Genomic DNA, 57671 nt, shown 5'->3' on the forward strand with positions numbered 1-57671 from the left:
GGTGGGGTGACCCGCCGGTAACCTAGCTCGGTGCCAGGCTCACCTCTGCCCCCCCACCACCCAAGGGGGGGCTAGTCCTTCCATAACTTTAGGGCGCCTGCACAGGTGGCGGGTTGTTGCGCAAGAAGGGCTGTACAGCCAGAAATCCCAGCCCGAAAGAACCAACCACCAAAAGGACTGCGGCGGCCATCCAAAGCACGGGAGATCCCTGGGATCCGTGATGTTGCTCCCGTACCCGCTGGTAGATGCCGCTGGGATGGGAAAAGGATTCTGCCTCGCCGAGATAGGGATCTGAGCCGACTGGATCTTGCATCAACTCGTCCAGGGAAGGAACCTGATACCCGGTGCGGGGGTTATCTTGGCGCAGGCAGGTGGAAGGTGGAGAGCGGCGGAGAGAGTCCAAGGGGGGCGAGGCAAAGCTATTGGACGAGAAGGAGGAGGTCTCGCTGCGGGCCTGGCGGCGCTTGAGGCGATTCAAAAAATCGTAGCTGGGGGGAGTTTCCGGTTGGCTGGGATCGGCAATCGAACTGTCCTGCTGGAAAGATGCTCCAGAAACCCCAGTGGCATCAGCAAGCTGTAGGCTGATTTGCTGTAGGCGCTTCAGGGCCTGGCCCAACTGCCCCTGGAACTCTTGGCCGATGGCGGCAATCTCTCCAGACAACTGCTGATGCAAAGCGCGCAGGCGCTGGTTTTCGGAGGAGAGCCGACTCACCTGCTGACGGGCGGCATTCAACTCTTCGGCCACTTGTTGATATGCTTGCATCGGTACGACTCCTGGCCCCGTCTCTCTTGGGGCAGGGGAGCGAAAGCCGCTGCGAGGCAAACCACCGAGGTTGCCGTTGCGAGTGCCAGAGGGGGTAGAACCCCGAAAATCGTATTGCATAAGTTGGGATTGACTTGAAAAGACAGAGAGCTGAGACACACGGGGGGCTCTTTAGGGGTAGTGCTGAACATCGATAGTCTGAGGATGTGCAGCGCTAGCGTTAGTGTGAGCAGTGATTGCTACCCCAAGCATACCGCTAAGCCTTTGCAATGGGCGACCTCTTACAGCAATTTTTCTCACCCATAAGCGCCCTTTTCTCGCTGACCCAGGGGATCGCCTGGGCTTGTTGGCGGCTATCGTTCCTGAGTTACCGAGAAGCGCCGCGAAGTCTCTGGCTTTGGCTACGGGAAGTCTGTCAAGAATATCCCCCCACCAAGTCTGGGGAACTTGGGGATTCGGAATCTGAGGCGGAAGAGTCCCGCAGCAGCCGCTCCAGCTTCTGTCGAAGAGGTGGCTCCAACTGTTCCAGCTCGTTGACGAAGTCTTTTATACCCTGAAACTGGCGGTAGACGGAGGCAAAGCGTACATAGGCCACCTCGCTCAGGTGTTGCAGGCGCTCCAGCACCATCTCGCCGATGCGCAGAGTGGTTACCTCTTGGGCATCTTCCAATTGCAGTTTTTCTTCGATCTCGTTGACCAGCTCTTCCATCTGTCTGACGGTGACGGGGGTTTTTTGGCAGGCGCGCATCACCCCCTGCAGGATCTTGTTGCGATTGAAGCTTTCGCGGGATCCATCCCGTTTGATGACCATGATGGGCATGAACTCGATGCGTTCGTAGGTGGTGAAGCGGTAGCCGCAGGACATGCATTCTCGCCGCCGCCGCACACTCTGGCCGCCTTCTGCCGAACGAGATTCCAAAACCCGGATTTCTTGTTTGCTGCAGCGGGGACATTTCATGGCTGGTGATCCTCGACAAAGCGACAGGTGGAGAGGGGGTGCCTCAATTTTACCGGATACCTTCGGATACCCATTTAGACTCAGACAGATTGCAGCTGAGATGAACTCTGTTCGTTGGGCATAGATGGCCAGGGATCCCACCAGGCGGCGGCTTGCGCCTGGATTTGGGCTTTTAGCTCTGGTTCCATGCGATCCAGATGGGCCAGTACCCATTTCATCCTGCCCAAAGGAGATAGGAGGGAGTGCTGACGCAACAGGAAGTCCCAGTAAAACGTGTTAAAGGGACAGGCCCGTTCGCCCATCTTTTCGCTGGGATTGTAGCGGCAATGGCGGCAGTAGTCACTCATTTTGCGGATGTACTGGGCGGAGGCCGCGTAGGGTTTGGTGGAGAGCATGCCCCCGTCGGCGAAAAGGCCCATGCCGATGACGTTGGGCTGCATCACCCAGTCATAGCTGTCGATGAACACGTCGTGAAACCACGCTTCCACCGCTTGGGGTTGGATACCGCTGATGAGGGCAAAGTTGCTGAGAACCATCAGTCGCTGGATGTGGTGGGCATAGCCATGGCGGCGAATTTGCCCTAGGGTGTGCCGCAGACAGGCCATGTCGGTTTCGCCCGTCCAAAAAAAGTCCGGCAGGGGGCGGTAGTGGCCAAAGAAGTTCTTCTGGGCATAGCCCTGGGGCATTTGGTATTCGTAGAAGCCGCGCAGGTATTCCCGCCAGCCCAGGATCTGGCGGATGAAGCCTTCCGCCGAAGGGAGAGGGATCCCGCCGCGATGGTAGGCCTGTGCGGCGGCGGCGATGACTTCATGGGGGGTGAGCAGGCCCAAGTTGAGGTAAGGGGACAGCAGGGAGTGGTAGAGGAAGTCCTCGCCGGCTTGCATGGCGTCTTGCCAGGGGCCGAAGTGGGGCAGGCGGTGCCGGATAAAGTCTTCGAGCACTTGCAGGGCTTGGGCACGGGTGACAGCCCAGCCAAATCCCTCTAAAGATCCGAAGTGATGGCCGTAATGGTGCTTGACTTTTGTGATCACGGCCTGGGTGATGGCGTCGGGAGGAAACGTCAGAGGCGGCGGGTAGCGCCGGCCAGGCTGGGGAGGCTGCCGGTTTTCCCGGTCGTAGTTCCAGCGCCCGCCGAGAGGCTGGGAGCCGTCCATGAAGATGCGGAAGCGTTTGCGCCCTTCGCGGTAAAAGTCTTCCAGGAGCAGGCGCTTGCGGCCTGTGGCCCAGTCGATAAATTGGCGAGCTGTCCAGAGGAAGTGGTTGTTTTCCAGGATCAGGAGGGGGCAGGGGAGGGCAGACCGCAGCTTTTCTACCTCATCCCGGACGGGAATATCGGCGGGCTGCATGAGGCGGATTTGCCGCAGTTGCTGTTGCTTGGCCCAGGTTTGCAGGGGCTCGGCATAGCCGTCGGCTTCCACATAGGTGACCGGGTAGCCCCGCTGTTGCAGTTCTTGGGCAAAGTGGCGCATGGCCGACCACACCAGCACCAATTTCTGCTGATGGTGGTTGCGGGAGCTGGCCCAGGTGTGGGATTCGATGAGGATGATGGGAACGCAGCGAGGGGGTAGGGCGGAGAGGGAGGCGAGGGCGGATTGTTGGGGATGGAGTTGATCGGGGAGGATCCAGACGCCTGTGGGGCCAGCGAGTGAAGCGGTCATGGGAAGGCGGGGTAATTTTGTCGATCGCGGGGCCAAGATGTCTCTAGATCTCTGAGGGCAGCCCAAGTTGAGTGTAGCGTTGGGGAGCAGGGCTAAGGTGAGGTGGCGATGGAGAGGGCATCCAGCCGGCTAGCGGGGGAAAGAGGGCGGTTGGGGATCCCTTTTTTCAAGGCCTGGGCCGGGCTGGGGATGGCGGCGCTGCTGCTGCTGGTGATTTGGAATTGGACGGATCCCTTGCCGCCGGCCTGGGATGAGGCGCAGCATCTGCTGCAGGCGCAGGCGTTTGGGCTTCACCTGGGGCGGTTTCGCTGGGAAAAGATCTGGTGGCAGCAGTTGCTCCACCTTAACCAGCGCTACCCGCCTTTGGCCTACTGGCTGGGGATCCCGTTGGCAGCTCTGCATCCGTTCGGCCGTGCTGACGGGCAATTGCTCAATTGGGTGTTGCTGGGGGTTCTGATCCTGGCAACCCAGCGGCTGGGGCGGCGGGTCTATCGCTCTTGGGAAGTGGGCTGGCTGGCGGCGGCGCTGGTACTCCTTTATCCGGGGATCACGGCTTTGGCTCATGTTTACATGCTGGAGCTGCCGCTGGTGGTGGCGGTGACGCTGGCTTTTTGCGCGCTGTGGGCCTATGCGGAGGAGCCGTCCTGGCGGGGGGCGGCGGGGGTGGGGGCGGGGGTGGCGGCGGTGCTGCTGACCAAGTGGACAGGGGTGCTGTTTTTGCTGCTGCCTCTGGTGGGGGCTGCAGGTCAGGCTTTCTGGCGCAGCAGAAAAGCGGTGGGGTGGCAAAAAGGGATCCCTGTGGCCCAGATGGGGTTGGGCCTGGCTGTGACGCTGCTGCTGTGTTGGCCTTGGTACGGAGCCAACTGGCTGTTTGTGCTCAGCAATGGGTGGGGCTATGCCAGTACTGCCCACTACTACGTCACCTGTGGGGCTGGATCCCTGTGTTGGTGGACTGCCTACTTGCGCTGGTTGCCCCTGCAGATGAGCCCTTTTTTGTGCCCCTTGCCGCTGCTGACGCTGCTGGGATCCCTGGACCGGCGAGAGGCAGTCCTGTGGGCCGCCTACAGTTCGGGCTATCTTCTCTACACCGTGGTGGATATTAAAGATGTGCGCTTTACCCTACCCCTGTTGCCCCTTTTGGCGGTGTTGTCGGCAGGTGGGATGCAAAAAGCTTATCGGTGGCTGGGGGAGGGCTGGGGCGGGTGGGCTTTGCAAAGGGGAGCCTGCGCGGGGCTGGTTCTGGGCTGCTTGGCCTTGGCCAGCTTGGGTCGGCCCCTCACCCCAGGCGTGGCCCCTCTCTGGAGGGGGATCCCGATGCAGTGGCAGGGGCAGCGCCCCGCCCAGGAGCTGACCCAGTGGATTGAGACGTTGCTCCAGCCGGGTTTAACCACCACCTTGGGCGTTCTTCCCAACACCGAGCTCATTTCTTCGGAAACGCTGACTTACTTGGCGGCTCTCCAGCGCTGGCCGGTCACGTTCCGCGCTGCCGGGCAAACCCCCTGGCCGGAACTGGAGCTATCCTTGCTGGACGGGTTTGTAGATGCTGCGGGGGAACAGGGAATTGTCGGCCCCTACGGCCCGGCCAAGGAGCAGATCCGGCAGCACCTGCGCAGCAGCCCGGACTGGCGACAAGAACCTGGGGTAGAGTTGCCCAGCGTGGGTCGGCTGCAGACTTATTTTCCCCGCCGGCCACGGGTGACGGTGCAGGAGTCGCCTCTTGAAGCTGGGGAGGTGGAGTTGGTGGAGGTTGAGGCGCTGTCGGAGCTGGGGATCCCGGCCTGGCGGCTGCGCTGGCAAGGCCCGGCTCAGGAGTTGGCCCAAACCCTGGCCTGGGCGTGGCTGGAAGATTCCCAAGGGCAGGTGTTGGCCGAGCGCGCCTGGGTGGTGGGGCAGAACCGCCTGCAGCTCAGCTCAACGGGTGTCTGGCTGGTGGAAGAGATCCTGACGCTGCCCACAGCCGACTTCTCGAAGGGGAGCTTTCTCCACCTGGATTGGCAGTTGCCCAATGGGATCCGCCATGCCCTCCACCAGCCCTGGAGAGGATTCCTGTTCAGCTTCCAAAAGGAGGGATCCCTTTTTTTGATGGATCCCTTGTTTCCTCTCCAAGAGGCGGCCAGAGCTGCTGCTGCTGGGGATCTGCAAACTCTCTCCCTTTACCTCAATGCCTGGACAACCCTGCAATACCCGACTTTTCTGACGGATCCCGATCGCACCCTGACACGCCAATTGCTAGAGGGGCAATGGCAACAGGCCGCTGCCCAGGGTCGAGTGAACCGGCAAATCCAAAGCCACTACCAACTGGGCCTCATGTTGGCAGTGCTGCTGCAGCCACAAGCAGCCCAGCGGCATTTTCAACAAATTGTCGAGCTGGATCCCGAGGACCAGTGGGCGCGGGCTTACCTGGCCTTTTTGCGAGTATTTTTTACCCGTGACCTTGAAGGCGTTCCGGAGTTGCAACAAGAGGTTTCGGCTATGGTTCGGCCTCTTTGCCAGAAAGCGGATCCAGACTGGGATTGGAATTGGGTTTGTGCTGATCTTTAGCCACAAAGTCCAAATCCATTTGAGAAACTTGTGAAAGCAGAAAGTCGGCAAAAGCTTTGGCCACCACCGAAAGGCGCTTGGAGCGCAAATAGACCAAATACCAAAACCCCCGAATGGGGAACTCTTCCACATCTAAAATAGCCAGATGATGTTGCCATCCCCCCAAAGCCAACACATGCTGAGACAAAACCGAAATGCCCAGTCCACCAACAATGCCTTGGCGAATGGCTTCGCTGCTGCCTATCTCCATGCGAATATTTAACTTCAAGTTGTGTTTGTCAAAAAGCCGCTCCACCGCCATGCGCGTTCCAGATCCGGGTTCGCGGGCCAAGAAGGGTTCTTGGGCAATGCGCGCCAGAGGGATCCGCTTTTGGCCCACCAGCGGATGATGAATGGGGGCCATAACCACCAAAGAGTTTTCCAGAAAAGGTTGCGCCACCACATCCAAATCTTCCGGCGGCATCCCCATCACGTAGAGATCGTCCATGTTGTGGCCGAGCCGCTCCAAAACCTGCTGGCGGTTGATTACTTTAAGGGCGACGTCGATACCGGGATACTGCTGACAGAATGGCCCCAGAAGACGAGGAATAAAGTATTTGGCGGTGGTGACCACCCCAATGCTCAGCCGTCCCTGTTTTAACCCCTTCAGGTCGGCAAGGGTCATCTCGAATTGATTCAATTGTTCGAAAATTTTGTCGCAGGTTTGGTGTAAAGCTTGCCCCGCTTCGGTGAGATACAGCCGCTTGCCCACCTGCTCAAACAGCGGCAACCCCACGGCTTTGCTCAATTGCTTGATCTGCATGGAAATCGTGGGCTGGGTCAGGTAAAGCTCTTCGGCAGCCCGGGTAAAGCTCAGGTGACGAGCAGCAACCTCGAAGATTTGCAGTTGGTGCAAGGTAATGGCCTTCATGGACAATTAGGAAAAACTAAAGGTTCACTACTAAATCATAAGCCCTGATCTATGCGTTTTGGCGAGATCTCCCCGGGGAAAGGCAAACCCCTGTCCCCCGTCCTTTGACGGAGCTTGAGGTAGGGGAGTGAACTAGGATGGGAAAGCGCGGTTTTGCCGTGTTGGTCGACCCGCTTGTCTTTCAGGTCTGGAGCAGTGTAGATGGCAGTTTACGAGGGCAACTTTGTTCAGACGGCGGATCTGCGTCTGGCGATTGTTATCAGTCGGTTTAACGACTTGATTGCCGGCAAATTGTTGGAGGGGTGCCAGGACGGGCTGAAGCGGCATGGTGTGGATGTCGGCCCGGAGAGCAAGCAGGTGGACTACTACTGGGTGCCGGGCAGCTTTGAGGTGCCTGTGGTAGCCCACCAACTGGCCCAGTCCCGCCGCTACGATGCCATCATCTGCCTGGGGGCAGTAATTCGCGGCCAAACCCCTCACTTCGACTATGTGGCGGCAGAGGTGGCCAAGGGGATCGCGGCAGCGAGTTTTCGCACCGGCGTGCCAGTCATTTTCGGGATCCTCACCGCCGATACTCTGCAGCAGGCGCTGGAGCGGGCCGGGATCAAGAACAACAAAGGCTGGGAATACGCCATGAGTGCCTTGGAGATGGCCACCCTGATGCGCCAAGTGGCTCCCCTGTTGCAAGGGAGTGACAGGGCTGGCAACAATGGAGCGGCCTCCCGTCCCTCTCTGCCCGGTGGAGCAGAGGCGCTGCAGCCGGGGGTAACTTTGGAGAGTGCCGCCTACTGACGGCGGGTTAGACGGGTGAGCACCTCATTGGAACGCTGCACAAAGGCCCGTGCGGCTGCGGGGTCAAAGCTTTTCTGGGTAATCAGCGCCAGATCGTAGATGTGGTTGCAGATAAGGTTGACCAGCTCTGGATCCCGCCCCTCCTCGGCCAGAGCCTGCAGGTTTTGGATCAAGGGGTGGGCGGTGTTGAGCACCAGGGTGTGTTCTTCCAGAAACTCTATGGGCTTTTGTTGCAGGATGGCATTGAGCTCCTGCAGGCGCCGCAGCGCCTCCGGCAGCAGGATCATGGCCGGAACCGACTCAGACTTGAGGGCCTCGGCTTTGATCTGCAGCTTCTCTTTGCCCAAAGCCTGACGGAACAGATCCACCAGCTTTTCGCTGCGGGTTTTTTGTGTGATGGGATCGACGAGATCGGCAGCTTTGTCTTTCTGGATCAGCGTCTCGTCCAGCTCGGAATCCACCCGCTTAAATTGGATCCCTTCTTCCCGATACTCCCGCTCCAGGAAGCTGCTGAAATGGCTGTCGATCCAGCTATCCAGCATGATGACCTCCAGGCCCTGGGAGCGGTGCAGGTCGATGTAGGCGCTCTGGGCTGCTTCGTCGGTGGCGTAGTAAACCCGCTTGTTTTGCTTTTCCCGCGTGCGCTCCAGGTATGCTTTGAGGGTCACGTACTCCGGTTTATCGGCAGGGGATCCGGCCACTCGGAAGATGAGAATGTCTTTAATCTGGGCGAAGAACTTGTCGTTGTTCATCGCCCCAAACTTCATGAAGAGGCTGATATCGGGCCAGACCTTGACATATTTTTCATAGTCTTCTTTGTAAAGCTCGTTGAGGCGATCCGCCACCTTTTTGGCGATGTGATCCCCGATGCGCCTGACGGTGCGATCATTTTGCAGGAAGCTGCGGGAGACGTTGAGGGGAATATCCGGGCTGTCGATGGCACCGCGCAGAGGCAGGAGGAATTTGGGAATGACTTCTTCGCAGTTATCCTGGACAAAAACCTGGTTGCAAAATAGCTTGACCTGGCCCTTGGTGGGATCGATATCCGGGCGCAACTTGGGGAAGTAGAGGATCCCTTGCACGATGAAGGGATAATCCGTGTTGATGTGTACCCAGAAGTGGGGATCCTCTTGGAAGGGATAGAGGTAGCGGTAAAACTCTAGGTAATCCTCATCCTTGAGCTCAGAGGGAGGAATCTTCCAGAGGGGCTTCTGGCGATTGATGACTTCTCCGTTGAGTTTAATAGGGACGGGAATGAAGTCGCAGTATTTGCGCACCAATTCGCGGATGCGGCTTGGCTCCAGATACTCCTCGCTATCCGGGCTGAGGTAAAGGGTGACGGTGGTGCCGATGGCGGAGCGCTGCGAATCGGAAAGGGTAAAAGTTGGGCTGCCGTCGCAAGACCACTGCACAGGCGTGCTGCCGGGCTGATAGGAAAGGGTGTCGATCTCCACCCGCTGCGCCACCATAAAAGAGGAATAGAATCCCAGGCCAAAGTGGCCAATGATCGCCTGTTCTGCGTCTTTGCCTTTGTACTTTTGAATAAACTCCTCAGCGCTGGAAAAGGCCACCTGGTTGATGTACTTTTTTACCTCTTCGGCAGTCATACCAATGCCGGTGTCGCTGACCGAGAGGGTCTTGGCCTCTTTGTTGAGCGCGATCACGATCTCCGGCTCCGGGGGATCCGCCACTTCGCCGGCCAGTTTGGCCATCTTGAGCTTGGCAATGGCATCGGCAGCATTGGCGATCAGCTCCCGCAAAAAAATCTCCCGATCCGAATAGAGAGACTGCTTGATGATGGGGAAAATGTTCTCGGTGTGGATGGTGATGGATCCCTGTTCCAGCACAGTCATAGATGGCTCGGCACTTCAACAAGCTCAGTGCCAATCTACAGAGGTAGCAAAGGCCCCGACAAGCTGAACTTTTTCCAGAAATCCGCACCCGCAACCGAACCGGCTCTAGAGCTGAGCCCCTCTGGCCGGACTCTGCGCCTGGTCGATATCAAGGGTAAGCTGGTGGGCCCAATCTTGCCCAACGCGAATGGTGATGTCGGAGTTGAGAACGCCGGTGGATTCCACCCGCAGCTCTCCCAGGCCAAGGGCAGCGCGAACCTGCTTGGCTCCTTCCCGATCCCCGCTTTGGGCGAGGATCTCCGTTTGCGGCAACACCTGGGGGCTGTCTTCGACGGCAAAAACCTGGGTATAGCCCTGTCGAACCAGTTCTTGCACCATGCGGCGGGCCATCCCCGGCTTTCCGGTAGCATTTTGCACAGCTATGCGCAGGCGGTGCGGCGAGATGGGAGCTACTTCCGCCTCCAGGCCAAAGTGGGTCACGGCCAGGCGGCGGATCCCGGCCAAATCTGGCAGCCAGTAGCTGGTGGCAAACTCTCCCGGCTGGCTGAAGCGGCCCGGCAACAGCACCAGGTCGATGCGATCGTCCCCAGAGGTGAGGACGAACTTGGCCAAGCTCAGAACCTCTTCCCAGGTGAGGTTGGTCTCCAGGTGGGTGCGGACGACCTGCAAAACCTTCGGGATGCGCGGCCAGACGGCAGGGGAGAGCAGTTCCCGGCTCAGGGCCCGCAGCAGCTCCTGTTGCCGTTGTACCCGACCGATATCTCCCAAGCCCAGGTGGTCGCGGCGGAAGCGGGCAAAGTGATGGGCTTGTTCGCCGTTGAGGCGGTGCCAGCCAGGCTCTAGGTTAATAAACAACTGCTGCGTGTGATCCACATAGTGCATGGGCTCCGGCACATAGACCTCCACACCCCCCACTGCGTCAATCAAAGCTTCCAGGGCCTCGGTATTGAGGCGAACATAGCGGTCAATCGGGATCCCGCCCAGCAAGGTGCTGACCACCTGGGCCACCAGCGCCGGGCCCCCTGCCAAGTTGGCCGCATTGATCTTGGTTACACCAAAGCCAGGCAAGCGCACGCGGGTATCGCGAGGGATGGATAGGACAGTGATCCGCTGCGCCTGTGGATCAAAACGGGCCAAGAGGATGGTGTCGGTGCGGGTGTTGAGACGCTCCCGTTCTGTGGACAAGGGCAGGGTGGGATCCGGGTTGTCGGTGCCGAGGATGAGAATGTGCAAGGAGCGATCCAGAGCGGCAGCCCGCAAAGCATCCGGACGGAAGGCTTCTTGTTCGCCGGGAGTGAGGGAAGTGGGGATCACCGGACGGGGCAACATCACAGCCAAGAAGGCACCGGCAGAGCCCGCCAACACAGCCGTGAATCCCAACAACAGCCAGAGGATCCCCTGGCGAATGGCCTGCTGACGAGCGGCGCGGACACGGTCTGGGCGGGGTGGATAGTGGAAAGAGGACATCAGGTCGGGCCGAGCCTCGCGGGCGCCTGCAGGAAGGGGTGTACTGTCTAGGTGGTGTTGCCAACCCCACCAATTCAAGGTCATGTTACCGCATCCTTATTCTCTAGGACTGTCCATACCCAACTGCAACGAGAGAGCAGCTTCCCCGGCGGGATCCCTGCAGCCGTTACCGGGGAAGTGGGAGGCGCACCTTTGGCTGTGGAGCGTACCCCCGTTGGAGCAGTTGCTTCCCCAGCTCGACATGCTTTCTCCTGGGGAATGCCGGCGGGCAGAGCGTTTACAACTGCCGGCGGATCGGTGCCGCTTTCTGGCCGGTCGTCTTGGGTTGCGCAGCTTGCTCAGCCGCTACAGCGGCATTCCGCCCCGGGCGATCCCCCTCGACCACAGCTCCACCGGCAAGCCCTATTGGCCGGATCCACCCCTACCGCTGCAGTTCAACCTCAGCCACTCCCACGAGTGGATCCTGGTTGGCTTGACGTTGCAGCGTCGAATTGGCGTGGACTTGGAGCGGATCCGACCCGTGCCCCGCTGGCAACGCATTGCCCGACGCTATTTTTCCGCCGCCGAGCAGGCTCGTCTGTTGGCCTGTCCACCGGCAGAGCGGGAGAGGGTTTTCCTGGAGCTGTGGACGCAGAAAGAAGCTCTCCTGAAAGCCATGGGCGTGGGGCTGGCCGGAGCCAGGGCCGGGGCCGGGGATCCCTGCTGGCTGACCCTGCCCCTACGGGTTGCCGAGGGCTACGTTGCCGCTGTGGCGATGGAACGACTGGAAGTGGGCGGGCCAGTCCCGACGGTGCAGCTCTGCCAAGGCGCAGATCTCTTCACTCCCGCTTGAGCTGCTATCTTGGGTTTTCAGGCCGAGTTTCCATGTTGGGGTTATGTTGCGTGGGTTGCGTTATCTCCTGATATTGAGCCTCTGTCTGGGGATGTCGATCGGCGGGATCCCGCATCCGGCCTGGGCGCGGGATCTGTCGCGGCAAACGCCCCAGGACAAAGCTGTCGAGTTAGGTACTGCCGATAACCAGTTGGTGTTTGTGCCCAAGGAGCTCTTTTTTCGCAACGGCAACCTCTACCGTTTGCACTTGAGCAACCCCAGCCAGTTGAAGCACTATTTCAGCGCCAAAGATTTTGCCGATGCCGTTTGGACTCGCAAGTTGGAAGTGGCCGGTGTGGAAATCAAGGGCCAGATCCGAGAACTGGAGCTGAAGCCAGGTGCGGCAGTGGAGTGGCAGTTTATTCCCCTGAAATCTGGAGTTTATTCTTTGGCCTGTACCATTCCCGGCCACGCCGAAGCGGGCATGATCGGGCAGATTACCATTGGCGACTAGGCTATCTCCTGGGCTAGGGGGGCAAAAGGGGATAGAAAAGAGAAAGACGCTGCCAGGCAAATCGCATGAAAAACCTGCTCAGCCCCATCGTGGAACACTGGACTCGGCGACGCCAGGCAGCCTCTCCTCGCAAGAGCAGGCCCCCCCTGCCGGAGCGGGTTGCCGGCTATGCCCTAGCGCTTCTCTCCCTCACTGCTGTTCACGGGATCCGCTACTACAACGAGCCGCAACTGACCGTCGGCAGCCGCTCCCCGCAAACCTTCCTCGCTCCTGCTGCGGCAGAGATCGAAGATGTGGAGGCTACCCAGGCCCGGCAGGCCGAGGCGCGACGGCGCGTGGTGCAAGCCCTCAAAATCAACAGCACCGCCAACGAGAGCATGCGGCAAAATCTGGAGGCTCTCCTGGCAGCGGTGGAGGCCATCCGACAAGAGGCAGGTTCTCTGCCCTATGTTTCTGTCCAGTTGCTATCTCTGCCAACGCAGATCTACCTGCGCCAGCTTTCCCCAGAAGAGTGGGAACTCCTTCAGGCTCGTGTCCGACAAGAGGCCATCCGCACCCGTGCAGCCACTCAATCTCTGTCGGAAGAGGTTGCTGGACGTCTGGAGCCGCTTTTTCCAGAGCAGCGGGCCCGGCAAGAGCTGGTCGAGGTTTGGCAGCGGGCCTGGTTGGATGGGGCGGCCACTCAGACGGCGGCCACGGATCCCTATACCCAGTTAATTGCCCAGGTGGAAGCGGCACAACAGCGCTACCAAGGGGCTCTGGCGGCTCTGGAGCAGCTCACCCTCCCTGTCCCGGCCACGGTTCTCAACTTAACAGAGACTGAGTGGAAGCAGCTCCAGGGACTGAGCCGGCGGGTCTTGGAGCGCCTGCAGAAGATAGGCATTGTGGATGGCCTGCCCCGCGAGGTGCGCGCTGAAGGGATCCAAGCCCAACTGGACGAGCTGGCCTTTCCAGGCAGTGCCGCCCAGCGGCAGGAGCTGCAGGGGCTGGTCTATCAGTGGCTGCAGCAGGTGCTGATCCCCAATCTGGAGGTGGATCCGCAGCGCACCGAGCAGCGCATTCGCGCCGAGCTGGAAAAAGTTGAGCCCGTCCTGATCTCGGTTGCGGAAAACCAGGTGATTGTGCGAGCAGATCAGATCATCACCCCCGAGCTCTTTTTGATTTTGGATCACTTTGGGTTTACCCAGCGCAGGATCAACGTCTGGGGCCTGGTGGGGGTGGCTGGCGTTATGGGCTTGGGCTTGGCCATTTTCGTCCCCTTGCAGCAACGCTTGCAGCCGGGATTGCGCCGCCGGGATCGGGTGTTGATCCTGATGGTTTCCCTGACTGCTCCGCTTGTGGCAACTTTGTTCAAGCTGGAGTTCAGCTCCTTGCCGGCGGTGGGGCTGTTGCTGGGCAGTTTTTACGGGGCAGGGCTGGGCCTGGTGGTGGTGGTGGGCCAGGCGTTACTTTTGCCGTTGGTCTCCTCTGCCAATCTGCTCACCTTCGCACCCTTGCTTTCCGGCAGTGTGGTGGCCTGCGCCCTGGCCGGGCGCTCCCGCTCTCGGGAAGAGCTGGCCTTGTTGGGAGGAGGGGCGGCGGCGGTGCAGATGCTCACCTATGCGGCTGTTAGCTTGACCACAACTGGCGGCATCGACCTATTGGCGATGGCCTTGGGGGGAGGGATCACGCTGGGGTGGAGCATTGTGGCGCTGGGAGCCAGCCCCTACCTGGAGCGCTTGTTCGACCTGGCCACCCCCATTCGCCTCATCGAGTTGAGCAACCCCAACCGCACCCTGCTGCGACGGCTGGCGGCAGAAGCCCCCGGCACCTTCCAGCACACCCTGTTTGTAGCCACCTTGGCGGAACGAGCTGCCCAGAAGCTGAACCTTAACGTGGAGCTGGTGCGCACCGGCACCCTCTACCACGACATCGGCAAAATGCTGCAGGCCCGCTACTTCATCGAAAACCAGATGGGCGGCCTCAACCCTCATACGCAACTGGACGATCCCTATCGCAGCGCCCAGATCATCAAGGCCCACGTCAGCGATGGGCTGCGCCTAGCCAAGCAATACAATCTGCCCACCGCTGTCCAAGCTTTTATCCCTGAGCACCAGGGGACGATCCTGATTGCTTACTTTTACCATCAAGCCCAGATGAAAGCCGGGGATCAGTCGGTGCCCGAGGAGCTGTTCCGCTACGATGGCCCCATCCCCCAGAGCAAGGAGACAGGGGTGGTAATGCTTGCCGATGCTTGTGAGGCGGCCCTGCGCAGCATGACCCTGAGCGACGGCTTTGGCCCTGAGGTGGTTGAGCGGGCCAAGGCTGTTGTCCGCAAAATTGCCCAGGCCCGTTGGCAGGATGGCCAACTGGTCGATAGCGGCCTGACGCTGCAGGATTTGGAGGTGGTGGCAGACGCTTTTGTAGAGGTGTGGCGGGAATCCAACCACGAGCGCATCCCCTATCCCAGCGTCACCCCTGCCCCCTCGCTGCCGGAGCCTGACCAGGCACAAATGCCGATGTCGATGCCCCCGCCCACCGGCTCCTCTCAGCCGAGCGCACCCTTGCGAATCGCTGGGTAGGTAGAGAAAGGTCTAGTCCTGAAGCTGATCCATCGGTAGGATAAGGGATTAATTGCGGATCAAGTCAAGACGGCCCAGAGTTGGGATCCCCTGCCATTGTTTTTTGGATGGCCTCCTGTTCGCGTCAGCGGGACAGAGTCTTTATGCCCCATGTAGCTCCTGCTTCATCTACCCATCCCAAAGCTTCTGGAGTTCCCATTCAGATCCCATCTCTATCCCACCCCAGCCCTGTTCAACTTTCGTTGGTCATTCCCACCTACAACGAAGCTTCCAGCATTGGCAGCTTGATTCGCCAGTTGTGCGCCCACCTCGACGCGATTCTACCCGGAGCCTATGAGCTGATCGTGGTGGATGACAACAGCCCAGATTACACCGCCAAGTTGGCCCAGGAATTGCAAGAGGAGTTTCCCCAACTCAAAGTTATCTGCCGCCAGGGGGAACGGGGCTTGGCCACAGCCGTATTGCGGGGATGGCAAGCTGCTCGCGGCGAGGTGCTGGGGGTGATGGATGGGGATCTGCAGCATCCGCCGGAGATCGTCCTCAAACTGTGGCCGCTCATGCAGAGAGGGGCAGATTTGGTGGTGGGCAGCCGCTACGTGGAGTCGGGGGGGGTGAGCCACTGGAACTTGGGCCGGCGCCTCGTCTCTCGGGGAGCTCAAGCAATCGGGCTGGTTTTGCTGCCAGGGGTTTTCAGGCGGGTGTCGGATCCTCTCAGCGGGTTGTTCCTCCTCAGACGCCAGGCTATTGCCGGGATCCCGCTCAGCCCCAAGGGTTACAAACTGCTGATCGAGGTGCTGGCACGGGGCCGGGTGACAACCATTGCTGAAGTCGGCTACATCTTTCAGGAGCGCCAAAACGGCGAGAGCAAAATTCAACTGCAAACCTGTCTTCAGTATCTCCACCATCTCATCCACCTGCGCTTCTCGCTAGGACAGGTGGGATCCTTTTTGCGCTTCAGCACAGTCGGCCTGTCAGGCACTGTGGTGGACATGGTTTTGCTCTATTTGTTACACGATCCGGACAACTTAGGATGGGATCTCATCACGAGTAAGCTGATCGCTTCGGAAGTGGCCATTCTCAATAACTTCCTGTGGAACGATCTGTGGACATTTCGCCATGTTACCCGATTGCAGCCGGGTCTCTTGAATCGCCTGAAGCGGCTGGTAAAGTTTAATGTCATCTGCTTGATCGGCTTGTTTCTTAACTCTTCACTGGTGATCTTGCTAAGCGAGCGCTTGGGCATTCATTATCTGTTGGCCAACCTAATTGCGATCGGCATTGTTGTATTCTGGAACTTCTACCTCAACTCCAAGCTGAGCTGGAAAAGTGCGGAGGTTAAGCTGGATCCCAGGGGCGACAAGTCTTGAACGTCTGTTTATTTCAGACACTCCTGAAGCGCTCACGCGACCACCCCCGGCCCCTCTCCCTGAGGCCCAAGCGCTCCGCGCCGCTCACGCGACCACCCCCGGCCCCTCTCCCTCAGGGAGAGGGGAGTTAGGGATCGACGCCACGATCCGTTCCATTGCTATTTAGTTAAAGCTCTAGTTAAACTTAATTGAAGATCCTAGCCCCCGCTTTCAGTTGCTGTAGCCACGCTCGGTAGAATTGGGGCGGATCCCTTCTAGGGTGATGATCTCCTCAATGACCGAGCGAACCACGGGAGCCGCCGTCGTCGAGCCGAAAGCATCTTCCCCCTGGGGCTCGTCGAGCACTGCCAGGATCACGTAATTGGGGCGAAGGGCCGGGAAGTAGCCCACAAAACTGGTGATGCGTTTGCCGGGCAGATAGCCCCCCCGCGGCCCTGCTTTCTGGGCGGTACCTGTTTTGCCGCCGATCTCATACCCCTCGATCTTGGCCGATTGCCCGGTGCCAAAATCCACCACGTCCCGCATCTGGATGCGCACCGCCAGGGTGGCCTGCTCCGACAGCACCCGCACCGGCTGGGGTTGCGGGGATCCCCAAACCAAGGTGTCTGTATCCTTTTCCACCAGACCGCGCACCACATGGGGCTGCACTTTCAGCCCGCCGTTGGCGATGATGCAATGCAAAGTGGCCAACTGCAGGGGGGTGAGGGCCAGCCCCTGGCCAAACGCAACGGTGGCTCGCTCCACCGGCACGGTTACGAATTGCCGCAGCGGCTTCAAACGGCTGGCCGGCTCAAAGGGCAGATCCACACCACTGCGCTCATTCAATCCCAACCGTACCAAGGCATTGTAGTACTGGCGGGGATCCAGTTTGCGCATCAGATGCACCATGCCCACGTTGCTGGACTGGCGCAGGATATCGGTGACGCTCATCCAGCCATGGCCTCCCCGCTGGTGGTAGTCGTAGTTTTGGATGGGCCACTGACCGATCAGGATCCGTCCTTCGTCATACACCCGTTCATCGGCTCTAAAGGCGCCGGCATCCAGTCCAATGGCGATGTTGATGGGCTTGAAGGTGGATCCCGGCTCATACAAATCCGTTACAGCCCAGTTGCGAAAAAGGCCGGGGTCATACTCGAAGTAGCGGTTGGGGTCGTAGGTAGGTTCGGCCACCAGAGCCAAGATCTCCCCCGTGTGGGGCTGGAGGACGATCACCGTGCCCCGCAGCGCTCGAAACCGTTGCAGTTGAGCTTTCAGGGCGGCGCGGGCAGCCCTTTGCAGGCGCATATCCAGGGTGAGCTGCAGCACCATCTCGCGGGATTGCAGCAGCCCTTCCGGCACCTCGGCAGCCAGCAGTCGTCCGTAGCCATCGCGAGGAATAGTGACAGGTTGCACAGTACGCTCCAGCAGCTCCTGTTGAGAATATTCCACTCCCGCCTGGCCCTGATGATCCAGATCCACATAGCCTACTACCTCGGCAACCATCTCTTTTTGAGGGTAGATGCGTTGCCGCTCGCTCACCAGCTCTAGGCCATCCAGATGCAGAGCCTGAATTTGATCGGCCACTTCCTGCAATACCCAACGCTCCACCCGCACTGCATGATTGGCCGACAGTTGTCGCGTTAATTGTTCCACCGGCCGCCGCAACAGGGGAGCAAGGGCAGCGGCAATGTCCTCGGGGGTGCTGCCGAAGAGGCGAGGATGGGCCCAGAGGGTATAGACAGGGCGATCCACGGCCAGCAATTCTGCCTGCTGCTGGGCAAGGGAGCGGCGATCCACAATCGAGCGACGAGGGATGAAGGGTCTCAACTGAGCCCGCTGCTGGGCCTCAGCTCGCTGCTGCAACAGGGGCGCCTGTTGATGTTGCAAATAAACCAGACGTGCTCCTGTCAGGAATAGGGCAATGATTAAAGCCAAGCCGGTCATGCCGGCGCGGAAGTCGAGCTGGCGAGCTGTCGGGATCCGTTCCCCCAGGAGCCAACCCAACGTTGTTCTCCACCGCCTGGAGCTTGGCAGTGAAGGGGGCCAAGCACCTCTTCTGTATCGGTGGGCAAGTTGCCGGCCCTTCTGCTCTGTCTCCGGTTTTTTGGGCTCAGCTCGCCGTAGCCCAGCCCTAGATCTGACTTCCACCACAACCCCTACCAGACACCACCGCTAGTTTGGCGTCCATCCTACTGCTATGTCAGCGCTGCGTGGCAACAACGCCACCTCACAGCTTTTGAGAGTGTAGTTATTTCAAACCAGATTAAGACACTCCTCAGTCGCTCCCTTTTTGGAAGAGGTGAGTTGGAGATCGATGTGATAGACCATTTCATTGCCATTGGATTTGAATAGGCTAACATAAGTGATTCTGCTGATATCCGAACAGCTTCGTATTCTCAAATACTGACAGATGCTACATTGACAAGCAATAATGAGGGCAACCACAAAAGGGTCAACGGAGCTGAGTTCTATGAGATGCGTGGAGCAAATTCCCGGCAAGCGTGTTTATCTAGAGCCTGTAGTTTCTGGGGCTGTCGGTGCTGCCTTTATAATATTGCTTTTTTCGTCCCCAATTATCATACCTATTGGGCTTTCTCAGGGGGATCGGCGCTTCACGTGCTATCGGCTTGATCAGGATACGGTCAACTGTGAAGTGGTCTTCCAGCCACTGCTGCCTTTACCAAAACAGATCGAGTTTTATTATGACGTAAGGGGAGCCGGAACCAAAACTGAAATTCAAACTCTAAGGAATTCTGAGGGAGACGAGATAACCTATAAAGCTTACTACGTCACTCTCATAACTCCTGCAGGAGAAACAAAAGCTTGGTCAACCGCGAGCGAGAGCAAGGCTCGGCAACTGGCAACCAAGATCCAATCGTTTCGGATGAGTGCAGAGAGCCAGCTCTTGGTGGCCGGCGATGGCGATGGTTTTGTCTTAGAGGATTTCTTGGGTGTCGCTGCTCTGGCTCCAGCAGGAGTGGGGGTTCTATCGCTAATACTCGCTTTAAGTAGGAAGAGGCGTCGGCTGACCTTTGACCGCTCCCTCAACCAGATCCTGGTGGAGTACCTCACTCCCTTTGGTGTAAGGGGGCGGAAAACTTATTCCTTCAGAGATGTTCAGCAAGTTGTAGTTGAGAGGTCAACAGATTCCGATGGCGATAGTTATTTTTCGGTGAAGGTGGAGCTGGCATCGGGAGAGCCTTTGTTGCATCTCAGTTTCGGTTATGACAATGGCAAGGCAAGGGCGGAGGCGGAGCAATTGGGCCAGCTTTTGGGGTGTCCGGTAAGGCTGCCGGAGGCAACGTCTTAGGCTTAGCCTATTCTGAGCCCCCACTTGGGTTTTTGGGGACAAGCCCGGCCAAAGCTGAGACAATAACACCTGTCCACGCGCTTAAAGGGATCCCCTGTGGTGCCGAAAGCTGCTCTGTGGATTTTGGGGTTGGGCCTGCTTCTGCGCTGCTGGGTGGCTGCTCTGTTGCCGCCGGGCTTTGACGAGGCCTACTACTACCTCTACACTCGCCATCTGGACTGGAGCTATTTTGACCATCCGCCGCTGGTGGCCTGGACAACGGGCTTGGGGCCTGTTTTGACGGGGCAGGTGTCGGCTTTTTCGATTCGACTGGGATCCCTGCTGGCCTACACTGGCTCTTCCCTGTTGCTTTACCTCACGGCGGCGCGGCTTTTTTCGCTGCAGGCGGGGCTGATCACCCTGGCAACCATCAGCATCGCGCCCATTTTCTGGATTGGGTTTGGGGTGCTGACCCTGCCGGATAGCCCGCTGATGTTTTTTACGGCGGCAACCCTGTGGGTGGCTGCCCGGGAGTTTTTTCCGGCTCCCTTGGCAGAGGGGAAATTGGGGGCCTATGGGGCAGCTCGCTACCGACCGGGGCCGCGGCTGGCGCTGATGGGGCTATTGATGGGGCTGGCCTGCCTGGGCAAATACCACGGCCTGGCGTTGGGGTTTGGCCTGGTGCTCTTTTGTCTGCTCAGCCCGGCCCACCGCTGCGCCCTCAGGTCGGGATGGGCGCTCTTGGCAGTGCTGGGGTTCTTGGCGGCCTTCAGCCCGGTGCTGATCTGGAACGCCCAGCAGGATTGGGTCTCCTTTCGCTTCCAGGGGGGGCGAGCGGTGCCGGAGGCAGGGTATCAACTGCAAGAGCTGGGGCTGACGGTGCTGGAGGAACTTTTTTATCTTTTCCCGACCTTGGGGATCCCTTTGCTGGGGCTGAGCTTGGCTGAGGGTGGGCGGGTGGGGCTGGCGCTTTTTCAGGGAAGACGCCTCACGGATCAGGAGCTGAAGCATCTTCTAATCCTGGCCTGTGGGCTGCCGCTGGTGCTGGCTTTTACCTTGATGGGGGGCTATCGGCCCATTTTGCCCACCTGGCCCATGCCGGGGTTTTGGGTGCTGAGCTTACTTTTGGGATCCCGTTGGGAAAGGTGGCCAGGAGCGAAGCGGCTCTTGGCGGGAACGGCGGTGGCGGTGGGCCTGTTGGTGGGGGTGGGGCTGGCCCATGTGCGCTACGGCCTTCTCCAGGCTCCCGGTGGGCTGGGCCTGTGGCCGGTGGAACGGGATCCCTCGACTCAGTTGATTGCAATTGAACAGTTGCGGCGGCAGTTGCAGACGGATCCCCGCTTGGCCCAGGCTCTTGCCGAGGCGGATTTCATTTTCACCAACGCCTACTTTTTGGGCGGCCAGATCGGCATGGCCTTGGCGCCGCTGACGGATAAGCCCCTCACCTGCCTGGATGAAGATCTGCGCGGCTTTGCCTTTTGGTCGCAACCTGAAGATTGGCTGGGAAAAAATGGGCTGTTGGTTACCTCCAAGCTGTTTCAGCCAAGGGCGGGGATCGCGGCCACCTACGGCAACCATTTTGAACAAATTGAACCGGTGGCAGAGATCCCGCTACAGCGGGCGGGCGTGGTGGCACAAACCTTTCAGGTGTACTTGGCTCGCCAGATGCGCCGCCCCTATCCCCGACCTTATTCCCGCCAGCGCTGATGCTTCTCCGGAGTGTCCTATCGGTGCCTGTCGAACCAGCGCATCAGCATTGCCGCCAAGCGCTCGGGGTTGTGGCGCACCAAGCCGGTCTGCGGATCTTCTTGCATGACGTTGGCCAAAACGGCGCGGCAGCCCAGGTAGGCCAGTTTGTCAGGATCCAACATCACAAACTCGGAGCCGCTGCGGCGGTAATGCTCCAGAGCCCGTGGGGAAGGCGGCTCCCGCTGCACCAGCACGCCGTCAAATAGGCGCACGCCCGCCACCCGATCCAAAGCCATGACGTGATCCCCAACGGTATAGCCGTCGGTTTCCCCCGGCTCGGTCATGATGTTGCACACGTAGATGTGGGGCGCCATATTTTTGGCCAGAGCTTCCACAATTTCCGGTACCAACAGGTTAGGAATAATGCTGGTGTAGAGGCTGCCCGGCCCCAGCACCACAAACTCTGCCGCCTCAATGGCCTCGATGACTTCCGGCAGGGCCGGCGGGTTGGGGGGATCACAGCCAATCCGATAGATGCGTCCTCCGGCTTTGGCGATGTTGGACTCCCCCACCACGCGGCGGCCATCGCTCAACTCCGCCCAGAGGGTGACATCCGCCAGCGTGGCCGGCAGCACCCGTCCCTGAATGGCCAAGACTTGCGAGGTGGCGGTGATGGCCCGGATCAGGTCGCCCCCGGTTACGGCGGTGAGGGCGGTGATGAAGAGGTTGCCGAAGCTGTGCCCGCTCAGCCCCTCCCCCGCCTGGAAGCGGTACTGGAACAGCTCCGTGAGCAACTTTTCTTCGTTGGCCAAGGCGGTGAGGCAGTTGCGGATGTCGCCGGGGGGCAACACGCCGATCTCCCGTCGCAGGCGCCCTGAGGATCCCCCGTCATCGGCCACGGTGACGATGGCGGTAATGTTAGAGCTGTAGCGCTTCAGGCCCCGCAGCAGGTTGGAGAGGCCGGTGCCGCCCCCCAGCACCACGATGCGGGGGCCACGGCTGAGGCGCCGCCGCGACAGCAGCTTATCCACCAGCGCCTCATCCCCCTCTGGGATCAGCACATCTTCGATGGAGCGCATGGCGCTGCGAAAGCCCAGCACCACCATCACCAGGCCGATCCCAGTTACCAAGGGGCCGCTGATGTTGTTGGGGATCCAGGTGGTGATCAGGCGCAGGGTGATGTCGATCAGCCGCTTCAGGCGAAAGATGGGGGTCAATTCCGTCCAGATGGCGATGCCCAGCACCATCAGCAGCACACCCCCTACGGCCAGGGTGAGCCAGCGCTTAACGGCCAGACCGGGAAAGAGCCATTTCCAGCCACTGCCCGGCCAAGCAGTCTTGCGGCGGCGCATACCCCAAGTGAGGGACTTGTTGCTGGGCTTAGCCATGGGGAGGTACAGAAACGCCGGCCAAAGGGATCCTAACCTGTTGCTGTTCTACGCCAGCGTCAGGGGGTGGCGCTCCGAAGCGGGCCTCCAGCTCCCGCTGCGAATCCAGCAAATGGCGGTGCTGCACCTGGATGTTCAGGGCAGGCAGGGCAGGGTTGCCAGCAGGGACGGTCCAAGGTCGCAAATCTTGCGCCAGGCGCTCCACCAGGGCCACCGAGCGGTGTTGGCCGCCGGTACAGCCGATGGCCACACTTAGGTGGGGGCGACGTTCTGCCCGGTAGTGGGGCCAAAAGGCCTGGATCAGGGAAACGATGTGCTGGTAGGTGGATTGGGTAACCGGATCGGCAAACAGGAACTCCTGCAGGGGCGGATCCTGGCCGGTCAGGTGGCGCAGGTGGGGCTGAAAGAAGGGGTTGGGCAAAAAGCGCACATCGAAGAGCAAGTTGGCATCGGGGGGGGCGCCGTACTTGAAGCCGAAGCTGACCAGCCGCAGGTTGAGCGGCTGCGGGATCCCGTGGGCCAGAGCTTGCAATTGCTGCCGCAGTTGCTGGGCATTGAGGTCGGAGGTATCCAACCAGTGGGTGCAGCGCTCTCGCAGCGGAGCCAGATCGCGCACTTCCTGCTCAATGGCTTCCAACAGGCCACCGCCAGGGTGGTGGGGGTGGGGGCGGCGGTGGGCGCTGAGACGGTTGAGCAATACCAGGGGGCGAGCCTCCAGAAAGAGAAAAGGGATCCCTTGCGATTGCACCCAGGCAGCCAGGGTGGGAACCTGATCCCGGTACTCCTGGGCGTGGAGATTCAAACTGAGGGCCAAAGCAGTGTGGTGGGGCCGCATCGCCTCCACCAAAGGGATCACCTGGCCAGGCGGGATCCCTTCCAGGCCGGTGTAGCCCAGTTGTTCCAGTTGCTGGATGGCCAGGGTTTTCCCGGATCCCGTCAGCCCGGCAATAACCAAAACAGGTGTCACTCTAGTCGGTTGATCGTCCATGCAGCCTATTCTAGGGCGAGGGGAAGCCCAAAAACCGGATCCCTGCTGCCAGGCGCTCAGGTCTGGACGGCTGTCGCTGCTTCTTTGTCCGTCTTCCCGTCCGAGAGAGGGGCGCTGGGGCAAAGGTCGGCCAAAAAACACTGCTCGCAGAGGGGTTTGCGGGCGGTGCAAATGGCCCGCCCATGGTCGATCAGGCGAATGGACCAATTTTCCCAATCCGCTTGTGGCAACAACTGCATCAGATCCTTTTCGATGCGCACGGGATCCTCGTGCTCGGTAAGGCCGAGGCGGCGGCTGAGGCGCTTGACATGGGTATCGACAGTAACCCCGGCATTGACGCCAAAAGCGTGGGCCAGCACCACATTGGCCGTCTTACGCGCTACACCGGGTAGGGTGAGCAGCTCCGGCATGGTGCGGGGCACTTGACCGCCAAAATCCCTCAGGATCTTGCGGCAGGCTTCCTGAATGTGTTTGGCCTTGTTGCGATAGAAGCCGGTGGAATGGATGAGGGCCTCGATCTCCTCCCGCGGGGCTGCTGCCAGCGCTTGGGCATCCGGGAAACGGCGGAACAGCTCTGGGGTGACCTGGTTAACCCGCTCATCGGTACACTGGGCAGACAAAATGGTGGCCACCAGCAGTTGCAGCGGCGTTTGGTAGTGGAGGGCACAAGTGGAGTTGGGGTAGTGGCGCTTCAGCCGGATCAGGATCTCCAAAGCGCGCTGGCGCAAGGCCCGTTTGCTGGCCATCTTTCCCTAGCCCGACCCGGTAACGATGGCGAGGGTGTCTTTGAAGATCAGCACCACCCCCAAGCCCAGCAACAACACCAGGCCTGTCTGCATCACCCGGTCTTCTAGCTCCTTGGGCAGCCGTTTGCCGCGGATCCCTTCCAGGATCAAAAAGGCGATGTGCCCCCCATCCAAAGCGGGCAGAGGCAACAGGTTGAGAAAAGCCAGGTTGATGCTGATCAAAGCGGTGAAATTAAACAAGCTGGCAGCATCATCCCGCGCCAGATCCGCGCCGATCTTGACGATCCCCACCGGGCCGGAGACCTGTGTGGCCGTGCTTTGAAAATTCTCAACCAACTGCCGCAAACCGTTTACATTCAGCATCACCACCCGCTGGTAGGCGTTTCCAGCCTCTGTGAAGATCTCGGCCAGGTTCCGGGCGGGGCGCAAGGTCAGCTCCTGGTTGGGCGCTAAGGTCACCCCAATGGCCACCGTCTCCCCCCGCAGCTCCGGGATCACCGTCAACTGGAAGGGATCCCCTGCCCCGCGCTGCACCTTTAGGGCAACGGGCTGGTTCTCGCTGCTGCGGATCAGCGCCTGAAAATCGTTCAGGGCTGCCAAGGCCGCCGTCTCGTCGGCGATGGCGCTGTAGTCGTGGTCGGCTGCCCGCAACACCACATCTTCCGCCTGCAGGCCGGCCCGCTCCGCCGGGCTATCCGGCATCACCTGAGGGATGAGGATGCCGGGATGGATGCGCGCCACCGATGGGATGCCCACCGAGGCAAACATCAACACCAGCACCAGATAGGCAAAGATCAGGTTGGCCATCACCCCGGCACTCATCACCACCAGGCGATCCAACACAGGACGGTTCTTCAGCAGATCCGGGTCATCGGGCGGGTAGGGGGAACGCTCGTCCTCGTCGGGAAAGCCCACATAGCCCCCCAGCGGCAGGGCGCGAATGGCGTACTCTGTCTCCTTACCTTGGTAGCGCCACAGCACCGGGCCAAACCCCAGCGAGAAGCGGTTGACGTGGATCCCTTGTAACTTGGCCGCCGCAAAATGGCCTGCCTCATGCACCAGGATCAGCAGGGCGAGAATGGCGATGGAGAGGAGAACAGGCATGGGCTGGCGTGCAGGTAAAGAAGGAAGAAAAGCCAAGAGGCAGAGGATCAGGGCGACGGACAGGCCTGCTGCCTCAGGGAACCAGGATAACAGACCAGAAGCGGCAGAATCCTCAGAACACCTGCTCCACTTCTAGGATGTCGGGGATGCTCTCCCGCAACTTGCGCTCAATGCCCATTTTCAGGGTCAGGGTGGAACTGGGGCAGGCACCGCAGGCCCCCTGCAGGCGCAGCTTGACCACGGGGCCGTCGATTTCCACCAACTCCACATTGCCCCCATCGGCCATCAAGTAAGGGCGCAGCTCGTCTAGGACTTTCTCGACGTTCGCGCTATTGAGTTCCAGTGCTTGTGCCATGGTTGCTTTCAGCCTCATCGAGTTTGGATTGTAGCGATTTCCCCCCAGCCCCCTCAAGGCAGCCAGGGATCGCTATGATTTCAACATAGTCTGAATCTTGCGGGGAGAGGGCTAGTCTGGTTGTCCGGATCCATCCAACACCAGACGACTAGAATAGGAAGCGGATTTGCCTATTCCCAGCAGCGTTACCCACTCAGCAGGGCTGTCTTTATTCTTTATGCTAGACGCTTTACTGATCGCGATCTTCATGTTGGCCGGGGCTGGCCTTGGGTTTTATGGCCTGGATCTGCTCCCTCCTGCCGCCATTCAGGGGGCCAATGTGGAGGGAGCCCGCGTCGTCACCAGCGGCTTCGGCGTGCTGGCAGGGCTGGCCCTGGGATCCCTGGTGCGCTGGAGCTACCGTCGCTTCGAGGCCAATGTGCGTTCCCTGCCGCCGGACGTGTTGATCAGCCGCTCGGTGGGGCTGGTGATTGGTTTGGTGATCGCCAACTTGGCCATGGCTCCTGTATATTTGTTGCCGCTGCCCCCTCAACTCAACCGCTTTCTCGAGCCGCTGGCTTCGGTCTTTTTCAGCTTGGCTTTTGCTTATCTGGGGGTCAGCCTGGCCGATACCCATGGCCCCTCGCTGCTGCGGCTGTTGAACCCCAACTATGCTCTCCAGGCAGCCCTTTGGGCAGAGGGCAATGTGGTGGCTGCCACGGCCAAGGTTTTGGACACCAGCTCCATCATCGATGGCCGAGTGGCCCAGTTAATCGAGACAGGCTTTTTGGAGGGAACCCTGGTGGTTCCCCGCTTTGTGCTGACGGAACTGCAAACCATCGCCGACAAGGCCGATGCCCAAAAACGAGAGCGGGGCCGCAAAGGCCTCGATACGCTGCAAGCTTTACGAAAGGCCTATCCTGAGCGCTTCGTCATTCACGAAGCCAACTATCCCGATCTGACCACCGTCGACGAAAAGCTGGTGCGCCTTACCCAAGCTGTAGGGGGAACGCTGCTCACCACCGATTACAACCTGAAGAAGGTGGCGACTCTGCAGGGGGTTAAGGTGCTGAATGTGCATGAGTTGGCCGAGGCGCTGCGGCCCATCTATGTTGCCGGCGATAGCTTCGATATCAAGATCACCCGCGAGGGCAAGGAGCCGGGCCAGGGGGTAGGCTATCTGGAGGACGGCACCATGGTGGTGGTAGAAGAAGGGCAGCGCTCTTTGGGCAAAACCCGCTCCGTTGTGGTAACCAGCGCCATTCAGACCTCAGCAGGCCGCATGATCTTCGCCCGTCTCAGCAAAGACTCTGCCCCGCTAACCCGCCCGGCCTCTGATCCCGCCAGCCCAGCCTCCTCAGGGAAAACCTGAGCTCTGGGCCTGTGTTTCCCCGACGCGATGGTGGCCTCTTCCCACATGGGCGTGCTTCGACCCACTCCGATTTTCTACACACAGGATCGCCAGAGGCGCTTCTGGGGTTTTTATTGGGAAGAGGCTGAGAAATATGGCATCCACCCTCAGCACATCGTGAGTGGACAGCAAATCTGGGAGGTGGCCAACGCCGGGGAGTACGAAGCCCAGCTCAACCAGGTGTTTGAGACTGGGGATCCCCTTTCCTACCAATGTCAGGTGAACTCGCCCCGCTACAAGTTGCACTTGCATCTCTCCCTCAACCCGGTACGGGACATGGAAGGGGCGGTGGTAGCCGTCTCGGTGGTGGGCAAGCTGTTGGGGGCAACGCCTTTCAACTTGGCCGGCGGAGCCAGCAGCCCCACTGCCCAGCCCCATCCCCTCTTGGCTGATCCGGTGCAGGGGATCACGGCCCAGTTGCTGCGCAACATCGGCCACTCCCTAGACATTCGCGAGCTGTGCCAGCAGACGGTGGAGCAGTTGGGGCAATTGTTTGGGGTGGATCGCTGCCTGCTGGCCCTCTACGAAGTGGGGCAGGATTCCCTCACGGTTAACGCCGAGTACCGCCGCAACCCAGGGGATCCCTCGCTGCTGAACCAGACCTTGCGACTGGCGGATTATCCCCATCTGCTGCAGGCCCTGAGGCAGGAAGAGCCGGTGCTGATGGAGCGCCGTCTGGCCATTGCCATGTCCTATCGCGGCTATGCCAACAGCCTGCTCTGGTTGGAAGTGCTGCCGCCCAACGGCGTTCCCGTTTGGCAGGCCGGCCACCTCCAGGTGCTGCAGAGCATTGCCACCTATCTGGGCACGGCGATTGCCCACGCCATCTTGCTGGATCAAAGCCGCCAACTGGCCACCCGCCTACAGTTGGCCAACCAGACACTGCGCCAGAAAAACAAAGAGCTGGAGCAGGCCCGTGCCCAAGCGGAATCGGCCAACCAACTGAAAAGTCAGTTCTTGGCCAATACTTCCCATGAGCTGCGCACCCCTCTCAATGGGATCATCGGCTTTATCAAGCTGGTGCTGGACGGGATGGCCGAAAGCCGCGAAGAGGAGCTGGACTTTTTGCAGGAGGCCTATCGCTCGGCCCTGCACCTGTTGGCCTTGATCAACGACGTGCTGGACATCGCCAAGATCGAGGCGGGCAAAATGCAGTTGGAGTTTCAGCCCTGCGACCTGCAAGCTTTGTTTAAGGATGTGGCAGCCAAAACCAGCCTGCAGGCCAGCCAAAAGGGCCTACAACTGAGCTTTCATCTGCCCACCACCTCAGATCAGGTTTTGCTCTTGGGCGATTACCAACGCCTGTTGCAGGTGATGCTCAATTTGGTGGGCAATGCCATCAAGTTCACCCCCAAAGGCTCGGTGACCGTGCGGGCGGATATCCTTCCCGGCAACCCGGGTTTGGCCCGCATCCGCGTCATCGACACCGGCATCGGGGTGTCGCTGGAAAAGCAGCAAAAGCTGTTTCAGGCTTTTACCCAGGTGGATGGTTCCACCACCCGCCAATATGGGGGAACGGGCTTGGGCCTGGCCATCAGCCAGCGGCTGGTGGAGGCGATGGGGGGGGAGATCAATTTCTACAGCTTGGGCGAAGGGCTGGGATCCACCGTTACCTTTACGGTACCCCTCTACCGCCGGCCGCTGCTGGGCGGGGATGCAAGCCCAGAGACAATTGCCGCCGGATCAACCCAAGATAGACCTGAGGATACCGATCCCACCTTGATTTCTGTTCCCCACCCGGCCCAGCGATGATCCGTCCGGCCATTTCTTCTCGATCATTCGCCTAACTATGCCCCATCCTCGCAAACGGTTTGGTCAGCATTGGCTCAAGGATCCCGCTGTCCACGCAGCCATTGTGCGGGCTGCCCACCTGGATGGCTCTCAGGCAGGCGCAGATCCCATTTGGGTGCTGGAGATCGGCCCCGGCACCGGGCAGTTGACGCAGCGATTGCTGGCCCAGGGCGTCCAGGTGGTGGCGGTGGAGATCGACCGGGATCTGTGCCGGCTGCTGCAAAAACGGTTTGCCGACCAGCCGCGTTTTCACCTGGTGGAAGGAGATTTTCTTCGCCTGCCGCTCCCGCCTCAGCCCCGCCTGCTGGTGGCCAACATCCCCTACAACCTCACCGGCCCGATTCTGGAGAAAGTGCTGGGATCCCCGGCCCAGCCGGTCAGACAGTTCGAGCGCATCGTCCTCTTGGTGCAAAAAGAGCTGGCCGAGCGCCTTCAGGCTGGCCCCGGCAGCAAAGCCTACGGTGCCCTGAGCCTGCGGACGCGCTATCTGGCCGATTGCGAGCTGATCTGTAAAGTGCCTCCCACCGCTTTCCAGCCGGCCCCCAAGGTGGAATCCGCTGTGATTCGCCTCACCCCCCGCCCCGCCCCCACCCCTGCTCGGGATCCCCGCTGGTTTCACCAACTCCTTCGCCAAGGGTTCTCCACCCGCCGCAAGAAGCTCACCAATGCCCTGGGGAGCTTGGTGGAGCGAGAGGCGGTCGCAGCAGCGTTGGCTCAGCTCCGCCTCAGCCCCGATGCCCGCGCCGAAGAGCTGGATCTGCCCCACTGGCTGGCCTTGAGCGACCTACTGCTGGAGAAAGCGCCCAAGGCTGCCCCTCAAGAGGAATAAGAATCGCGGTAGGGTGGGAAAAGACGGTGGCTGGATGCCCAGCGCTTTTTGGCTTGAGGAAAGGCTTTTTAAGGGCGAACCTATGCTCGACAACCAAGGCAAACAGATTCTTGTAACCGGTGGCACCGGCGGGCTGGGGTTGGGGGTGGTTCCCGTAGTGCTGGCCAGCGGGGCAGAGCTGACCCTGACCTACCGACAGGAGGAGGAGCTAGCCGTGCTGCGGCAGCGCCTGCCGGCCAGTGCTCTGGATCGGGTGCGCTTTGTGCAAGTGGATTTGTTGGACGAGGCGGCGGTTGCCCGCGCCATTGCCGACCTGCCCCGCGTAGATGGGCTGATCCACCTGGTGGGCGGCTTTGCCATGGGCCCCACCCACGAGTACAGCTTGGCAGACTGGCGGCGCGACTTTGACCTCAACCTCACCACCACTTTCCTAGCTTGCAAGCACAGCCTGCGCAAGATGTGGCAGCAGGGCTATGGGCGGATTGTAACGGTGGGATCCCGCGGCGCAGTGGAGCCGGGCTCGCAATTGGCGGCCTACTGCGCTTCCAAAGCAGGGGTGGTGGCTCTGACCCGCACCATTGCCGCCGAGACCCAAGGCACCGACATCACCGCCAACGTCATTCTGCCCAGCATCATCGACACGCCGGCCAACCGCGCCGCCATGGGATCCGCGCAAGCCGAGCGGTGGGTAAAGCCGGAGTCCATTGGGCAGGTGATCGCTTTTTTGGTCTCGGAAGCGGCGCGGGATCTGAGGGGCGCGGTGATCCCGGTGTATGGCAGCGTCTAAGCGACCGGTTGACCGGGCCACGAGCCGCCATTCATGATACAAATATGTACTTATCCCAATCCAGTTCTTGTCTATGCTGAAGCGATTATTCTGGGGTGGTTTGCGTCGGCAAATTGGTCGCATCGAGGTGGCAGGGGCCATTGATGGCAAAGCCCGCGAGCGCGTTCTCAAAGCCCTAAAAGAGGTGGAAGAAAAACAGCTCCCTGCTCTAGTGCTCCGCATCGATAGCCCCGGCGGAACAGTGGCCGACTCCCAAGAAATCTACAGTGCTCTCTTGCGTTTGCGGGAACAAAAAGGCACCCGTATTGTTGCCAGCTTTGGCAACATTGCCGCCTCTGGGGGGGTTTATATCGCCATGGGAGCGGAAAAAATCGTCGCCAACCCAGGAACCATCACCGGCAGCATCGGCGTGATCATTCGAGGCAATAATATCGAGCGTCTTTTGGATAAAGTGGGGATTTCATTTAAAGTGATCAAGTCTGGCCCCTACAAAGATATTCTCTCGTTTGATCGCGAGCTGACCCCAGAAGAGCGAAACATCTTGCAAGAGTTGATCGATATCACCTACGGTCAGTTTGTGCAGACGGTTGCTGCTGCCCGCAAGTTGAGTTTGAATGTGGTCAGGACTTTTGCCGATGGCCGCATTTTCAGTGGAGAGCAGGCCCTCCACCTAGGCGTGGTGGATCGCTTGGGCACGGAAGAGGATGCTCGCCTCTTGGCGGCAGAGCTGGCGGGGTTGCCGACAGATGCCAAATTCTACGATCTGCTCCCCCGGCGCAGAGGCTGGTCTCGGTTTCTGCCGGCAGCAGAAGCTCTGGCGCGTTTGCAGTTTGAAGTGAGCACCTCGGGCTTGCCCCTATGGCTCTACACCGGTTCTTGAGTCGGAAAAAACTGTATAGTCTTTTCAAGAAGATTGAGGCGCTTCAGCCCCTCTCCCAAAAGAGGAGAGAGGAGCCGGGGATCAGCCAGCAAGCTGTTCTATCACGGCTGGCCACAGGTTAAGCCTGTACCTTGCCGGGCTCGTAGAAGACTTTGGGCAGGGGTCGAGCAAACTTCGAGAAATCGGTCTCCGGCCTAGGCGAACCATAGCCTGCCTTCAAGTTAGAACGATTGAAAGTACTTTTCCCTCTGGCAGGCTCGTAGAAGATCCACCTTCTGAGGGTGTAGTTCACTTCATAGAGAGTTTGCCGAACACCGTTGATCAGCGATGGAGAGCTGAAGCTGCGGGCTCTGGGCGGCTGATACCAATAGACATCCCCCGGAGATACAGATAAAGGCTCTGGATCGGCAAAGGGAGGATCGTAAAAAATTGCAAAGTTGGGCTGAGGTCGGCACTGAAATTGAACCTGATATACCCCTTGAGAGGTCATTTCCTGCCGGCCCTGTTGCCACGACTGCAGCATTTTGCCAACATCAAAGCCCATAGCTCGCTGAAAATGCCACAGGGATCCCTGGAGGAAAAAGAAGGCCAAATAGAAGTGGGCATTGGCCAGCCAAACCCTCGAGGAATAGTTCCACGCTCCGGTTTGATTTGGATCGAAGTAGTAAGGGGTGAACGCGGATTTCAGCTCTAGGGTGGGGCCATAAAACTCCACCGGGTAGGCCAGCGAGTTAAACCCACAATAATAAGAGGCCGCAAAGCCGGCCAGAGCAATGCCAAATAGAGAGTAGGAGAGGATCCCGTCTGCCGAGAAAAGAAAGCGAGCTTTAACCCACTCAAACGGCGGAACCAAAATGTGCCACACCCCTCCCAGCAAGAGAAGAGCTGCCACATAAATATGGCCCCCCACCAAGTCTTCCAAATTGTTGACATCGAACAAATGGGTGCGGTAGTCCCAAAGGGTGGCAAAATCCAAAGTTGGAGCCGTAACCAGGCGTACCTGATCGCTATTGGCATCGTACAGCCCCCCAAATAGCATTGCCTTGGCCACCAACAACAGGGATCCCAAGCCCAAAACCAGCAGGTGGTGCCCCAAAATTACCCCCAATGTTTTGGCATCATCCCAAGCAAAGTGAAACTTGGCGGCCCTGCCAAATTCCATATCTAAGCTGGGGGGAAGTCGGGTTTGGTGGAAGTAGGCCCCCCAAGCCAACACGCCCGCAGCCACCAGGTGAATGGCGGCAATGGCCACGTAGGGAAAGGTATTGACGATCTGGCCGCCGCTGCCGACCCCCCATCCCAACGTGGCCAGGTGGGGCAGCAAAATCAGCCCTTGCTCGTATAGGGGCCGCTCTGGCGAGAACTTGGCCAGCTCAAACAGGGTGAAGACCCCTGCCCAAGCCATGATCAAAGCCGCATGAGCCACATGCGCCACAATAAAAGTATTGGAGAGGTTCATCAAGCGAGCATTACCCGACCACCAGGGATAGCCTGATGGGTGCGTCCTTCTGGTGTTCATGGATCGTTCCTCAGTCAGCTACAGGCAGGTTTAGCTCAAACCGGCGATGATATGGTCAAGATAAACGGCCATTTCTTGACCTGCCTCTGTGCCAAGACTTTCCGTCAGCACCTCCTTCATGGCATTCAGGGCTTGAATGACGCGATCGATGGGAACGCCGAGGGTGATGTAAGTTTCTTTCAAACCCTGCAACACCCGCTCATCCAAAATAGAAGTATCGGCAGCCAACATGGCGTAGGTGGCATAGCGCAGAAAGTAGGTCAGATCCCGCAGGCAGGCCGCGTAGCGCCGGGTGGGATACATATTGCCCCCCGGCAGGGTGATATCCCCGTAGAGCAAGCTTTTGGCAACGGTTTTGCTGATAATGCTGCTGGCGCTGGAGCTGATGGTTTTAGCCGCCTTGACGCGCATGTTGCCACTCTGGAAATAGCGATTTAACTGTTCCAGAGCTGCGGCATCTAAGTAGGAGCCTTTCTCATCGGCAGGGTTAATCAGGGAAGTAATGGTGTCTTTCATGGCTTTTCCTCCAAGCACTGATATGGACTATTTTTTTGAGGCAATTGGACAAATTCTGCTTGCGTTAGCGGGACGGGATCCTTGCACCGCTTGCTCAGGCATTGCCTATGAGAACTTTTATTGAGTTGCAGCTTAAGACATCAGAGCCTGCAAGCAAGCTTAAACCTCAAACTCGCAAATCTTAAGGGCAACACAACTCAAGTCCTCAACAAAATCGGGCAACCGCGCAGCAAAGTGTCTACTAACTTATCCATTCAAAAAGCGCGAATCAGTCGATCGAAGTAGGGGGCTGCCAAAGCCATTTCCTCCGAAGAAAGAATACCGGCGGCTACTTCTTTTAGACAGCTCATGGCCACCCGCAGGTTCGGCAGCGGCACGCCCAAAGATGTATACATTTCGCGCATTCCGTTCAGGCCGATGTCCTCTAGCGGCTTATCGTTTCCCGCCAAGATGCAATAGCTAACCAAGCGGATGTACCAGCCTTGATCCCGCTGACAGAGGGCTGTCTTTTGAGGATTGCCTTTATTGCTGGGGGTGTTGGGGCATTTGGCCCAAAAACGTTTGCTGCCTTCCTGGACAATTTTTTGCTCGTTCTCCGCTAATTTTTTGGCGGCTCGGATACGCACTTGACCCTTGCTGAAGAAATCTTCTAGCTTGGCAATCTCGGCACTGCTGAGGAAGCGATCAGCCGCATCCGACTGCGCGATGACTTGGGCAACAATGCTCATAGGTTTTTGGCAAGGAACGCTCTACAGGTAACAAAGTAAGCTATATCCTCAAGAATCGAAATCACTTATTAAGAAAAAGTTGTGAATTGAAACTTACTCGCAACAAACCCTCTCTGCCCCGTGTTTTCAGCACCGTGACCAGATCGAGAGGGCTGGGTTGGCGGCCAATCGGGATCCCGGATACAAACGCGACTCACAGGGATCCGCTCAGCACCCCAGTTCCTCGCCGGCGAAGCTTTTGGGCAGTTGGAGGAATGGTGCTGGGCACGAGCCGAGGGGGTTTGCAGGTGCAACTTCCCTTGGGATCCCCTTCGAGTCAGGTGCCCTCTTACCTGGCTGGATCCTTCTCAGCAAGGGAAGCACGAGAGTTTGGGTTCTGTATCAAAGTTGGGGCAGATGGGGCAGGTGAAGCGTAAAGGTCGCCCAGCCGGCAGCGCTGCTCACCTCGATGGATCCGCGCAACTGATCCACCATCTGTTTCACCAAAGCTAAGCCCAGCCCCGTGCCCCCTTCCTTCCAGGGATCGCTGCTGGGAATGCGGTAAAAGCGCTCAAAGATGCGCGCCAGCTCCTCGGCAGGGATCTCTTGGCTGTTGCTGACCTGGATGCGGCTTTGACGATTTTCCGTTTCAATTTGCAAGCGGATGGATCCCTGGGCCGGCGTGTATTTCACGGCATTGTGCAAAAGCTCGCGCAGGATCCTGCTCAACAGCAAGGGATCCGTCGTGAGGCTGCTTTCTAGGGGGACGCTGGCTTGAAAGCTCTGCCCCTTGGCGTGGGCCCGCTCCTCGGTAACGGTCAGCAGATCCCCCAGCAGCTCCCGCCAGGTGAGGGCTTGCACCTCCAGAGCATAGGCCCCCGCCTGCAGGCGCTGCAGATCCAGCAGGTCGTTGATGAGCTCGATTTCCCGCTGGCATTCTCGCTCGGCAATGCTTAGATATTGAGCTCGTTTTTCGGTTGAGGGAGCCATCTGCAGCATCTTCAGAGCCATCTTCAAGCTGGTCAGGGGGGTGCGCAGCTCGTGGCTGACGGTGCTGATAAAGTCATCTTTAAGACGGTTAAGCCGCTCCAGGGCTTGCACCTGCTCTTGGGCAGCTTGGAACAGGCGCGCCTGGCGCAGCCCAATGGCGCATTGGTTGGCCACCTGCTGGATGAGGGCGATCTCCGCCTCATCAAAACAATGGCCGGAACGTCGAAACAGCAATAAATCTCCCAGAACTTGGTCTTTATCACTGAGGGGACAGGCGACCACCACACAGTGATCCTTGGCGGGACGCGGCGAATCTGAGGAGATGACGCAAAATAAACAAGACTGCCTGCGCGTTAGTTGACGATATAGATCGTCGTAGAGGCCCCCCACCATCGGTATGGTAGTGTTGAGTGCAGGATCCCAGCGGGGGCAATACTCGTAGCTGATGGTGGAAAGGGTGAGATCGGCGTTGTAAAGGCCGATATCGCAGGCATCGGCATCCAGGCTCTCCCCCAGCTCGCGCACGGCGGTATTGAGGATCTCGGCTTCGTCGAGAGAATCGCGCACGCGGTCGGTGATGCGTTTTAAGATGGCCTCAAATTGCAAAGCCCGCTCCAGCTCGGCGGTGCGCTGCTGCACCTTCTCCTCCAGCGTTTGGTTCAGGGCTTTTACCTGTTCATAAAGCTGGGCTTGCTGCAAGGCAATGGCCAATTGCTCCGCCAGCTCTTGCAAGAGCTTAATTTCCCACTCCTGCCAAGGACGGCTGGCCCGGCAGTGCTGCGGCACCAAGAGGCCCCAGAGCTCCTCCCCCTGCCGAATTGGGATCACCAAGTTGGCCTGAGCCTGAAAGGATTCCAAAAGCTCCCGGTAGCAGGGATCCAAAGGGGCCGTGGCCACATTGTCGATGGCCTGCACAAAGCCCTGCTGGTACTTGCGATAGCAGGGATCCTGATGAAAGTAGGAATCCCACACGGAGCGGCCTAAGTGGCTGGGCCAGGGATCCAGGACGGACTCGGCGGCTACAAATCCCCCTATGCCCTTCTGCAACTGGTAGATTATCACCCGATCCACCTGGAGAAACTCTCGCACTTCCGCCGCCGTGGTTTGTAGGAGGGGCTGCAAGTCCAGCTTCTCGCGGATCCGGCGCAGCAGGGATCCCAGAAGTCTTTCTCGCTCTGCCTCTTGCAGCAGCAGATCCCGGGCTTCTTTGAGAGGGGTTATATCCACAGCAATGCCGCAAACGGCATAGGGATCCCCTTGCCAATCCCGCAGGGCAAACTTGGTGATCCACGTTTCTTGCTTTTTGCCGTCTCGACAAATGGTGCGCTCACAGCTGATGGGAGCGGGAGACTGGATGGCCCTTTGATCTCCCTTGCGGAACTCCAGAGCTTCCTCTGGCGAGAAGAGCTCCGTATCGGCCTTGCCGAGAACTTCTTCTGGGAGTTTACCCTTTTTCTGCAGGTAAGCTTGATTGACCTGTAAGTAGCGGCCCTGCAAATCTTTAACAAAGATGGGAAAAGGGATCCCGTCGAGGATGGCCTTGAGACGGGCCTCGCTCTCTTGCAGGGCCAGCTCTGCCTCTTTTTGCTCGGTGATATCTTCTGTGATGCCGGCAATGCGGATCACTTCTTGCTGCTCATTGAAAATAGGTCGGCAGGAAGTTCGCAACCAGCGCACCCGACCATCTCGATGGCAAATGCGATAGGTAACCGGCTTCTCTCCTCGGATAACTTGAGCTACGGCTTGCAGAACCTGAGGCAGATCTTCGGGGTGGATCCTGTCTTTCCACAGATCCGGCTTCTGGTAAAACTCCTCCGGCGTGTATCCCCAGATCTGCTTGCACTGAGGGCTTTTGTATAGGGATTGACTGAGATCCGGAGAATAGATAAAAAAGGTCACTGGCACAGCTTCGGACATTTCCCGGAAGCGGGCTTCGCTTTCCCGCAGCGCCAGTTCCGCCTCTTTTTGCTGGGTAATGTCGCGGGTGCTGCAGACGATTCCTGCCACCGCAGGATCCTGCAAAAGGTCGGTACAGCGGCTCTCTAGCCATACCCAATGGCCATCCGCATGCTGTGCCCGATAGATAAAGCTGAGCGTTTCGCCAGGTCTAGCCTTGAGTTGTTCAAGAGCACTAGCAACAATCTCCTGATCTTCTGGGTGAACCCAATCCAAAGGTATAGGTTCTCCCTCCTTAGGACAACGACCTAAAATTTTCTCAGCAACCGGGCAATTGAGAGGATAGACCAAGCCTTGGGCATCGATCCAGCACAAAATGTCGTGGCTGTTGTTGAGAAAGGCGCAAAAGCGCTCCTGTTGTTCTCGCACCTGCTGTTCCAGCCGCTTTTGTTCCGTAATGTCCAAGGCAATGCCGAGGCACCCCAAACCTTTGGACTCATCCTGCAGCTTCACGGCCAGGCGATAGACATAGCGCTCTTGGCCTTGAATGATTTCCTTGCCCTCCACTTGGGAAACCCCTTGCCGCTCTATGTCGGCTAGAGTTTGGGGAGCGCGCTCCAGCCATCGGGGGTACTGCTGAGCCATCTCTTGCAGGGAAGTGCCCAGCAGGTCGCCATGCCAGGCACGGTCGGTGGCATTTTGCAAAATCAGCACCCCCTGGGGATCCCTGGCCCATATGGCTGCCGGCAGGGCATCCAAGAGGGCTTGCAATTGGGCTTCCCGCAGCCGCAGATTGTCTTCCAGTTGCTTCTGCTTGGTGATGTCTCGGCCGACCCCGCGAATAAACTGCAGCCGGCCCCGCCGGTCGAAGATGCCCTGGTTGATCCACTCAAACCACCGCACCTGTCCCGCCGCGTCCACCATCCTATCAACCCTTGTGAAGGTGGGCTGCTGAGGGGTGAGCTGGGCTATTTGCTGCCGCACCTGCTCTTGCTCCTCTGGCAACAAGGCCTCGATCCAGCGCCGGCCCCGCCAATTGCCAAAAACCCTCTGGCAGACTTCGTTACACTCCACCAATGTCGTATCGGGCCGCGCCAGGGTGACGATATCGGGAAAACCAACCTGGGCCTGATGTAGCCGCCGCCTTTGCCAGAAGACAAGCGCCAGGAAAGAGGCTGCCCACAAAAGCAGCCACGGCCAGTTGCGCAAAGCATCCCTGACGACTAGGCTAACGGTTTCTAGAGTCTCCTCAGGAATAGTCATGACGGCTTAGCATTGCCGAAATTCTGTTCTGTGAAGGTTCGCAAAAGCACCTATCCAAATTCACACCCATTCTCGACAGCTTTCCAAGGATTGCCAAGTACTGCAATCAACAGCTTATGAGGCAACCTCACGGGTTCATATAGGCCTGAATCCAGCCTGCCAGCCGCTGCGCCAAGGCAAGGGCTTCCGGCTCGCCTTTTTTGATCGCCGATTGGCTACTGAAACAAGCGATCACTTCTTCAAGCTCTTGTTCAAAAACCTGGGGACGGAACTGCAACCGCACCTGAGCTTGTAGCTGAAAGCTTTCCTGTGCTTCTTTATCCAAGATCTCTTGTCCCAGCCGCTGCAGCCGCACCCCTTGCAATTGGGCGAGAGGATAAGAGAAGACCTGCTGCCGCCAGATCCCCCAAGGGCCACCCAGCCGGGTCAGGGTCACCCGCTGCCGCTCCCGATCCACACTCAAGATCTGCCCCAGCCCCCAAGGGATCCCAATCCCCAGGCCCGCTGCTACAGCCAGTAGCCCCAGCAGAGGGGAAGGCTGCCAGAGCTGGGATCCCAGCGCCAACAACCCCAGCCCCGCCCCCACCCGCCAGGCCAGTTGCTCAGAGGTAAACCTTTGCAGGGCAATCCGCAGCCGTCTGGGGGTGCGCTCCAGAACTTGCAGGTAAACCAGCGCCATGGAAGGGGATCCCGTTTTTGGAGCCAGTTTACCAGGTGCCGCGGAACCCTGAAGGCTTTTGTTGCTAAGTTGGCAAAGAACTAAAACTTAGGTTCGGCAAAAAACTCTGACAAATCCAAGGCAAACCCAGGGATCTTTTCTTGTTCCAAAACCTCGATTATCATGACCTCCGCAGTCAGCATGAGGGATCCCCTTATCCAGGATCCACCAGGGATCCCATAAACAGCACAGTTTGCGCCTCGGGGTTGTCGCCGGATCTAGAAGCGACAATGGCAAACCAGAAAGGTCGATCCGCTACGAATTGGAAGGGCTCCTGCCGGTCGCTGGCGGTGCGGGAGACGATTACCCCGGTGGCAGCAGCCGCCTCGGATCCCTTTTCATCCACTTCGATGGCCGCCTTGTGCAAGACTCTGCTGACCTGCGTCGGCTCTGAGGTCATCTGGCTGAAATCGGCCCGGCGAGAAAAGGCGATCCCCATACCCAACTGCTGCAAAGCCGGCACCAGATCGGTTGCGTAGGCCAGCTTAAACTTGGGGATCCGCACCGAGCCGGGGCGGGTGGGCAGGGATCCCGTCCATTCTTGCCAAGTTTCTGGGCTGAGCTCCTGTTGCAGGGTTGCCAAGCTCACCCCTGGTTTGGGCAGCAGGATCAGCAGGGCCAGCTCCCCTTCCCCATAGGGCAGGCGCACCACCTGGAGCTGCTCGGTCTCCCGGTAGCCGTAGCGACCGGATTGGGCCATCAGCGGCACTTGGACACGGCGGCCATCAGCTCGGGTGAAGGGCTGGGGCTTGGTCAGGGCCGGATCGAAGGGCTGGGTCCACTCTCCCTTGAAATGGACGGCGTTGAGCAAAACCATCACGTCCTCGCGGCTGAGGCGATCCACGATGCGGTCGATCTGGCCCTGGGTGCGCTCGGCTACCCAACGGTTAATCGCCTGCACCGTCTGGCGGGATCCCAGCTCCACCCGATTGACCACCGCTTGGTAATAGGTAGCCAGCGCCTGCAAAAAGGGAGGCCGCAGGGTGAGGATTTGATCGACCCAAAGGCCGTTGGCCACTTGCACCTGGATCGGCCCTTCTGCTTGGGATCGCTCCACCAGCCAGCGCGCCATCTGGGCGTTGGTCCAGTTCAACTCATTGAGGGAGAGTTCTTGGGCCTCCAGCACCTCGGCCATGGCCGCTTGGGTCTCTCCAGCGGCGCCGTTGTACAGCATGCTCAGGGCCAGGCGAAGGCTCAAGGGGGAGAAAAAGAGGTTCTCTTGCGGCTGCTGCTGGAGTAGGTGAGCGAATAGCTTTAGCGCAAAGCGACTTTGGGCTTGTTGGGCCACAGCCTCTTCTCCATACCCTTCCCCATAGGTCACGGTCGGCTCAAACGGGATCCGCACCGGGGTTTCCCCGTGCGTGGGCCAGAGACCCAAAAGCAATAGGCCAAACAGAGCCAGAAGCGGGATCCGGCTCGCCGAGGACATGCTCAAAAGGTCTTTCATTGGGTCTCTCCTGGCCGGGTGGGGAACGATAGATAGACTCTATAGGCTATGGTATCGGGTTGGGGGTGGATGGCTCTTGCCCAGGCTGGCCATTGCGGCTGCGCTTGAGGTGAGATCGACAGGCCAAAGCCCGCAGGAGATCCCGGCAAACTTGCCGCGGATCCCCTCCCTCTTCAGTCCAGAGAGCAGGGTAGGATCAAGCCTGCACAGCTCAGCAGGAGAAAGGGATGAGTTGGTGGGCAAGAGAGCGCCAGGCTGTCACAGCGAGCGGGATCGCCTTGGGCCTGGCTCTGCTGCTGGGATGTACTGCTGGAGGAGAAGCCCAGGAGACGGCAGCCGTTGCCAGCTCGACCCCGGCCAAAGGGCAGCCCCAGCACCTGCCGGTGGAAGCGGAAGTAACCATTGCCGGCAAGCGCTTTGAGCTGGAAGTGGCCCGCACCCCCGAGCAACAGCGGCTGGGCCTGATGTTTCGCACCGATTTGCCGCCTGATCGCGGCATGTGGTTTCCCTTCGACCCGCCCCAGCCGGCTGCCTTCTGGATGTTCAACACGCCGCTTAACCTGGACATTATCTTTCTCCGCCAAGGTCAGGTGGTGTACATCGCTGCCGATGTGCCCGGCTGCCCCGCCCAACCCTGCCCCGTCTATGGGCCACCCTCTGACCAGTTGGTAGATGGCGTGCTGGAGTTCCGCGGCGGGACGGCTGCAGCCCTGGGCTTGCAAGTGGGAGACGCTGTAGAGATCCGCAAGCTTCCGCCCCCCACCCCTTGATCTCTCTCCCCCCTCTCCCTCAGGGAGAGGGGCCGGGGGTGGTCGCGTGAGCGGCGCGGAGCGCTTGGGTGCCTCAGGGAGAGGGGCCAGGGGTGAGGGAAGGGATCCCAAAGGCTGCCGTTGGCCGTCTTGCTCGCGGTCTAGGATGGTCTTTATCAACGATCTTTGCGATGATTTTTGAGGGTCGCCAACTGTGTGAGGTTGATGCCAAGAGGCGACGGCGAGCCCAGGATGGTTCGGCTACTGTCGGCAAAGCCCTATGGATGTTAGCAGCGTAACTCAGTGGCTAGCGGTGGGAGCCATTGCCTTGGCTTCCGTCCTTTGGGCGGAGATCGTGCGAGATGTGCGCCATTGGCTGGCCCACCTCTGGCCCTGGCTGATGCCCAAGCACACCCTGCACCACCGCCTGTTCCGCCCCGATCTCAGCGTGGTAGACCCCAAGTTATACCGAGAATCCCAGTGGCACCACGATGTTCCCGAAGCGGCGACGATGGTTCTAGCCGGGATCCCCTGGGTGGTGCTGTTGGGCCAGGGATCCCTCTTCTACGGCCTGGCAGCAGTAGTGGGAGTGCTCTATTCGGCCAGTTTCTGGGTGGCCGGCATGTTGCGGGGCTATGGGCTGGCTCTGCAGACGGATATCACCCACCAGCCGGGGCCTTTCCCCGCTCCCCCCAGCCAGTGGCATGTGAACCGCGCCTACCACTGGCGGCACCACTTCGACGATACCAACGCCTACTTTTGCGGCACCTTGACCTTGGTGGATCGGATTATGGGCACCAGTCTCTCCCTGAAAGGCAAGCGTGTGGCCATCACCGGCGCCTCCGGCACCCTGGGCCGGGCCCTCTTGCAGCACTGTCACCGCTACGGCGCCAAAGTCATCGCCCTCAGCTCCCATGCGGATTCGGTTGCCATCGAAGTGGACGGCCAGCCCCAGCCGGTGGAGACCGTTCGCTGGCAGGTGGGGCAGGAGGGATCCCTGGCCGAACTCCTGGAGCGGGTCGATATCTTGGTGATCAACCACGGCCTCAACGTGCATGGGGAGCGGGATCCCGAGTCTGTCCGCCAGTCCTACGCCGTCAACACCTTCTCGGCATGGCGCCTGATGGAGCTGTTCTTTCAGACGGTGCGCAACAACCCAGAGATGGCCACCAAAGAGGTTTGGGTGAACACCTCAGAAGCCGAGGTCAGCCCTGCCTTCAGCCCCCTCTACGAGCTCTCCAAGCGGGCCCTAGGAGATTTGGTTACCCTGCGCCGCCTGGACGCTCCCTGCGTGGTGCGCAAACTCATCCTCGGCCCCTTCAAGAGCCAGCTCAATCCCATTGGAGTTATGTCGGGAGATTGGGTGGCCGCCCAGATCCTGGCCCAGGCCAAACGCGATTGCCGCAACATCATCGTTACCATCAACCCCCTCACCTACCTGCTTTTCCCGCTGAAAGAGTTGGCCGTCAGCACCTATTTCCGCTTGTTCAGCCGCCGCTCTTCTCGCCCAGTTCTTCTTGATCCTGTCGCCGGGATCCCTTTGATTTAGGGGGGCCGGCAAATCCTGCCCGGCTCTATGGCATCAGGCGCAAAACTGGGGTAAGACAAGAGCAGGTTCTTTGGCGTCAGTGGAGGGGATCCCTTGCGCCGAACCGAACTTTTGGGGAGCGAGAGGGCCCTTCTGCTCGATCCCTACTGAGCGTTGGGTGTGAGGAGTGGGAGTGAGCATAAACTATGGTGCGACAGTGGGTGAGCGCAGTCCTCTGCGTGGTGGGTGGGGCTTTAATGCCGGGGCTTTTGTCCGGCTGTGCCATCCCGATGCCTTCGGCATCTGCGGGAGTTTCTGAGGTCCAGGTGCGCTTGGTGCATGTGGCCCCCAATGCCCCTCGGATCGACTTGGAAGTGGGAGGGGTAAGGGCTGCTCGGAGCATAGCCTACGGCGCGGTGAGCGAGTACGTGCGCATGCCGGCGGGCGAGTACGACATTGTTTTGTTTTCAACACCTGAGAACCCCGGCCAGCCCGCAAGTTCTCAAGACTCCGTTCCGCTAGCGCGAACGGTTGCGGCCAGAACTGTGGCTAACCTCAGGGGCGGGGGAGTGTTCTCGGTGGTGGCTGCCAACGAGCCAAATCGCATGACAGCCCTGGTATTGGAAGACAACATCCATCCGCCGTTTGATCAAGCCCTGGTGCGGTTTGTCCACGCCGCCCCTGATGCGCCGGCCCTGCAATGGCAAGGGGAGCAAGGGCGGGTGCTGCTGCCCCAGTTGGCCTTCGGACAAGTATCCACCTTTCAAGCCATGCGCCCCGGCTTTACCCAAATTCAGGTGGCCATAGCTCCTTCAGCCCCCGCGCCAGGTGTGCAGTCGGCTCCCAGCCGGAGCATTCCCTTGCAACGGTTTGACCTCCAGTTAGAGGCGGGGAAAGTCTATACCCTTTACGTGGCGGGGCTGATGCGCAGCAATCCGGGCTTGAACATGGTGCTGGCAGAGGAGACGCGGGCCCGCCGCCTTCTCTAGGTGTCTTCCCTCTATACTTTGGGGAAAGGGTACGGCTTTCTGACAGTGGATGCCTTATTTCAAGTGGTGGTGCTTAGCCAAACTCCAGATCCCGAACGGGTGATCTGGCAGGCGATGCACCAAGATTACAGCCCCGATTTTGTTACCCCAGAGGGCCGGATCCCGGAACAGTATGGAGAGGCCGTGGTGCGGCATCTGCTGGAGGGCAATCGTGGCCACTATGGGCCTCTTGAGCACCCTCAGATCACGTTTGGGGTGGGCTATTTTCCCCATGCTGTCATGCAACAGGCCCGTACTCATCGAGTGGGAGTTTCTTTCGACGTTCAATCTTTTCGATATACAGGCCGGCAAATTGCCGATTTGGGCAAAAGACTCTTGTCTGCGCCTCGGAGCACCAACGAAACCGCTGCTCTTGCCGACAAAACCGGCGCGGAGCCCTCGTTATCTTTGCAAGAGTTGGAAACTCTGTTTTACGTTCCTGCCAGCGTCAAAGAAGGCAAGGCCAAAACCCGCCAAGGCTTCAAGCCCATCTCTCCCGAGGCCCTGAACATCATTCTTGAGCAGTATCGCAGTCAGGCCATTGCCTATTATCGCCTGGTCGAAGAGTGCGGATTGCCTTATGAAGATGCTCGTAACATCATCGGCTACGGGATCCGCCAACATTTTGTAGTCTCTTTTAATTGCCGCAGCTTGATGCATTTTCTGGATTTACGAGCTAAAGAAGATGCCCAGCGAGAAATTCAGTATCTGTGTGAACTGATTTGGCCCCACTTTGAGGCCTGGTGCCCTCATGTTGCCGCCTGGTACCGCAAAAATCGCTGGGGCAAGGCTAGGCTTTCTCCTTGAAACCTAAATCGCGTAAGCGGGACGGAGTTCTCTAACACCGGAAAAGTATAGGATAAGGTCATCTTTCGACCCTCACCCCCAACCCCTCTCCCCTCGTGGGAGAGGGGAGCAAGGGATCAACTAACAAGCTGTTTCCCAATATTTGGAACGACTATTGTATGGATCCCAGAGCTTATGAACAAATGGCGGGCTTAGAAGATCGACATTGGTGGTTTGTGGGGCGCCGCCGCATTCTCAGGCAGGTTATTGCCGGGATCCCTCTTCCGCTCGCGGCTTGTATCTTGGAAGCCGGCTGTGGCAGTGGCGGCAACCTAGAAATGTTGTCTCAATTTGGCCAAGTCTGGGCCATGGAAAGAAGCGAAATAGCATTGCCTTTGGCCCGGGCCCGCGGCATTGGGATTGTGGCCGAAGGTGAATTGCCGCATCGGATCCCTTTTGGTTCCCAGCAATTTGACCTTATTGCCCTACTGGACGTTTTAGAACATTTGGAGGAAGACAAAGCAGCTCTGGAAGCTCTCATCCAGAGGTTAAAGCCATCCGGCTACATGGTGATCACGGTACCGGCCTACCCCTGGCTGTGGAGCGCCCATGACGAGCTCAATCACCACAAGAGACGCTACACAGCAGCACAACTTCTCTCCTTACTCAAGAGTGCCGGCCTGCAAATTCATACCTTTACCTTTTTCAACAGCTTTCTCTTTCCATTAGCAGCAGGGATCCGCCTAGCCCAAAAGAGCCTTCGCCTCAAGGAGAAGCAGGATCTAAACATGCTCTCGCCTTGGATCAATTGGCTTTTAACCGAGATTTTTGCTGCGGAAGCCTATTTAATTTCTAAGTTCTCCCTACCCTTTGGCCTGTCTTTATTAGCGGTAGCCAGCCTTAAAAAAATTGCTCCTCTGAGAAACTGAGCCTCTTAATCCTCAACTTCTCGCCGTTATTACCAGTTTTTTCAGTCAACATCGATTTTGCCGTTCGCGCTAGCGAGACGGAGTCCTTGCAGCCTCAAATGGATAGCTTTTCTGTAGGATTGTTTCCAGTCTTAACTGCTGGAGGAGATAGCTCTTGGCCAATCGCGCTGGCGGGACGGGTTTCTTTCGCGGCTACACCCTGAGCTTGGATCCGCATCGCCTGTGGGTGCCCTTGGCTTGTTTGGGGGATGGGCTCTGTATTTGGCTGGCCTTCGGGGCGGCTTATTGGCTGCGCAGCTTGCGCCCCCACCAGCTTTTGCCCTGGGATGTTTATGCTGGCCTGGGGTTGTTGACAGTCCTTAGCTATTGGGGCGTTCAGGCCGGCTTGGGAGGATACGGCGAATCGAAGCGCCTATCTCGCTTTGAGGAATGGGCCAGTTTGCTGCTGGGGCTGGGGGTGACCTTTGGCTTGGTGTTGGCGGGGGCCTTTTTCGTGCGCTCCGTCTCGCTGTCGCGCTTGGTGGTGGGCTATGCCGGCCTGCTGGCCCTGCTCGGCTTGACGGGGATGCGGGCGCTGCTGCGGCTGGGCATGGGCTGGCTGTATGCCCACGGCCAGGGGCGGCGAAGGGTCATCTGGGTGGGATCCGGCCTGCTCTTGGCTGAGGTGCTGGAGCGGCTGGAGCGCTGCCCAGCCTTGGGGTTTGAGATTAAGGCTTGGGCCGTGGCCGGGGATCCCTCGGCACCGGAACCAGAGCCTTTGCAGAAGCTGGAGCGGCTGGAGCCCAGCCACCTGGTGGCCTATGTGCAGGCTCACCCCGAGATCGAAGAGGTGTGGTTTGGGCAGCCGGAGCTGGCCAACGCACCTCTGTTGCTCAGCTTGCAGGCCCTGTCGGTGCAGGTGCGGCTTGTGCCGGACATCCTCGGTTTTTTGACGGTGAACTTCAGCCTCCAGTCCCTGGACGGGATCCCGCTGCTGACGCTGCGCCAGCCCCCTCTGCGCTACGCCCACAACCGTTTCCTCAAGCGAGCGGTAGACATCCTAGGGGCCTCCCTGGGCCTGGTGTTGCTCAGCCCCTTATTTTTGGTCATCGCCCTGCTGGTGGCCTGCAGCAGCCCCGGCCCCATCTTGTATTGGCAGGAGCGGGTGAGCTTGGATGGGCGCCGCTTTTGGATTGCCAAGTTCCGCACCATGCGGGTGGATGCCGAGGCAGCCGGCCAGCCGGGCTGGACGCGCCCCGGGGATCCGCGCCGAACCAAGATAGGAGCCTTTTTGCGCCGCACCAACCTGGACGAGCTGCCCCAGCTTTGGAACGTCTTGAAGGGGGAAATGAGCCTGGTGGGCCCCCGCCCGGAGCGGCCCTACTTCGTGGAGCAATTTAGCCAGGAGATCCCCAAGTATCCGGATCGGCATTTGGTGAAAAGTGGTCTCACCGGCTGGGCTCAGATCCACGGCCTGCGGGGAGACACCAGCATTGCCCGCCGCACCCAGTATGATCTCTACTATGTGCAAAACTGGTCTCTGTGGCTGGATCTGCGCATCCTCGCCATTACCCTTTGGCAAGGGATCCGCGGACGGCTGACCGGCTATTAGGGGTTGCCCATGCCATCCTCACCCACGTCCCCAGAGCTCCTCTACGAGGGCAAGGCCAAGCGGGTCTACCGCACCGCCGATCCCCAGGTTTACCTCTGCCAATACAAAGACGACGCCACGGCCTTCAACGCCCAAAAGCGGGGATCCATCGCCGGCAAAGGGGAGGTCAACTGCACCGTCTCCAGCCGGGTGTTTGCCTACCTGGCGCAGCAGGGCATCCGCAACCACTTTTTGGCCCAGACCGGCCCCCGAGAGATGCAGGTGCGCGCCCTGCGGATCCTGCCCTTGGAAGTGGTGGTGCGCAACCGCACGGCCGGCAGCCTCTGCCGGCGCCTAGGCCTGGAGCAGGGCCTGCCCATCCAGCCGCCGCTGGTGGAGTTCTACTACAAAAACGACGCCTTGGGGGATCCCTTGGTAACCCCCGACCACATCCGCCTGTTGCACCTGGCCACGCCAGAGCAAGTGGAGAAGCTGGGATCCCTGGCCTTGGCGGTCAACACTCACCTTCGCAACTTCTGGCAGCGCTGCCGGCTGGAGCTGGTGGACTTTAAGCTGGAGTTTGGCCTGGACGAGCAAGGGGAGATCTGGCTGGCGGACGAGATCAGCCCCGACACCTGCCGCCTGTGGGATCTAGAAGGGACTGAGCCGCGGGTGCTGGATAAAGACCTCTTTCGCTTTGATCTCGGCGATCCGGCAGCCGGCTACCAAGAGGTGCTGCAGCGAGTGCTCCGGGCTACCGATTCTAATCTCCCCTCTCCCTCAGGGAGAGGGGCCGGGGGTGAGGGCTGGGAGAGGGGCAGGGGGTGAGGGTGCCATGACTTCCCCCCGTCCCTCTGGCCCCGACGACCGCTTCCGCCGCCAACTGGCCGACCTGTTGGACACCTGGGTGGAGCAGGGGCTGATTCAGCCGGCGCAGCGGGATCGCCTGCGGGAGTACTACCAACTCGATAGCTTGCCGCGAACAGCCGCCAGCCGCTTTACCCTGGTGCTGCTGCTGTTGGGCGCCGTGCTGGTGGGCTTGGGGGTGATCTCCTTCGTGGCCGCCAACTGGGACGCCATTCCCCGCTCGGCCAGAGCCTTGGGATCCCTGGCCCTCACGGTGGGACTGCAGGTGGCCGGCTTGCGACTTTGGCAGCAGGGATCCCCGCGCTTGGGCAGCGCCCTATTGATTGCCGGGGAGCTGGCCCTGGGAGCCGCCATTATTCTGATGGCCCAGTGGGTCCAAATGGGGGGATCCCCCGCGGGCTTGTTCTTGGGCTGGGGGCTGGGCAGCTTGGCCGTGGCCTACAGCTTGTTCCACACCCCCAGTGGCGTCTTGGCCTGCCTTTTGTTCGCCCTGGCGGGGGTGACTGCCGTCTGGGAAGGGGGCACTGCTCTCGACCCTCTCTACCCCTGGCTGGCCCTTGGTCTCTTGCTGCCCCTTGCCTACGGGTGCCGCTCCCGCTGGATCTTTGCCCTGGCTTTGGTGGACTTCGGCCTGGCGCTACAAAGGTCGGCAGAGGTCTGGGACAGCTCTGGAGAAGGCTTGACCCTCTGGCTGCTGCTTGGTCTTGCCGTTGTCTGGGGCCTGGGCTTTTGGCACCAACGCCATGGTTACCGGCTAAGCCGGATTTTGACCGGAGAAAATGGCCAGGATGGCGAGCAGGAGCAAGGCTTGGATCTGATCCCGACGGCGGAGGGCCTGGCTTTGCTGGGGCTGGGTTTCTTGCTCTACGTCTGGAGCTTCCGTGACCCCTGGGACTGGGATCCCGACCCCTCACCTCTGTTCCAAGCTGTGGATCCCTGGGCAAGCTTGTCGGCGGCAGGGTTGCTGCTGCTGGCTGGCTGGGGCTGGTGGCAGGGGTGGCAGGCCAAGAGATCCCAGCCTGTCTCCGCCTGGCTTAAGGATGCCGTCGTTTTCCTCTCCCTGATTACCCTGGCCCTTTTGCTGGTGATCAGCAATGCTGTTTCTGGGGACTTGACCTCAAGAGTGGCCCTGGCCTTTGTTGCCCCCTGGATCCTAACCCTGCTGCTGGTGGGGTTGTCGGCGATCCTCTGCTGGGAAGGGTTGCAGCAGGGGCTGCGGGGGCGCTTCTGGCAGGGGCTATTGGGGCTAACCCTGGTGGTGCTGACCCGCTTTTTCGAGTACGAGACCGGCCTCTTGGCCAAGTCGGCGGTGTTGGTGGCCTGCGGGATCGGCGTGATCTGGGTGGGGCTGAAGGTTGAGCAGCGGCTAAACCGATCCCTACCGCCGGCTCCGCGACCCTGAAAACCAGGCAGTCTAGCGGCGAGCCTGGGCAAAAATGGCCTGCAGGATTTCGTCGGCCCCCTGTTGCTTCAGCTTTTCCGCCAGGGAGATTCCCACCGCTTCCGGATCAGCAGTGGATCCCGTTTGGGTATCGCGGATCAGCCGTCGCCCCTCTAGGTCGGCCACCATGCCGGTTAGGTGCAGCTCTTCCCCCTGGACTTGGCTGTGGACGCCGATGGGCACCTGACAGCCCCCCTCCAGCGCCCGCAAGAAAGCTCGCTCGGCCAAACAGCGGGCTGTGGCCTCCCCATCGGCCAAGGGTTGAATGAGCTCCAGGATCCGCTCGTCCCCCTGCCGGCACTCGATGCCGAGGGATCCCTGGCCAACGGCGTACAAGGACACGCTGGGATCTAGCACCTCGTGGATCCGCTGTGCTTGGCCCAGGCGCTTTAGCCCGGCCACCGCCAAGATCAGGCCGTCGTACTCCCCCCGATCCAGCTTGGCCAAGCGAGTGTTGAGGTTGCCCCGCACGTCCTTAAACTGCAGGTGGGGAAAGGCGTGGCGCAGTTGGGCCAGTCGCCGCAAAGAGGAAGTGCCGATCACCGTCCCTGCTGGTAGGGTGGCCAGGTGGTAGCCGCGCAGCTCCTCCCGCACCACCAAAGCGTCCAGAGGATCCTCCCGCCGGGTGATGGCCCCCAACACCAAGCCTTCTGGCAAGCGGGTGGGCAAATCCTTGAGGCTGTGCACCGCCAGGTCGCTGCTGCCGTTGAGCAGGCTAACCTCCAACTCCTTGGTAAATAGGCCCTTGTCGCCGATTTTGGCCAGCGCCACATCCAGGATGATGTCTCCCTGGGTGGAAAGGGTGTGCAGCTCTAGGGGCAACCCCGGATGGTGGGCCTGCAACTGCTCCATGACCCAGTGGGTCTGGGCCAAGGCCAGCTCGCTTTTGCGGGAGGCGATCCGCACCGGCCGGGCAGCCCCAGCCGAGGGTTGCCAGGGAGTTGAGGCCAGTTCGCTCATGGCTGCTGCAAAATCCGAGAACACCGTCTTTCACGCTAGCCGAATCTGCGCCGCCGCAGGGCAGCGGCCTTCAAGATCCTTAACCAAAACCGCCATTTCCCCCCAGCCGAGACTTTACTGCGGGGATCCCAGCCAGTAGGATAAATAGATGGATTCTCCGGCTCGGCGGGGGAAAATTCCTTCTGTTGAGCTCCTCTTCCCCAAACCCAGAGCTTTTAGGGGAGATTTCTACAATCCCAGTTTGGTTGGTCGTCTGCCTGGATAGGTTCTATGGAAGAAAACAACGTCAGCAACGGCACTCAGCTACTGCTTAAGCGCAACATCCCCATCAAGGTGGTGGTCACCCCCCTTTGGAAAAAGGAAATGCAGGAGCAATTGGAGCGGCAGATCGAAGCCACCGATGCTCAGATGCAACAACTGGAGTTTCAGGGCAAGCGGGCCATTGCCGAACTGGAAAAACAGAGCTCTAACCCCAACAGCCCCCAAGTCCTCCAACAGGTGGAAGCGGTGAAAAGCCGCGTGAATGAGCAGAAGATCCGGCTCTTGGATCAGAAAAATCAACTGTTGCAACAGATCAACCAACTGACCACCCTGGAGCTCAACCAAGAAGTGCTGCAGGGCAACGTGGAGAGCTTCTTCCGCGTCCAAAAAGGAGACAACCTGATCCAGAAAATGCAGGTCGAGATCCTCCTGGAAGATGGGGTGATCAAGGAGATTCGCGGCAACCCCTAGGCTCCTCGCCTCTTGCCGGAGAACCGGAGCTAGGGATCCCCAACTTTTCTCGCCTGCAGAAACTCAAGAACTCTGTTTCGCCGGCACAATAGGTGACAATAAGTAACAGCCTCTTAACAGCCTTCGGAATAAAGTCCCGATAGGTTGGCGGGGGTGGTTAACATTGGCGCCCGTGGGAGGATTCCTGTGTCTGAGTTCGTCTGGTCAGAGCCGGAGCCCCTTGAGGATCTGCATCTTCCCGACTGGCTGCTGACCTCGGCCCAACGCCGCCGCCTCAAGGCTCTGCTGGTTCTGGCCATGGTGTGGGGAGTGGTCAGCCTAATGCATGTGCTGCCGACGGCTCGCTGGATCACCATGGGGTTGGCCACGTTCATGGTGATCCACATCAGTCGGTTATTTCGTCTGCAGCCGGCAGCCTCCCCGCCCCCCCTGCGACTTCCTTCTGGCGACGTGACCTGCCGGGATCCTGGATCAACGGATAAGGGCTCCGTCCCACCGAGGCAGCCGGATGCGGAGTTGAGTGGGCTGGCCCTGCCCCGCGTGGCCGTTTTGATCCCGGCCAAAAACGAAAGCGCAGTGCTCCCGCGGCTGTTGCACAGCTTGACCCAGCTCCGCTACCCCACCAGCCATCTGGAGCTGTGGGCCATCGACGACAACAGCAGCGATGCCACCCCTGACGTTCTGCGGGAAGCCCAGAAGCAGATCCCGCACCTACGGGTCTACCGGCGGCAGCCGGGGCAAGGAGGAGGCAAATCTGGTGCCCTCAACGAGGTATTGCCCCTGACCCAAGGAGAGATCATCCTGGTCTGCGATGCCGATGCTGTGGTGCCCTCCGATTTTCTTGTCCGCACTCTGCCCTTGTTTGTTCAAGTGGGAAGGACTCCATCTCGCTTGCGCAGCCGTTTCAGCAGACGGGCAGTGGGCGCCGTTCAGGTGCGCAAGGCCCTGGGCAACCCCAACGTCAACTTCTGGACGCTGGGCCAGGTGGCGGAAATGGCCTCCGATGCCTACTTGCAGCAGCAGCGGGTGGCCGTAAGAGGTATTGGCGAGCTACGCGGCAACGGCCAATTGGTGCGGCGAGATGTCTTGGAAAAGTGCGGTGGTTGGAACGAGGCCACACTCACCGATGATCTGGATCTCACCTTTAAGCTGCACCTGGCGGGCGTAGATATTGCCTTCTTGACGGAGCCAGCCATTGTTGAAGAAGGAGTCACCTCCTGGAAAAGTCTCTGGCATCAGCGCTGCCGCTGGGCGGAAGGAGGCTATCAGCGCTATCTCGACTACTGGCCGGGGATCCTCGGTCGCCGCATGGGCATGGCCAAAACGGTGGATCTCTGGGCCTTTTTTATTTCTCAGTATCTGCTGCCGATGGCCTTGGTTCCCGATACCCTCTGGGTGCTGTTGACAGGCCACTCTTCTGTGCTGCTGCCTTTGAACGCTCTGGTGATGGGCTGCCTGACGGTGGCCTTTTACCGGGGGCTGCGTCACGTGGAAGGCTTGCGCGGACGGCAGCTTTGGTGGCACACTGCCCTTGGCTTGGTCTACATGCTCCACTGGCTGCCGGTGATGATCGCCACAACCGCTCGCATGTGTGTGCAGCCCAAGCGCCTGAGGTGGGTGAAAACCGTTCATCACGGAGTCTGATCTGGGCAACTGGAGTGTTCAGGGATCCCTTGGTTCCTGCTATCCTAGTCAAGCACCTGCTCACAAGACACCCAGTACCCCTGCTCGACCATGGCTCGCCTCTACTACGACCCCGACGCCAACCTGGAGCTTCTGGCCGACAAAACCGTTGCCATCATCGGCTATGGCAGCCAAGGCCATGCCCACGCCCTCAACCTGCGCGACAGTGGTGTCAACGTCCTCGTCGGCCTCTATCCCGGCAGCCCCTCTTGGCCCAAAGCGGAGCAGGACGGGTTGACGGTCAAGACCGTAGCAGATGCTGCGGCTGCCGCCGACTGGGTGATGATCCTGCTGCCCGATGAGGTGCAAAAGGCCGTTTTCCAGAGCGAGATCCGCCCGCATTTGCAGCCGGGGAACGTGCTCCTCTTTGCCCACGGCTTCAACATCCACTTTGGGCAGATCCAGCCGCCGGCAGATGTGGATGTCATCATGGTCGCCCCCAAAGGCCCTGGACACTTGGTGCGGCGCACCTACCAAGAAGGTCAAGGGGTGCCCTGCCTGTTTGCCGTCCATCAGGATGCCTCCGGGATGGCGCGGGAGCGGGCCATGGCCTACGCCAAAGGGATCGGCGGCACGCGGGCCGGTATTTTGGAGACCAGCTTTCGGGAAGAGACGGAAACGGATCTCTTTGGGGAGCAGGTGGTGCTCTGTGGCGGCCTCACGGCTCTGATCAAGGCGGGGTTTGAGACCCTGGTGGAAGCGGGCTACCAACCGGAACTGGCCTACTTCGAGTGCCTGCACGAAGTTAAGCTAATCGTGGATCTCATCGTCGAAGGTGGCCTGGAAAAGATGCGCCACAGCATCTCCAACACGGCAGAGTACGGCGACTACACCCGTGGCCCCCGCATCATCACGGAGCAAACCCGCGCCGAAATGAAACGGATCCTCGCCGAGATCCAAAGCGGTCAATTTGCCCGCGAGTTTGTCTTGGAAAACCAAGCCGGCAAGCCAGGGTTTACGGCGATGCGCCGCCGCGAGGCGGAACACCCCCTCGAGCAGGTGGGCAAGGAGCTGCGGGCCATGTTCAGCTGGCTGAAGAAATAGGTTGGGTATCTGGAGCCGAGGGTAGGCAATCTCTGTGCTGGATCTGAAGCTGCTGCGGGATCGCCCAGAACAGGTACGCCAAGCCCTGGACAAGCGCGGGGCGACGGTCGATCTGGACGGGATCCTACAGTTGGATCGGGAGCGGCGCCAGTTGGAGACTCGCCGCGGATCCTTGCAGGCAGAAAGCAACAGCCTCGGCAAGAAAGTCGGCGAGCTCATCCGTCAGGGAGCGGATCCCCAAGGTTCCGCAGTGGCGGCTCTGCGGCAGCAGGGGGCAGATCTCAAGGCCGAGATCGCCCAACTGGAGCAGCAAGAACGGGAGCTGGAGGAGGAGATGCGCGCCCGGCTGCTCACCCTCCCCAACCTGCCCCTGCCCAGCGTGCCGGTGGGCCGAGATGCGGCCGACAACGTGGAGGTGCGCCGCTGGGGAGATGAGCTGAAACCCGCCCATCCCGTCCTTCCCCACGACGAAATTGCCGAGAACCTGGGTCTCTTGGAGATTGGCCGCGCCGTCAAGGTGGCCCAGAGTCGCTTTGTAGCCATGGTGGGGGCGGGGGCGGCTCTGGAGCGGGCCTTGATCGCCATGATGCTGGAGCGCCACCTTGCCGCCGGCTACACCGAGGTGATCCCGCCCTTGTTGGTCAACAGCGCCGCTTTGCAGGGGACGGGGCAGTTGCCCAAGTTTGCCGAGGAGAGCTTTCGCTGCGCCGACGATGACTTGTGGCTGATCCCGACGGCGGAGGTACCCCTCACCAACCTGTACCGGGATGAGGTGATCCCTGCGGAAGCCCTCCCTCTCTACTTCTGTGCTTACACCCCTTGTTTTCGCCGCGAGGCCGGCAGCTATGGTCGCGACACCAAGGGCCTGATCCGGCTGCACCAGTTTCAAAAAGTGGAGTTGGTCAAGGTCACTCGCCCAGATCAATCGGAAGCCGAACACGAAAAGCTGGTGCAAGATGCCGAGGCCATCTTGCAGATGTTGGAACTGCCCTACCGGGTGGTGGAGCTGTGTACCGGCGATCTGGGATTTTCAGCGGCCCGATGTTTTGATCTGGAGGTGTGGTTCCCCTCCCAAAATCAGTACCGCGAGATCTCCAGTTGCTCCAACTGCTGGGACTTTCAGGCGCGCCGCGCCAACCTGCGCTACAAAGAGGCCGGGCAAAAAGGCACCTACTTCGTCCACACTCTGAACGGCTCCGGCTTGGCGGTGGGGCGCTCCCTAGCTGCCCTGTTGGAAAATCACCAACAGCCGGATGGCTCGATTCGCATTCCCCAGGCGCTGCGCCCCTTTCTCAGCTCTCGCTTTCTCTCGCAAGATGGGATCCTCCAGGCTGCTCCCTCCGGTTGGCCTCACTAGCAAAGTCGGGATGGCGAGCTCAGGAGTTTCTGGCTTCCTTCTTGATGCGGTCTAGTTCTGCCTGCAATTCGGCAATTTTCTGGCGCAGACGGGCTGCTTCCGAAAGTTCGATGGCAGTGCTTGCCTCCACCTCGGCATCGCTGATGTCATCGATGTTAATCCTGCGGGGGCCGGCAGTTTGCCTTTCCTCCCCCTTGCGATTGGCATTGGCAGCAATGGCATCCATGTAGGCCCGCGCCTCTTCAGCAGTCATCGCCCCCCGCTCCACCAGTTCGTCCACCAAAGCTTGTGCCTGCTTGCGCAGCTCCAGCAGACGGCTACCCGCCTTGCCGGCCACCTTGGCGGCGTTGTCTGCCGCCACAGCGGCCAAACCCATGCCGAAGTAGAAAGCCTTCTGTGCCCAATTGGCGAGGGGATTATCTGTCTCGGACATAGCGTGGTGGGCTGCCAGGACAAAAGGAAGAAAAGCTTGACCGAGAATGACCCAGCAGAAAGAAACATGGAGAAGCAAGGGGCGACCCGGGTTGACGCGCCTGCTCTGAGCATCCCGTGGTGCTGCTATCTTCCGATCCTGACACGGTTTGGGCGTCGGAGCTGCACGGACCCAGGTCTTTGATTAGCCTAGCACTTTTCCCCTCTGCCTTGCTCGGCTTTCTTGGGTGAGGATGGATCGGTCGGCGGGGCTAGGGAGTTTCAGGCGGCTCCAGGTAAACCGGGATCCGCTCCACAGCCGCATCGCTGCGCCGCACTTCCTGTTCCTGAACTTGAGGAAGGGTTACCGGCAGGGTAACGGGCTGGGCCACAAAACAACTGGCCACCGGCAGCGCCTGCTCCAACTCGTCGAGGGGGCGCGGGATCACGGCCACCGCGTTCAGCTCGCCGATACGTTCCGCCTCGTACATACCCGCATCGATGGCAATGGCCACGTTGGCCACCGTGCCTCGAATGATGGCCGTACAGAGGCCGTCTCCAATGGTCTCGTAGGCCGCCAACTGGACATCCGCCGTTTTCAGCATCGTGTCGGCAGCCCCCACCATGGCCGGGAAGCCGCGGGTTTCCAACAGGCCCACGGCCAAGTTGCTGAGGCGGCTGTAGCCGCGGTTTTGGGCCAGTTGAGACAGCTTGCTGCTAATCGGCAGCACCGCTTCTAAGTTGGGCAGGGGGCGCGGGATCACCAAACTGGAGATCTCCTCTTGCTCGAACTGGCGGGCCAGCTCAATTCCCTCCTCAATGGCAATGCGCACGTCGGCAATTCCCCCCCGCACAATCGCCGTACAGTAGCCTCCTGAGATCTTCTCGAAGCCGATCAGGGTCACGCCTGCCGATTTGGTCATGGCGTCGGCAATGCGCACAATGACCGGAAAGCTGCGCGTCTGAATCAGGCCCAGAGAGGTTGACATCGGCCTCCTAACCACTCATGCCAGTTTAGCCGTCAGAGCCGGCCATCCCCAGAGGAAAGCACCTGCCGATAGGGATAGATCTTGCCCAAGAGGCGATCCAATTCCGAATGGCCGGGGATCCCGTTGAGCTTGCGCGTCTTGGTCTTGGGGGAGCCGGATTTTTCTTGGGTTTGCTTTTCGACGTTGGCCACCGGAGAACTGGGAGGAACCGGCTCAGGCCGCGTTGCTGGAGCCATTTCCCCTGTTGCTGGCGAGGGCTCTGCCTGGGTGGGCTTGCCGTCCTGGAGAGCGAAACCATAGGTGGGATCCCCAAGCAGGGAGCCGGGAGGGATCACCGCTTGGCTGAGCACCGAACAATTGAGCAGCGTGGTTTCCGAGCCAATGCAGGCATTTTTGCCGATGGTGCCCTGCCCGATCACCAGCACCCCCATTCCCAAGGTTGCTCCCGCCTCCACGATGAGGGATCCCCCACAGGCGTGCAGAACAGATCCCATGCCGATACAGACGCCTCGCCCAATCTGGATCCGACAGCCGGGGTTGGCCCGCAGCAGCACCCCTGCCCCAATGCCTGCCCCCGCCTCCACCTGCACCTCACCACTGACAAGATAGCGAGTTTCGTCGTTCTGGCCGGGCAAGGCGCGGAGCGTCATGGAGTCGGGCAAAGTCGAGGCCAAGGTGCTCCTCATCGCTGGGGGGTTGGGCTTGAGCCAACAGAGGTCAAGAAAAATGGAGATCCCTCAGGGAGTTTGGATGATCTGCTCCAGCACCCGCCGTTTGGCCTTGGGATCGATCCCCAGCAGGCGAACGTATTCGCCGCGATGTTCCTCCAGGCAGGCTTCCAGAGCCGCCACCACCTGGGGCACCTGGGTGGCCTCGATGGGGCTGCAGCTTTGCCAAGAAGACGTGCGAAAACGGCGCTTGTCCGCATGTTCGGTGCCGATGCGGTAGCCTTGGCTGAGCAATTGCTGCACCTGAGCCACCACTTCGCTGCTGAGGCGGGTGCCAGGGGTGGGAGAAAAAGAAGCACCGGGAGCAGCGGATCCTTGAGTTGCGGGGGCGGAAGCCGTCGCCGACCTGCCGCCAGGGGTTTGGATGATGCGCTCGTAGACCCGCCGTTTGGCCTTGGGATCG

The 57671-nt window shown here is 59.7% G+C and carries 47 protein-coding genes, 1 other RNA gene and 1 pseudogene (1 of these 49 running past the window's edge); 25 read left to right on the forward strand and 24 right to left on the reverse strand.

Annotated features, from left to right (window positions below; translation table 11 throughout):
• Positions 1 to 88 precede the first annotated feature (88 nt).
• The 3 genes from NW851_RS08270 to NW851_RS08280 all read right to left on the reverse strand — a co-directional run bounded on the left by NW851_RS08270 (position 89) and on the right by NW851_RS08280 (position 3379).
• Positions 89 to 763 carry a WXG100 family type VII secretion target gene (locus tag NW851_RS08270; RefSeq protein WP_414337728.1) on the reverse strand — a complete coding sequence of 225 codons (675 nt, stop codon included), beginning with the start codon at positions 761 to 763 and terminating at the stop codon, positions 89 to 91.
• A 415-nt stretch (positions 764 to 1178) separates the two neighbouring features.
• Complete coding sequence (gene nrdR, locus NW851_RS08275) at positions 1179 to 1721, reverse strand: transcriptional regulator NrdR (RefSeq protein ID WP_414334944.1); 543 nt, start codon at positions 1719 to 1721, stop codon at positions 1179 to 1181.
• An 80-nt stretch (positions 1722 to 1801) separates the two neighbouring features.
• Complete coding sequence (locus NW851_RS08280; protein WP_414337732.1) at positions 1802 to 3379, reverse strand: cryptochrome/photolyase family protein; 1578 nt, start codon at positions 3377 to 3379, stop codon at positions 1802 to 1804.
• Positions 3380 to 3487: 108 nt separating this feature from the next.
• On the opposite strand from NW851_RS08280, the gene NW851_RS08285 reads away from it, so the two are divergent.
• Entirely contained in the window at positions 3488 to 5920 is a 2433-nt protein-coding gene (locus NW851_RS08285; RefSeq protein WP_414337735.1) for a phospholipid carrier-dependent glycosyltransferase, read from the forward strand.
• Here NW851_RS08285 and NW851_RS08290 read toward each other — a convergent pair.
• Complete coding sequence (locus NW851_RS08290) at positions 5850 to 6830, reverse strand: LysR substrate-binding domain-containing protein (RefSeq protein WP_414334941.1); 981 nt, start codon at positions 6828 to 6830, stop codon at positions 5850 to 5852. The two genes, NW851_RS08285 and NW851_RS08290, sit on opposite strands and share 71 nt — an antisense overlap.
• A gap of 201 nt (positions 6831 to 7031) precedes the next feature.
• Between NW851_RS08290 and ribH the strand changes: the two genes are divergently transcribed.
• Entirely contained in the window at positions 7032 to 7622 is a 591-nt protein-coding gene (gene ribH, locus NW851_RS08295; protein ID WP_414337738.1) for a 6,7-dimethyl-8-ribityllumazine synthase, read from the forward strand.
• Here ribH and htpG read toward each other — a convergent pair.
• Both htpG and NW851_RS08305 read right to left on the reverse strand, forming a co-directional pair.
• Complete coding sequence (gene htpG / locus NW851_RS08300; RefSeq protein ID WP_414337741.1) at positions 7616 to 9475, reverse strand: molecular chaperone HtpG; 1860 nt, start codon at positions 9473 to 9475, stop codon at positions 7616 to 7618. The two genes, ribH and htpG, sit on opposite strands and share 7 nt — an antisense overlap.
• A 105-nt stretch (positions 9476 to 9580) precedes the next feature.
• Entirely contained in the window at positions 9581 to 11026 is a 1446-nt protein-coding gene (locus NW851_RS08305; RefSeq protein WP_414337744.1) for an LCP family protein, read from the reverse strand.
• Between the two features lie 130 nt (positions 11027 to 11156).
• Here NW851_RS08305 and NW851_RS08310 point away from each other — a divergent pair, with 130 nt between their 5' ends.
• The 4 genes from NW851_RS08310 (at position 11157) to NW851_RS08325 (ending at position 16195) form a co-directional block, all read left to right on the forward strand.
• Positions 11157 to 11774: a 4'-phosphopantetheinyl transferase family protein gene (locus NW851_RS08310; protein WP_414337747.1), complete on the forward strand. Its 618-nt coding sequence runs from the start codon at positions 11157 to 11159 to the stop codon at positions 11772 to 11774.
• Between the two features lie 91 nt (positions 11775 to 11865).
• On the forward strand, positions 11866 to 12267 hold the full coding sequence (locus tag NW851_RS08315) for a plastocyanin/azurin family copper-binding protein (RefSeq protein ID WP_414337750.1): 402 nt from the start codon (positions 11866 to 11868) through the stop codon (positions 12265 to 12267).
• A gap of 65 nt (positions 12268 to 12332) precedes the next feature.
• The gene (locus NW851_RS08320; RefSeq protein ID WP_414337753.1) at positions 12333 to 14828 is read left to right on the forward strand and encodes an HD family phosphohydrolase; all 2496 of its coding nucleotides are present in this window, start codon (positions 12333 to 12335) and stop codon (positions 14826 to 14828) included.
• Positions 14829 to 14935: 107 nt separating this feature from the next.
• Positions 14936 to 16195, forward strand: coding sequence for a glycosyltransferase (locus NW851_RS08325; RefSeq protein ID WP_414337756.1), 1260 nt, complete (start codon positions 14936 to 14938; stop codon positions 16193 to 16195).
• A 210-nt stretch (positions 16196 to 16405) separates the two neighbouring features.
• Here NW851_RS08325 and NW851_RS08330 read toward each other — a convergent pair whose 3' ends face one another.
• A complete protein-coding gene (locus NW851_RS08330) occupies positions 16406 to 18178 on the reverse strand; it encodes a peptidoglycan D,D-transpeptidase FtsI family protein (protein WP_414335118.1) in 1773 nt (590 codons plus the stop codon).
• Positions 18179 to 18644: 466 nt separating this feature from the next.
• Between NW851_RS08330 and NW851_RS08335 the strand changes: the two genes are divergently transcribed.
• Positions 18645 to 19484: a hypothetical protein gene (locus NW851_RS08335; RefSeq protein WP_414337760.1), complete on the forward strand. Its 840-nt coding sequence runs from the start codon at positions 18645 to 18647 to the stop codon at positions 19482 to 19484.
• Positions 19485 to 19583: 99 nt separating this feature from the next.
• On the forward strand, positions 19584 to 21170 hold the full coding sequence (locus NW851_RS08340) for a glycosyltransferase family 39 protein (protein ID WP_414337763.1): 1587 nt from the start codon (positions 19584 to 19586) through the stop codon (positions 21168 to 21170).
• A gap of 17 nt (positions 21171 to 21187) precedes the next feature.
• Here NW851_RS08340 and NW851_RS08345 read toward each other — a convergent pair whose 3' ends face one another.
• The 5 genes from NW851_RS08345 to NW851_RS08365 all read right to left on the reverse strand — a co-directional run bounded on the left by NW851_RS08345 (position 21188) and on the right by NW851_RS08365 (position 25733).
• Entirely contained in the window at positions 21188 to 22504 is a 1317-nt protein-coding gene (locus tag NW851_RS08345; RefSeq protein WP_414335119.1) for a gluconeogenesis factor YvcK family protein, read from the reverse strand.
• 28 nt (positions 22505 to 22532) lie between these two features.
• Positions 22533 to 23507: an RNase adapter RapZ gene (rapZ, locus tag NW851_RS08350; RefSeq protein ID WP_414335115.1), complete on the reverse strand. Its 975-nt coding sequence runs from the start codon at positions 23505 to 23507 to the stop codon at positions 22533 to 22535.
• 77 nt (positions 23508 to 23584) lie between these two features.
• Positions 23585 to 24274: an endonuclease III gene (gene nth / locus NW851_RS08355; protein WP_414335114.1), complete on the reverse strand. Its 690-nt coding sequence runs from the start codon at positions 24272 to 24274 to the stop codon at positions 23585 to 23587.
• Positions 24275 to 24280: 6 nt separating this feature from the next.
• Positions 24281 to 25378, reverse strand: a complete 1098-nt coding sequence (rseP, locus tag NW851_RS08360) for an RIP metalloprotease RseP (RefSeq protein ID WP_414335113.1) — start codon at positions 25376 to 25378, stop codon at positions 24281 to 24283.
• A gap of 112 nt (positions 25379 to 25490) precedes the next feature.
• Positions 25491 to 25733: a NifU family protein gene (locus tag NW851_RS08365; RefSeq protein ID WP_414335112.1), complete on the reverse strand. Its 243-nt coding sequence runs from the start codon at positions 25731 to 25733 to the stop codon at positions 25491 to 25493.
• Positions 25734 to 25950: 217 nt separating this feature from the next.
• On the opposite strand from NW851_RS08365, the gene NW851_RS08370 reads away from it, so the two are divergent.
• The 5 genes from NW851_RS08370 to sppA all read left to right on the forward strand — a co-directional run bounded on the left by NW851_RS08370 (position 25951) and on the right by sppA (position 31410).
• Complete coding sequence (locus tag NW851_RS08370) at positions 25951 to 27084, forward strand: PIN/TRAM domain-containing protein (RefSeq protein WP_414335111.1); 1134 nt, start codon at positions 25951 to 25953, stop codon at positions 27082 to 27084.
• 27 nt (positions 27085 to 27111) lie between these two features.
• Positions 27112 to 28875: a sensor histidine kinase gene (locus NW851_RS08375; RefSeq protein WP_414337768.1), complete on the forward strand. Its 1764-nt coding sequence runs from the start codon at positions 27112 to 27114 to the stop codon at positions 28873 to 28875.
• Between the two features lie 37 nt (positions 28876 to 28912).
• Positions 28913 to 29743, forward strand: a complete 831-nt coding sequence (gene rsmA, locus NW851_RS08380; RefSeq protein WP_414335109.1) for a 16S rRNA (adenine(1518)-N(6)/adenine(1519)-N(6))-dimethyltransferase RsmA — start codon at positions 28913 to 28915, stop codon at positions 29741 to 29743.
• A gap of 82 nt (positions 29744 to 29825) precedes the next feature.
• On the forward strand, positions 29826 to 30530 hold the full coding sequence (gene fabG, locus NW851_RS08385) for a 3-oxoacyl-ACP reductase FabG (protein ID WP_414335108.1): 705 nt from the start codon (positions 29826 to 29828) through the stop codon (positions 30528 to 30530).
• 73 nt (positions 30531 to 30603) lie between these two features.
• Positions 30604 to 31410 (forward strand): signal peptide peptidase SppA, encoded by an 807-nt coding sequence (sppA, locus tag NW851_RS08390; protein ID WP_414335107.1) that lies wholly within the window; start codon positions 30604 to 30606, stop codon positions 31408 to 31410.
• A 532-nt stretch (positions 31411 to 31942) separates the two neighbouring features.
• Here sppA and NW851_RS08395 read toward each other — a convergent pair.
• The 6 genes and pseudogenes from NW851_RS08395 to NW851_RS08420 all read right to left on the reverse strand — a co-directional run.
• A pseudogene (locus NW851_RS08395) lies at positions 31943 to 32929 on the reverse strand (chlorophyll a/b binding light-harvesting protein); the annotation flags it as partial.
• Positions 32930 to 32959: 30 nt separating this feature from the next.
• Entirely contained in the window at positions 32960 to 33445 is a 486-nt protein-coding gene (locus NW851_RS08400; RefSeq protein ID WP_414337773.1) for an allophycocyanin subunit beta, read from the reverse strand.
• A 254-nt stretch (positions 33446 to 33699) separates the two neighbouring features.
• Positions 33700 to 34173, reverse strand: coding sequence for an allophycocyanin subunit alpha-B (apcD, locus tag NW851_RS08405; RefSeq protein ID WP_414337776.1), 474 nt, complete (start codon positions 34171 to 34173; stop codon positions 33700 to 33702).
• A gap of 381 nt (positions 34174 to 34554) precedes the next feature.
• Positions 34555 to 38301, reverse strand: a complete 3747-nt coding sequence (locus tag NW851_RS08410) for a PAS domain S-box protein (protein ID WP_414337778.1) — start codon at positions 38299 to 38301, stop codon at positions 34555 to 34557.
• 127 nt (positions 38302 to 38428) lie between these two features.
• Complete coding sequence (locus tag NW851_RS08415) at positions 38429 to 38980, reverse strand: hypothetical protein (RefSeq protein WP_414337780.1); 552 nt, start codon at positions 38978 to 38980, stop codon at positions 38429 to 38431.
• A gap of 193 nt (positions 38981 to 39173) precedes the next feature.
• Positions 39174 to 40466 (reverse strand): serpin family protein, encoded by a 1293-nt coding sequence (locus NW851_RS08420; protein WP_414337782.1) that lies wholly within the window; start codon positions 40464 to 40466, stop codon positions 39174 to 39176.
• Positions 40467 to 40693: 227 nt separating this feature from the next.
• Here NW851_RS08420 and NW851_RS08425 point away from each other — a divergent pair, with 227 nt between their 5' ends.
• The 8 genes from NW851_RS08425 (at position 40694) to NW851_RS08460 (ending at position 49325) form a co-directional block, all read left to right on the forward strand.
• Complete coding sequence (locus tag NW851_RS08425; protein ID WP_414335919.1) at positions 40694 to 41236, forward strand: DUF192 domain-containing protein; 543 nt, start codon at positions 40694 to 40696, stop codon at positions 41234 to 41236.
• A 259-nt stretch (positions 41237 to 41495) separates the two neighbouring features.
• Positions 41496 to 42764 carry a bifunctional sterol desaturase/short chain dehydrogenase gene (locus NW851_RS08430; protein ID WP_414333212.1) on the forward strand — a complete coding sequence of 423 codons (1269 nt, stop codon included), beginning with the start codon at positions 41496 to 41498 and terminating at the stop codon, positions 42762 to 42764.
• Positions 42765 to 42949: 185 nt separating this feature from the next.
• The gene (locus tag NW851_RS08435; protein WP_414333210.1) at positions 42950 to 43732 is read left to right on the forward strand and encodes a DUF4397 domain-containing protein; all 783 of its coding nucleotides are present in this window, start codon (positions 42950 to 42952) and stop codon (positions 43730 to 43732) included.
• 45 nt (positions 43733 to 43777) lie between these two features.
• Entirely contained in the window at positions 43778 to 44578 is an 801-nt protein-coding gene (thyX, locus tag NW851_RS08440; protein ID WP_414333221.1) for an FAD-dependent thymidylate synthase, read from the forward strand.
• Between the two features lie 158 nt (positions 44579 to 44736).
• Positions 44737 to 45486: a class I SAM-dependent methyltransferase gene (locus tag NW851_RS08445; RefSeq protein WP_414333209.1), complete on the forward strand. Its 750-nt coding sequence runs from the start codon at positions 44737 to 44739 to the stop codon at positions 45484 to 45486.
• Between the two features lie 154 nt (positions 45487 to 45640).
• Positions 45641 to 47077, forward strand: a complete 1437-nt coding sequence (locus NW851_RS08450; RefSeq protein ID WP_414333207.1) for a sugar transferase — start codon at positions 45641 to 45643, stop codon at positions 47075 to 47077.
• Positions 47078 to 47086: 9 nt separating this feature from the next.
• Positions 47087 to 47884, forward strand: a complete 798-nt coding sequence (gene purC, locus NW851_RS08455) for a phosphoribosylaminoimidazolesuccinocarboxamide synthase (RefSeq protein ID WP_414337788.1) — start codon at positions 47087 to 47089, stop codon at positions 47882 to 47884.
• A gap of 7 nt (positions 47885 to 47891) precedes the next feature.
• The gene (locus NW851_RS08460; RefSeq protein ID WP_414337790.1) at positions 47892 to 49325 is read left to right on the forward strand and encodes a DUF2157 domain-containing protein; all 1434 of its coding nucleotides are present in this window, start codon (positions 47892 to 47894) and stop codon (positions 49323 to 49325) included.
• A gap of 12 nt (positions 49326 to 49337) precedes the next feature.
• Here the strand turns inward: NW851_RS08460 and hemC are convergent, their stop codons facing one another.
• Entirely contained in the window at positions 49338 to 50324 is a 987-nt protein-coding gene (hemC, locus tag NW851_RS08465; RefSeq protein ID WP_414337793.1) for a hydroxymethylbilane synthase, read from the reverse strand.
• Between the two features lie 270 nt (positions 50325 to 50594).
• Between hemC and NW851_RS08470 the strand changes: the two genes are divergently transcribed.
• The 4 genes from NW851_RS08470 to serS all read left to right on the forward strand — a co-directional run bounded on the left by NW851_RS08470 (position 50595) and on the right by serS (position 55140).
• Positions 50595 to 51056 (forward strand): YlqD family protein, encoded by a 462-nt coding sequence (locus tag NW851_RS08470; protein WP_414333200.1) that lies wholly within the window; start codon positions 50595 to 50597, stop codon positions 51054 to 51056.
• A 186-nt stretch (positions 51057 to 51242) separates the two neighbouring features.
• Entirely contained in the window at positions 51243 to 52700 is a 1458-nt protein-coding gene (locus NW851_RS08475; protein ID WP_414333198.1) for a glycosyltransferase, read from the forward strand.
• A 90-nt stretch (positions 52701 to 52790) separates the two neighbouring features.
• Entirely contained in the window at positions 52791 to 53783 is a 993-nt protein-coding gene (ilvC, locus tag NW851_RS08480; RefSeq protein WP_414333196.1) for a ketol-acid reductoisomerase, read from the forward strand.
• A 34-nt stretch (positions 53784 to 53817) separates the two neighbouring features.
• Entirely contained in the window at positions 53818 to 55140 is a 1323-nt protein-coding gene (gene serS, locus NW851_RS08485) for a serine--tRNA ligase (protein ID WP_414337797.1), read from the forward strand.
• Between the two features lie 19 nt (positions 55141 to 55159).
• Here the strand turns inward: serS and NW851_RS08490 are convergent, their stop codons facing one another.
• The 5 genes from NW851_RS08490 to NW851_RS08510 form a co-directional block, all read right to left on the reverse strand.
• A complete protein-coding gene (locus tag NW851_RS08490; protein ID WP_414333194.1) occupies positions 55160 to 55573 on the reverse strand; it encodes a hypothetical protein in 414 nt (137 codons plus the stop codon).
• An 80-nt stretch (positions 55574 to 55653) separates the two neighbouring features.
• Positions 55654 to 55751, reverse strand: an RNA gene (gene ffs, locus NW851_RS08495) — signal recognition particle sRNA small type.
• Between the two features lie 72 nt (positions 55752 to 55823).
• A complete protein-coding gene (locus tag NW851_RS08500) occupies positions 55824 to 56540 on the reverse strand; it encodes a carbon dioxide-concentrating mechanism protein CcmK (RefSeq protein WP_414333192.1) in 717 nt (238 codons plus the stop codon).
• A 32-nt stretch (positions 56541 to 56572) separates the two neighbouring features.
• Positions 56573 to 57214, reverse strand: coding sequence for a hypothetical protein (locus tag NW851_RS08505; RefSeq protein WP_414333190.1), 642 nt, complete (start codon positions 57212 to 57214; stop codon positions 56573 to 56575).
• Between the two features lie 63 nt (positions 57215 to 57277).
• Positions 57278 to 57671 carry the 3' portion of a ribulose bisphosphate carboxylase small subunit gene (locus NW851_RS08510; protein WP_414333188.1) on the reverse strand. 1589 nt of this gene lie beyond the right edge of the window, so only the last 394 of its 1983 coding nucleotides appear in the window; its start codon lies off the right edge, out of view; the stop codon is at positions 57278 to 57280.

Origin of the sequence: Synechococcus sp. H55.7 (assembly GCF_047462395.1) — a bacterium.
Lineage (GTDB): Bacteria > Cyanobacteriota > Cyanobacteriia > Thermostichales > Thermostichaceae > Thermostichus.

What these genes read in the sequence shown, in the direction of transcription:
- NW851_RS08270 (WP_414337728.1), bottom strand. Translation starts at nt 763, where the DNA reads ATGCAAGCATATCAACAAGTGGCCGAAGAGTTGAATGCCGCCCGTCAG.
- nrdR (WP_414334944.1), bottom strand. Translation starts at nt 1,721, where the DNA reads ATGAAATGTCCCCGCTGCAGCAAACAAGAAATCCGGGTTTTGGAATCT.
- NW851_RS08280 (WP_414337732.1), bottom strand. Translation starts at nt 3,379, where the DNA reads ATGACCGCTTCACTCGCTGGCCCCACAGGCGTCTGGATCCTCCCCGAT.
- NW851_RS08285 (WP_414337735.1), top strand. Translation starts at nt 3,488, where the DNA reads ATGGAGAGGGCATCCAGCCGGCTAGCGGGGGAAAGAGGGCGGTTGGGG.
- NW851_RS08290 (WP_414334941.1), bottom strand. Translation starts at nt 6,830, where the DNA reads ATGAAGGCCATTACCTTGCACCAACTGCAAATCTTCGAGGTTGCTGCT.
- ribH (WP_414337738.1), top strand. Translation starts at nt 7,032, where the DNA reads ATGGCAGTTTACGAGGGCAACTTTGTTCAGACGGCGGATCTGCGTCTG.
- htpG (WP_414337741.1), bottom strand. Translation starts at nt 9,475, where the DNA reads ATGACTGTGCTGGAACAGGGATCCATCACCATCCACACCGAGAACATT.
- NW851_RS08305 (WP_414337744.1), bottom strand. Translation starts at nt 11,026, where the DNA reads ATGACCTTGAATTGGTGGGGTTGGCAACACCACCTAGACAGTACACCC.
- NW851_RS08315 (WP_414337750.1), top strand. Translation starts at nt 11,866, where the DNA reads ATGTCGATCGGCGGGATCCCGCATCCGGCCTGGGCGCGGGATCTGTCG.
- NW851_RS08320 (WP_414337753.1), top strand. Translation starts at nt 12,333, where the DNA reads ATGAAAAACCTGCTCAGCCCCATCGTGGAACACTGGACTCGGCGACGC.
- NW851_RS08325 (WP_414337756.1), top strand. Translation starts at nt 14,936, where the DNA reads ATGGCCTCCTGTTCGCGTCAGCGGGACAGAGTCTTTATGCCCCATGTA.
- NW851_RS08335 (WP_414337760.1), top strand. Translation starts at nt 18,645, where the DNA reads ATGAGATGCGTGGAGCAAATTCCCGGCAAGCGTGTTTATCTAGAGCCT.
- NW851_RS08345 (WP_414335119.1), bottom strand. Translation starts at nt 22,504, where the DNA reads ATGCGCCGCCGCAAGACTGCTTGGCCGGGCAGTGGCTGGAAATGGCTC.
- nth (WP_414335114.1), bottom strand. Translation starts at nt 24,274, where the DNA reads ATGGCCAGCAAACGGGCCTTGCGCCAGCGCGCTTTGGAGATCCTGATC.
- rseP (WP_414335113.1), bottom strand. Translation starts at nt 25,378, where the DNA reads ATGCCTGTTCTCCTCTCCATCGCCATTCTCGCCCTGCTGATCCTGGTG.
- NW851_RS08365 (WP_414335112.1), bottom strand. Translation starts at nt 25,733, where the DNA reads ATGGCACAAGCACTGGAACTCAATAGCGCGAACGTCGAGAAAGTCCTA.
- NW851_RS08370 (WP_414335111.1), top strand. Translation starts at nt 25,951, where the DNA reads ATGCTAGACGCTTTACTGATCGCGATCTTCATGTTGGCCGGGGCTGGC.
- NW851_RS08375 (WP_414337768.1), top strand. Translation starts at nt 27,112, where the DNA reads ATGGTGGCCTCTTCCCACATGGGCGTGCTTCGACCCACTCCGATTTTC.
- rsmA (WP_414335109.1), top strand. Translation starts at nt 28,913, where the DNA reads ATGCCCCATCCTCGCAAACGGTTTGGTCAGCATTGGCTCAAGGATCCC.
- fabG (WP_414335108.1), top strand. Translation starts at nt 29,826, where the DNA reads ATGCTCGACAACCAAGGCAAACAGATTCTTGTAACCGGTGGCACCGGC.
- sppA (WP_414335107.1), top strand. Translation starts at nt 30,604, where the DNA reads ATGCTGAAGCGATTATTCTGGGGTGGTTTGCGTCGGCAAATTGGTCGC.
- NW851_RS08400 (WP_414337773.1), bottom strand. Translation starts at nt 33,445, where the DNA reads ATGAAAGACACCATTACTTCCCTGATTAACCCTGCCGATGAGAAAGGC.
- apcD (WP_414337776.1), bottom strand. Translation starts at nt 34,173, where the DNA reads ATGAGCATTGTTGCCCAAGTCATCGCGCAGTCGGATGCGGCTGATCGC.
- NW851_RS08410 (WP_414337778.1), bottom strand. Translation starts at nt 38,301, where the DNA reads ATGACTATTCCTGAGGAGACTCTAGAAACCGTTAGCCTAGTCGTCAGG.
- NW851_RS08415 (WP_414337780.1), bottom strand. Translation starts at nt 38,980, where the DNA reads ATGGCGCTGGTTTACCTGCAAGTTCTGGAGCGCACCCCCAGACGGCTG.
- NW851_RS08420 (WP_414337782.1), bottom strand. Translation starts at nt 40,466, where the DNA reads ATGAAAGACCTTTTGAGCATGTCCTCGGCGAGCCGGATCCCGCTTCTG.
- NW851_RS08425 (WP_414335919.1), top strand. Translation starts at nt 40,694, where the DNA reads ATGAGTTGGTGGGCAAGAGAGCGCCAGGCTGTCACAGCGAGCGGGATC.
- NW851_RS08430 (WP_414333212.1), top strand. Translation starts at nt 41,496, where the DNA reads ATGGATGTTAGCAGCGTAACTCAGTGGCTAGCGGTGGGAGCCATTGCC.
- NW851_RS08435 (WP_414333210.1), top strand. Translation starts at nt 42,950, where the DNA reads ATGGTGCGACAGTGGGTGAGCGCAGTCCTCTGCGTGGTGGGTGGGGCT.
- NW851_RS08445 (WP_414333209.1), top strand. Translation starts at nt 44,737, where the DNA reads ATGGATCCCAGAGCTTATGAACAAATGGCGGGCTTAGAAGATCGACAT.
- purC (WP_414337788.1), top strand. Translation starts at nt 47,087, where the DNA reads ATGCCATCCTCACCCACGTCCCCAGAGCTCCTCTACGAGGGCAAGGCC.
- NW851_RS08460 (WP_414337790.1), top strand. Translation starts at nt 47,892, where the DNA reads ATGACTTCCCCCCGTCCCTCTGGCCCCGACGACCGCTTCCGCCGCCAA.
- hemC (WP_414337793.1), bottom strand. Translation starts at nt 50,324, where the DNA reads ATGAGCGAACTGGCCTCAACTCCCTGGCAACCCTCGGCTGGGGCTGCC.
- NW851_RS08470 (WP_414333200.1), top strand. Translation starts at nt 50,595, where the DNA reads ATGGAAGAAAACAACGTCAGCAACGGCACTCAGCTACTGCTTAAGCGC.
- ilvC (WP_414333196.1), top strand. Translation starts at nt 52,791, where the DNA reads ATGGCTCGCCTCTACTACGACCCCGACGCCAACCTGGAGCTTCTGGCC.
- NW851_RS08490 (WP_414333194.1), bottom strand. Translation starts at nt 55,573, where the DNA reads ATGTCCGAGACAGATAATCCCCTCGCCAATTGGGCACAGAAGGCTTTC.
- NW851_RS08500 (WP_414333192.1), bottom strand. Translation starts at nt 56,540, where the DNA reads ATGTCAACCTCTCTGGGCCTGATTCAGACGCGCAGCTTTCCGGTCATT.